55 protein-coding genes (1 of these 55 only partly in view) are annotated in these 55,729 nt (G+C 71.7%); 25 read left to right on the top strand and 30 right to left on the bottom strand.

The genetic code is table 11. The features are described 5' to 3' along the window. Positions 1-14: 14 nt before the first annotated feature. Genes BLW17_RS13650 through BLW17_RS13630 form a run of 5 tightly spaced genes read right to left on the bottom strand, consistent with a single transcriptional unit; the run spans position 15 to position 3,923 of the window. Positions 15-893, bottom strand: a complete 879-nt coding sequence (locus BLW17_RS13650; RefSeq protein WP_036732420.1) for a dihydrodipicolinate synthase family protein — start codon at positions 891-893, stop codon at positions 15-17. Positions 894-907: 14 nt separating this feature from the next. After that, positions 908-1,579 (bottom strand): amino acid ABC transporter permease, encoded by a 672-nt coding sequence (locus BLW17_RS13645; protein ID WP_197055263.1) that lies wholly within the window; start codon positions 1,577-1,579, stop codon positions 908-910. Between the two features lie 12 nt (positions 1,580-1,591). After that, entirely contained in the window at positions 1,592-2,254 is a 663-nt protein-coding gene (locus BLW17_RS13640) for an amino acid ABC transporter permease (RefSeq protein ID WP_036732422.1), read from the bottom strand. Between the two features lie 4 nt (positions 2,255-2,258). Further along, on the bottom strand, positions 2,259-3,041 hold the full coding sequence (locus tag BLW17_RS13635) for an amino acid ABC transporter ATP-binding protein (protein WP_052176308.1): 783 nt from the start codon (positions 3,039-3,041) through the stop codon (positions 2,259-2,261). Positions 3,042-3,098: 57 nt separating this feature from the next. Next, positions 3,099-3,923, bottom strand: coding sequence for a transporter substrate-binding domain-containing protein (locus tag BLW17_RS13630; RefSeq protein ID WP_036732450.1), 825 nt, complete (start codon positions 3,921-3,923; stop codon positions 3,099-3,101). A gap of 174 nt (positions 3,924-4,097) precedes the next feature. Here BLW17_RS13630 and BLW17_RS13625 point away from each other — a divergent pair, with 174 nt between their 5' ends. Next, positions 4,098-4,811 carry a GntR family transcriptional regulator gene (locus BLW17_RS13625; RefSeq protein ID WP_036732424.1) on the top strand — a complete coding sequence of 238 codons (714 nt, stop codon included), beginning with the start codon at positions 4,098-4,100 and terminating at the stop codon, positions 4,809-4,811. Between the two features lie 5 nt (positions 4,812-4,816). On the opposite strand, the gene BLW17_RS13620 is transcribed toward BLW17_RS13625, so the two are convergent. The 4 genes from BLW17_RS13620 to BLW17_RS13605 all read right to left on the bottom strand — a co-directional run bounded on the left by BLW17_RS13620 (position 4,817) and on the right by BLW17_RS13605 (position 11,715). After that, positions 4,817-5,410, bottom strand: a complete 594-nt coding sequence (locus BLW17_RS13620) for an ABC transporter ATP-binding protein (protein WP_052176309.1) — start codon at positions 5,408-5,410, stop codon at positions 4,817-4,819. 139 nt (positions 5,411-5,549) lie between these two features. Then, complete coding sequence (locus BLW17_RS17890; protein WP_139306026.1) at positions 5,550-6,221, bottom strand: hypothetical protein; 672 nt, start codon at positions 6,219-6,221, stop codon at positions 5,550-5,552. After that, positions 6,205-7,071, bottom strand: a complete 867-nt coding sequence (locus BLW17_RS13610; protein ID WP_139306025.1) for an AHH domain-containing protein — start codon at positions 7,069-7,071, stop codon at positions 6,205-6,207. The genes BLW17_RS17890 and BLW17_RS13610 overlap by 17 nt, the downstream gene beginning before the upstream one ends. 1,959 nt (positions 7,072-9,030) lie before the next feature. Continuing rightward, positions 9,031-11,715 carry a molybdopterin-dependent oxidoreductase gene (locus tag BLW17_RS13605; protein ID WP_036732430.1) on the bottom strand — a complete coding sequence of 895 codons (2,685 nt, stop codon included), beginning with the start codon at positions 11,713-11,715 and terminating at the stop codon, positions 9,031-9,033. A gap of 160 nt (positions 11,716-11,875) precedes the next feature. Here BLW17_RS13605 and BLW17_RS13600 point away from each other — a divergent pair, with 160 nt between their 5' ends. The 3 genes from BLW17_RS13600 (at position 11,876) to BLW17_RS18680 (ending at position 13,688) form a co-directional block, all read left to right on the top strand. After that, positions 11,876-12,553: an MliC family protein gene (locus BLW17_RS13600; RefSeq protein ID WP_052176310.1), complete on the top strand. Its 678-nt coding sequence runs from the start codon at positions 11,876-11,878 to the stop codon at positions 12,551-12,553. 205 nt (positions 12,554-12,758) lie between these two features. After that, positions 12,759-13,109, top strand: coding sequence for a LysR family transcriptional regulator (locus tag BLW17_RS18685; RefSeq protein WP_231572749.1), 351 nt, complete (start codon positions 12,759-12,761; stop codon positions 13,107-13,109). A 3-nt stretch (positions 13,110-13,112) separates the two neighbouring features. Then, positions 13,113-13,688 carry a substrate-binding domain-containing protein gene (locus BLW17_RS18680; RefSeq protein WP_342027525.1) on the top strand — a complete coding sequence of 192 codons (576 nt, stop codon included), beginning with the start codon at positions 13,113-13,115 and terminating at the stop codon, positions 13,686-13,688. Positions 13,689-13,692: 4 nt separating this feature from the next. Here BLW17_RS18680 and BLW17_RS13590 read toward each other — a convergent pair whose 3' ends face one another. The 14 genes from BLW17_RS13590 to fni form a co-directional block, all read right to left on the bottom strand. Then, complete coding sequence (locus BLW17_RS13590) at positions 13,693-14,934, bottom strand: Zn-dependent hydrolase (protein ID WP_036732432.1); 1,242 nt, start codon at positions 14,932-14,934, stop codon at positions 13,693-13,695. Between the two features lie 30 nt (positions 14,935-14,964). Continuing rightward, the gene (locus BLW17_RS13585) at positions 14,965-16,239 is read right to left on the bottom strand and encodes a TRAP transporter large permease (protein WP_036732434.1); all 1,275 of its coding nucleotides are present in this window, start codon (positions 16,237-16,239) and stop codon (positions 14,965-14,967) included. Continuing rightward, positions 16,236-16,697 carry a TRAP transporter small permease gene (locus tag BLW17_RS13580; RefSeq protein WP_052176311.1) on the bottom strand — a complete coding sequence of 154 codons (462 nt, stop codon included), beginning with the start codon at positions 16,695-16,697 and terminating at the stop codon, positions 16,236-16,238. Before BLW17_RS13580 ends, BLW17_RS13585 begins: the two co-directional genes overlap by 4 nt. Next, the gene (locus tag BLW17_RS13575) at positions 16,694-17,068 is read right to left on the bottom strand and encodes a cupin domain-containing protein (RefSeq protein WP_081969098.1); all 375 of its coding nucleotides are present in this window, start codon (positions 17,066-17,068) and stop codon (positions 16,694-16,696) included. Before BLW17_RS13575 ends, BLW17_RS13580 begins: the two co-directional genes overlap by 4 nt. Beyond that, complete coding sequence (locus BLW17_RS13570) at positions 17,065-18,048, bottom strand: TRAP transporter substrate-binding protein (protein ID WP_036732436.1); 984 nt, start codon at positions 18,046-18,048, stop codon at positions 17,065-17,067. The genes BLW17_RS13575 and BLW17_RS13570 overlap by 4 nt, the downstream gene beginning before the upstream one ends. A gap of 121 nt (positions 18,049-18,169) precedes the next feature. Continuing rightward, positions 18,170-19,678 carry a malonate--CoA ligase gene (locus tag BLW17_RS13565; RefSeq protein ID WP_036732438.1) on the bottom strand — a complete coding sequence of 503 codons (1,509 nt, stop codon included), beginning with the start codon at positions 19,676-19,678 and terminating at the stop codon, positions 18,170-18,172. 18 nt (positions 19,679-19,696) lie between these two features. Next, positions 19,697-20,797, bottom strand: a complete 1,101-nt coding sequence (locus tag BLW17_RS13560; RefSeq protein WP_052176312.1) for a Fic family protein — start codon at positions 20,795-20,797, stop codon at positions 19,697-19,699. A 180-nt stretch (positions 20,798-20,977) separates the two neighbouring features. Further along, positions 20,978-21,901 carry a phytoene/squalene synthase family protein gene (locus BLW17_RS13555; RefSeq protein WP_074826886.1) on the bottom strand — a complete coding sequence of 308 codons (924 nt, stop codon included), beginning with the start codon at positions 21,899-21,901 and terminating at the stop codon, positions 20,978-20,980. Further along, on the bottom strand, positions 21,898-23,394 hold the full coding sequence (locus BLW17_RS13550) for a phytoene desaturase (RefSeq protein WP_074826885.1): 1,497 nt from the start codon (positions 23,392-23,394) through the stop codon (positions 21,898-21,900). The genes BLW17_RS13555 and BLW17_RS13550 overlap by 4 nt, the downstream gene beginning before the upstream one ends. Further along, positions 23,391-24,560 (bottom strand): lycopene beta-cyclase CrtY, encoded by a 1,170-nt coding sequence (gene crtY / locus BLW17_RS13545; RefSeq protein ID WP_036736670.1) that lies wholly within the window; start codon positions 24,558-24,560, stop codon positions 23,391-23,393. The genes BLW17_RS13550 and crtY overlap by 4 nt, the downstream gene beginning before the upstream one ends. Next, positions 24,557-25,780 carry a glycosyltransferase gene (locus tag BLW17_RS13540; RefSeq protein ID WP_052176656.1) on the bottom strand — a complete coding sequence of 408 codons (1,224 nt, stop codon included), beginning with the start codon at positions 25,778-25,780 and terminating at the stop codon, positions 24,557-24,559. Before BLW17_RS13540 ends, crtY begins: the two co-directional genes overlap by 4 nt. After that, entirely contained in the window at positions 25,780-26,337 is a 558-nt protein-coding gene (locus tag BLW17_RS13535) for a sterol desaturase family protein (RefSeq protein WP_211656944.1), read from the bottom strand. The genes BLW17_RS13540 and BLW17_RS13535 overlap by 1 nt, the downstream gene beginning before the upstream one ends. Then, positions 26,298-27,035, bottom strand: a complete 738-nt coding sequence (locus BLW17_RS13530) for a fatty acid desaturase (RefSeq protein ID WP_052176657.1) — start codon at positions 27,033-27,035, stop codon at positions 26,298-26,300. The genes BLW17_RS13535 and BLW17_RS13530 overlap by 40 nt, the downstream gene beginning before the upstream one ends. Before the next feature lie 34 nt (positions 27,036-27,069). Continuing rightward, positions 27,070-28,125 carry a type 2 isopentenyl-diphosphate Delta-isomerase gene (gene fni, locus BLW17_RS13525; RefSeq protein ID WP_074826883.1) on the bottom strand — a complete coding sequence of 352 codons (1,056 nt, stop codon included), beginning with the start codon at positions 28,123-28,125 and terminating at the stop codon, positions 27,070-27,072. 38 nt (positions 28,126-28,163) lie between these two features. On the opposite strand from fni, the gene BLW17_RS13520 reads away from it, so the two are divergent. Further along, positions 28,164-28,826 (top strand): SDR family NAD(P)-dependent oxidoreductase, encoded by a 663-nt coding sequence (locus BLW17_RS13520; protein ID WP_036737142.1) that lies wholly within the window; start codon positions 28,164-28,166, stop codon positions 28,824-28,826. 12 nt (positions 28,827-28,838) lie between these two features. Here BLW17_RS13520 and BLW17_RS13515 read toward each other — a convergent pair whose 3' ends face one another. Beyond that, positions 28,839-29,531: a hypothetical protein gene (locus tag BLW17_RS13515; protein WP_074826880.1), complete on the bottom strand. Its 693-nt coding sequence runs from the start codon at positions 29,529-29,531 to the stop codon at positions 28,839-28,841. Positions 29,532-29,623: 92 nt separating this feature from the next. On the opposite strand from BLW17_RS13515, the gene BLW17_RS13510 reads away from it, so the two are divergent. Then, complete coding sequence (locus BLW17_RS13510; RefSeq protein ID WP_052176616.1) at positions 29,624-30,547, top strand: polyprenyl synthetase family protein; 924 nt, start codon at positions 29,624-29,626, stop codon at positions 30,545-30,547. Positions 30,548-30,645: 98 nt separating this feature from the next. Here the strand turns inward: BLW17_RS13510 and BLW17_RS13505 are convergent, their stop codons facing one another. Beyond that, the gene (locus BLW17_RS13505) at positions 30,646-32,070 is read right to left on the bottom strand and encodes an alginate O-acetyltransferase AlgX-related protein (RefSeq protein WP_139306024.1); all 1,425 of its coding nucleotides are present in this window, start codon (positions 32,068-32,070) and stop codon (positions 30,646-30,648) included. A 241-nt stretch (positions 32,071-32,311) separates the two neighbouring features. Here BLW17_RS13505 and BLW17_RS13500 point away from each other — a divergent pair, with 241 nt between their 5' ends. Further along, positions 32,312-34,003, top strand: a complete 1,692-nt coding sequence (locus BLW17_RS13500) for an FAD/NAD(P)-binding protein (protein ID WP_074826877.1) — start codon at positions 32,312-32,314, stop codon at positions 34,001-34,003. Positions 34,004-34,319: 316 nt separating this feature from the next. Here the strand turns inward: BLW17_RS13500 and BLW17_RS13495 are convergent, their stop codons facing one another. Next, positions 34,320-34,871 (bottom strand): SMI1/KNR4 family protein, encoded by a 552-nt coding sequence (locus BLW17_RS13495; RefSeq protein WP_036736222.1) that lies wholly within the window; start codon positions 34,869-34,871, stop codon positions 34,320-34,322. Between the two features lie 5 nt (positions 34,872-34,876). Further along, a complete protein-coding gene (locus tag BLW17_RS13490) occupies positions 34,877-37,819 on the bottom strand; it encodes a DUF4781 domain-containing protein (RefSeq protein WP_211656943.1) in 2,943 nt (980 codons plus the stop codon). Between the two features lie 424 nt (positions 37,820-38,243). Between BLW17_RS13490 and BLW17_RS17885 the strand changes: the two genes are divergently transcribed. Together BLW17_RS17885 and BLW17_RS13480 are read left to right on the top strand one after the other, a co-directional pair. Further along, entirely contained in the window at positions 38,244-41,402 is a 3,159-nt protein-coding gene (locus BLW17_RS17885; protein WP_074826872.1) for a DUF6973 domain-containing protein, read from the top strand. Positions 41,403-41,455: 53 nt separating this feature from the next. Continuing rightward, the gene (locus BLW17_RS13480) at positions 41,456-41,872 is read left to right on the top strand and encodes a hypothetical protein (RefSeq protein ID WP_074826869.1); all 417 of its coding nucleotides are present in this window, start codon (positions 41,456-41,458) and stop codon (positions 41,870-41,872) included. 37 nt (positions 41,873-41,909) lie between these two features. Here BLW17_RS13480 and BLW17_RS13475 read toward each other — a convergent pair whose 3' ends face one another. Next, complete coding sequence (locus tag BLW17_RS13475; RefSeq protein WP_074826866.1) at positions 41,910-42,899, bottom strand: hypothetical protein; 990 nt, start codon at positions 42,897-42,899, stop codon at positions 41,910-41,912. Between the two features lie 359 nt (positions 42,900-43,258). Between BLW17_RS13475 and BLW17_RS13470 the strand changes: the two genes are divergently transcribed. From BLW17_RS13470 to BLW17_RS13455, 4 genes are read left to right on the top strand one after another with little or no spacing between them, the layout of a single operon-like run. Next, positions 43,259-43,909, top strand: coding sequence for a hypothetical protein (locus BLW17_RS13470; RefSeq protein ID WP_074826863.1), 651 nt, complete (start codon positions 43,259-43,261; stop codon positions 43,907-43,909). Positions 43,910-43,921: 12 nt separating this feature from the next. Beyond that, complete coding sequence (locus BLW17_RS13465) at positions 43,922-44,233, top strand: hypothetical protein (protein WP_074826860.1); 312 nt, start codon at positions 43,922-43,924, stop codon at positions 44,231-44,233. A 41-nt stretch (positions 44,234-44,274) separates the two neighbouring features. Then, positions 44,275-44,730 (top strand): HrpB1 family type III secretion system apparatus protein, encoded by a 456-nt coding sequence (locus BLW17_RS13460; protein WP_074826857.1) that lies wholly within the window; start codon positions 44,275-44,277, stop codon positions 44,728-44,730. 18 nt (positions 44,731-44,748) lie between these two features. Further along, entirely contained in the window at positions 44,749-44,970 is a 222-nt protein-coding gene (locus tag BLW17_RS13455; protein ID WP_074826854.1) for a hypothetical protein, read from the top strand. Between the two features lie 215 nt (positions 44,971-45,185). Here BLW17_RS13455 and BLW17_RS18185 read toward each other — a convergent pair whose 3' ends face one another. Then, positions 45,186-45,377 carry a hypothetical protein gene (locus BLW17_RS18185; RefSeq protein WP_074826851.1) on the bottom strand — a complete coding sequence of 64 codons (192 nt, stop codon included), beginning with the start codon at positions 45,375-45,377 and terminating at the stop codon, positions 45,186-45,188. 268 nt (positions 45,378-45,645) lie between these two features. On the opposite strand from BLW17_RS18185, the gene BLW17_RS13445 reads away from it, so the two are divergent. The 11 genes from BLW17_RS13445 to BLW17_RS13395 all read left to right on the top strand — a co-directional run bounded on the left by BLW17_RS13445 (position 45,646) and on the right by BLW17_RS13395 (position 54,094). After that, complete coding sequence (locus BLW17_RS13445) at positions 45,646-45,984, top strand: hypothetical protein (protein ID WP_074826846.1); 339 nt, start codon at positions 45,646-45,648, stop codon at positions 45,982-45,984. 62 nt (positions 45,985-46,046) lie between these two features. Further along, positions 46,047-46,865, top strand: a complete 819-nt coding sequence (sctJ, locus tag BLW17_RS13440; RefSeq protein ID WP_074826843.1) for a type III secretion system inner membrane ring lipoprotein SctJ — start codon at positions 46,047-46,049, stop codon at positions 46,863-46,865. Beyond that, a complete protein-coding gene (locus tag BLW17_RS18180; RefSeq protein WP_074826841.1) occupies positions 46,862-47,557 on the top strand; it encodes a hypothetical protein in 696 nt (231 codons plus the stop codon). Before sctJ ends, BLW17_RS18180 begins: the two co-directional genes overlap by 4 nt. Continuing rightward, positions 47,554-48,195, top strand: coding sequence for a hypothetical protein (locus BLW17_RS13430; RefSeq protein WP_074826839.1), 642 nt, complete (start codon positions 47,554-47,556; stop codon positions 48,193-48,195). Before BLW17_RS18180 ends, BLW17_RS13430 begins: the two co-directional genes overlap by 4 nt. Further along, positions 48,192-49,550 carry a FliI/YscN family ATPase gene (locus tag BLW17_RS13425; RefSeq protein WP_083388378.1) on the top strand — a complete coding sequence of 453 codons (1,359 nt, stop codon included), beginning with the start codon at positions 48,192-48,194 and terminating at the stop codon, positions 49,548-49,550. Before BLW17_RS13430 ends, BLW17_RS13425 begins: the two co-directional genes overlap by 4 nt. Continuing rightward, positions 49,547-50,050: a hypothetical protein gene (locus BLW17_RS13420; RefSeq protein WP_074826836.1), complete on the top strand. Its 504-nt coding sequence runs from the start codon at positions 49,547-49,549 to the stop codon at positions 50,048-50,050. Before BLW17_RS13425 ends, BLW17_RS13420 begins: the two co-directional genes overlap by 4 nt. After that, positions 50,047-51,291 (top strand): FliM/FliN family flagellar motor switch protein, encoded by a 1,245-nt coding sequence (locus BLW17_RS13415; RefSeq protein WP_074826833.1) that lies wholly within the window; start codon positions 50,047-50,049, stop codon positions 51,289-51,291. The genes BLW17_RS13420 and BLW17_RS13415 overlap by 4 nt, the downstream gene beginning before the upstream one ends. Further along, positions 51,284-51,940 (top strand): type III secretion system export apparatus subunit SctR, encoded by a 657-nt coding sequence (gene sctR, locus BLW17_RS13410; protein WP_036736741.1) that lies wholly within the window; start codon positions 51,284-51,286, stop codon positions 51,938-51,940. Before BLW17_RS13415 ends, sctR begins: the two co-directional genes overlap by 8 nt. Continuing rightward, complete coding sequence (sctS, locus tag BLW17_RS13405) at positions 51,941-52,195, top strand: type III secretion system export apparatus subunit SctS (protein WP_036705276.1); 255 nt, start codon at positions 51,941-51,943, stop codon at positions 52,193-52,195. It abuts the gene before it with no gap. A 24-nt stretch (positions 52,196-52,219) separates the two neighbouring features. After that, positions 52,220-53,062: an EscT/YscT/HrcT family type III secretion system export apparatus protein gene (locus tag BLW17_RS13400; protein WP_170835612.1), complete on the top strand. Its 843-nt coding sequence runs from the start codon at positions 52,220-52,222 to the stop codon at positions 53,060-53,062. 9 nt (positions 53,063-53,071) lie between these two features. Beyond that, positions 53,072-54,094 carry an EscU/YscU/HrcU family type III secretion system export apparatus switch protein gene (locus tag BLW17_RS13395; protein ID WP_036736739.1) on the top strand — a complete coding sequence of 341 codons (1,023 nt, stop codon included), beginning with the start codon at positions 53,072-53,074 and terminating at the stop codon, positions 54,092-54,094. 73 nt (positions 54,095-54,167) lie between these two features. Here BLW17_RS13395 and BLW17_RS13390 read toward each other — a convergent pair whose 3' ends face one another. Then, the gene (locus BLW17_RS13390; protein WP_036736736.1) at positions 54,168-55,214 is read right to left on the bottom strand and encodes a hypothetical protein; all 1,047 of its coding nucleotides are present in this window, start codon (positions 55,212-55,214) and stop codon (positions 54,168-54,170) included. Between the two features lie 256 nt (positions 55,215-55,470). Between BLW17_RS13390 and BLW17_RS13385 the strand changes: the two genes are divergently transcribed. Further along, positions 55,471-55,729: the 5' portion of an EscE/YscE/SsaE family type III secretion system needle protein co-chaperone gene (locus BLW17_RS13385; RefSeq protein ID WP_036705272.1), read on the top strand. The gene runs 11 nt beyond the window's last position; 259 of the gene's 270 nt are visible here — the first part of the coding sequence; the start codon lies at positions 55,471-55,473; its stop codon lies beyond the right edge, outside the window.

The following is a 55,729-nucleotide window of genomic DNA, read 5'->3' as shown; positions in this document are numbered from 1 at the left end:
GCCGCGCCGGCGGCCTACCAGTTCAGGATCGGCTGCATCGCCGCGCGGAAATCGGCTTTCTCGGCGTCCGTCAGCGGACCGAGCGGCGCCCGGCACTCGCCCACGGGCGTGCCTTGCAGTTCGCAGCCGTATTTCAGCTTCTGCACGAACTTGCTGGATTCCAGGATGTTCATGGCCGTGTAGAGGGTGGCCATCTGGCTTTTGGCCTTGTCCAGATCGCCCGCCTTGAAGGTGCGGTCCAGGTCGCAGACGGCTTTCGCCATGCAGTTGGCGGGGCCGCAGATCCAGCTGTCGGCGCCCCACAGCATGAAGTCGAGCGCGATGTCGTCCGAGCCGGACACCAGCTGGATGCGGTCCTTGTAGCGGGTGGCGATTCCGATGGCGCGCTGCAACGAGCCCGAGCTTTCCTTGATGCCGATGATGCGCGGATCGTCGGCGAGCGCGTCCAGCACCTCCCACCCCAGCTCGACGCCGTCCTTGTCGGGGTAGCTGTAAAGGACGATGGGCATGTCGGTGGCGTCCAGCACGGTCTTGAAGTGCTGGATCAGCTCGGCCTGCGTGGGCTTTGTGTAGAAGGGCGTCGCCAGCAGCACGGCGTCATACCCCATGGCCTGTGCGCGCAGGGTGTTGGCGATGACGCCCGCGGTCGAAGGCGCGTTGGTGCCCGCGATCAGGATCTCGCCGGGCTGGGCGAAGTCCTTGACGAACTGCAGAACCTGGTCGCGTTCCTCGTCCGTCATGAAATTGTATTCGCCCGAGGATCCGCAGGGCACCCAGCCGGTCACGCCGGCGGCGCGCAGGTTGGTCAGATGTGTCTCGAAGGCCTTGAAGTCGATCTGGCCGTCCGCGTCGAACGGCGTGACCAGTGCGGGCATGACGCCGGAGAGTTTCATGAAATGTCCCTTCACTATGCAGAGAACTTGCGGAGCAGTTTCTGCTCGATGACCGTGACTGCCCGCGTCAGCGGGAAGGCGATGACGAAATAGATGATTGCGACCGCCGTCAGCACCTCGACCGGCCGGGCGGTGTTGTTCGAGATGTTCTGGCCGATGAACATCAGGTCGGCCATGCCGACGGCCGAGACCAGCGCGCTTTCCTTGAACAGCGAGATCGCGTTCGACAGCAGCGTCGGCGCCGCGCGCAGGACCGCTTGCGGCATGATGACGTTCACGATCTGCGCCCGCCGCGGCAGCCCCAGCGCCACGCAGGCGTCCAGCTGCTCGCGCCCGACCGAGCGCAGCGACGCGCGGAAGGTTTCCGAGGTGATCGCCCCCATGTAGAGCGTGAGCGCCACCGTGGCCGACACGAAGTTCGACAGCTCCACCCCGAGGATCAGAGGCAGGCAGAAGAAGATCCAGAAAAGCTGGATCAGCACCGGCGTGCCCCGGAAGATCTCGACGTAGACCCCCAGGAGGCCGCGCAGCACGGCATTGCCGCCGCTGCGCAGAAGGCCGATCACGAAGCCCAGGGCGGTGCCCAGGACGACGCAGAGAAGCGTCAGCCGGATCGTCGTCCAGAGGCCCATGGCCAGCGCATCGGTGAAGCGCAGAAGGACCGAAAAATCGAGCGTCATGTCCATCAGCCGGCCCCCTCAGGCATAGCTCTGCCGGCGCTCGAGCCAGTTCACGAACTGGCTGACCGGGTAGGAGATGGTGAGATAGATGAGGGCGACGACCGTGAACGTCTCGATCGGGCGATAGGTCGCGGTCGCCAGCGTCTTGCCCTGATACATCAGGTCAGCCACGCCGACGATCGCGACCAGTGCGCTTTGCTGGAAGATTCCGATGCCGTTCGTCAGCAGGACAGGCACCGAGTTGCGCAGCGCCTGCGGCAGGACGATGCTCGTGATCCGCTGGCGGGGTGACAGGCCAAGGGCAATTCCGGCATCGAGATGCTCTTTGGGCACCGCCTGGATCGAGGCGCGATAGGCCTCGGAATTGAAGGCGGTGAGGTTGAGGCCCAGGGCGATGATGCCCATGAAGACAGGACCCCAGAACACGTTGAAGATCATCGGGACGCAGTAGAAGAACCAGACGATCTGGATCAGGGCCGGGGTGCAGCGGAAGAATTCGACGAACAGCATGGCGGGCCACCGCAGGACGGTGATCCGGCTCGTCGTCAGCAGCGCCAGCGCGAAACCTGCCGCGACGCCGATCACGTTGGCCGCCACCGTCAGCTGCAGCGTGACCCAGAGCCCTTCGATCAGCGGGCCCATGTTGCGGGTGACGGCACCGATGTCGAGCTGATACTCCATCGCCCTACGCCTTGATATGGAAGACGCGGTTGATGAATTCCCGGGTCCGCTCCTCCTTGGGATTACCCAGGACCTGCTCGGGCGGGCCGTCCTCGACCACGACGCCGCCGGCGCAGAAGATCACCCGGCTGGCGACGTTCCTGGCGAACCACATGTCGTGGGTGACCATCATCATCGGCATTCCGGCTTTAGCGAGTTGCAGGATGACCTGCTCGACCTCTGCCACCAGCTCCGGGTCCAGCGCCGATGTCACCTCGTCGAACAGCATCAGCTTGGGGTCCAGCATGAGCGCGCGGGCAATGGCCACGCGTTGCTTCTGGCCGCCGGACAGCTGCGAGGGATAGGCGTCCGCCTTGTCGCCGAGCCCGAAGCGTTCGAGGATCTTCGCTCCCCGCTCGCGCGCTGAAGCACGGCTTTCGCCGTTCACCTTGCACGGCGCCAGCATGAGATTCTGCATGATGCTGAGATGGGGAAACAGCGTGTAGTGCTGGAACACCATGCCGATCTTCTTGCGGGTCTCGGTGTCGATGACGGTCTTCTTGCCCTTGACCGAGATGTAGGGCTTGCCGGCGAAGCGGATGCTGCCGCCCTGGATCTGCTCGAGCCCCATGACCACCCGCAGCAGCGTCGACTTGCCGCCGCCAGAGGGTCCGATCACCACCACCCGGTCACCCGGCGCCATCTTGATGTTCAAGCCCTTCAGGACCCGAACCTTCGGACCATAGCCCTTGTGAGGTCGTTGATCTCGACCAGCACAGAGCCGTTCGCAGACGAAGTCATCCTTCACCTCCGTTCCTGGATCGGAAAGGGGGCCACCCGTCAGGCGGCCCGCATGTTGGCTGAATTACTGGCCCGCGGCGGCCAGGACCTGATCGGCAGCCTTGGCGATCAGCGCGTCGACCGCACCGGTGGCGACCTTCTCTTCCAGGAAGATGTCCACCACCGCCACGTCCGAGGCCCGGAGGCCGAGCGGCAGGCCGAAGGCCACGCCCTGCTTGGCCAGGGCGGGCTGGGGGTTCAGCGTCGCGCTCCAGTCCGGGTTCGCCTGCGTGTAGAGCAGGTTGGTGTCGGAGGCATCGACGACGATGTCGGCGCGGCGCGACTGAAGGGCCAGACGGGTTTCGTCAGCCGTCGGCAGACGAAGGATCGTCGCGTTCTTGACGGCGGCCGAGATGGCCTTGTCCTGTGCGGTGCCCGACATCACCGTCATCGTGACGCCCGCGACATCCACATCGGCAACCGAAGCGGCGCCCGCCGGAATCTTGGGGTTCTCTTTGTTGTAGACGAGCGAGATCTGATACTCCATCGCCGGAACCGAGAACTGGACCGCCATGGCGCGGACCGGGGTGCGGTTCAGGGCGAGCGACATGTCCCACTTGCCCGCCTGAAGCCCGGCCACGATGTTGTCCCAGGTCGTGTCGACGAACTTCGGCTCGACTTCCAGCACGGCGGCGAAGTCTCGGCACAGGTCGGCGAAGAAGCCGGAATATTCGCCCGTCGCCGGGTCGCGCATCACATAGGGCGGCGCCACGGCGGCCCCGCAGCGCAGCACGCCCGCCTTCTGCACGCCCTGCCAGTAGCCCCCGGCGTCCTGCGCGAGAACCGGACCGCCGGTGAACGCCATCGAGAGCGCCAGGGCGGCAGCGGGCAACGTCACTTTCGTCATCATCATGGTCGTTTTTCCCCCTCGGGCGATGCGATTCGCCAAGTTGCCGGCCTCCTGATTCCCTACCAGCGTGACGACACCGTGGCGACACCGTGGCGACACGTCAACATAAAAGCGTGTCGACTTCCTGTTTGCCGTAGGTCATTCTTGGCCAGCGGACGTGGTGGGAGAGCAGGATTGGCCGACGAATCCGAGATCAGGCACAGCAAGGGCATGGGGTGGCGCTTCGTCTATCAGACGCTGCGCGACGAGATTCTGACCCTGATGCTGGAGCCGGGTCAGCTTCTGGACGAGACGATTCTGGCCGAGCGGTTCGGGATGTCACGCTCGCCGATCCGCGAGGCGCTGATCCGCCTTGCCGGCGAAGATCTCGTCGTCACCGGGTCGAACCGCTCGACGAACGTGGCGCCCATCGACGTGCTGAACTTTCCCAAATACGTCGATGCCCTGGATCTGGCGCAGCGGATGAACACGCGCCTCGCCGCCGAGCTGCGCACCGAAGCCGATCTGAAGAAGATCGCCGCCCGGCAGGCCGAGTTCGTCGAAGCCGTAAGGACCGGCAACCACCTGCTGATGTCCGAGGCCAACAAGGAATTTCACATGGCGATCGCCGCTGCGGGTCGAAACCCCTATATGGCCGCCTTCTACGAGCGCCTGCTGAACCAGGGCCGCCGGATCCTGCACCTGCACTTCGATTACATCGAACGCGGCAACGACGGCTATCTATTAACGGATGAGCACAACGAAATGCTCAAGGCGATCGAGGCCAGGGACGTGGAGCGGGCCGACGCACTGGCGCATGCCCACACCCGACAGTTCCGCGACAACTTCTTCGAATTCATGAAAGAGAACCATTCCCGAAAATTCTCTTTCGCCACGATGCAGGTCTAGTCGGCTCACCCAGCCCGGATGTCCCGCCCAATCTCATCATGCAGGGGGCCGTCCACGATCAGCTGCGGACAGCCGCGGCGGCAGGGCTCGATGCGGGCGCGGACGGCATAGGAGCGGGCCAGCATCGCCTCGGTCACGACCTCGGGCGTGGGGCCGGCGGCGCGCAGCCGCCCGTCCGCCAGCACCAGCGTCTGGGCCGCATAGCGCAGCGCCTGGTTCAGGTCGTGCAGCGCCACGATGGCGACCATGCCGGTGTCGGCCGCCAGATCGCGTACCAGCTCGAGCACCTCGACCTGCCGGTGCAGGTCCAGCGCCGAGGTCGGCTCGTCCATCAGCAGCACGTCGGGGCGCCGCACCAGCACCTGCGCCAGCGACACGAGCTGGCGCTGCCCGCCCGACAGCGCGCCCAGGTTGCGCGAGGCGAGGGCGGCGATGTTGAGCAGCTCCAGTACCCGGTCGATGTGCCCCAGCTCGGCGTCGGTGACGCGCCAGGCGCCTCGGCCACCGCGGGCCGCCAGCAGGATGCTTTCGAAGACCGTCAGCACCGCGTTCGCGCCGGTGTGCTCGAGTCCGGCGGCGAGACCCCCAAGTCCCGACAAATGAGTCAGCTGGAATCTGATCGTTTGTGGGCTTCCGTGGTGGCCTCAAACTGGAAGTAATTCCGACTGGCTGGCGGGGTGTTCCAAGTCATAACCCTCGGAAGTGGACTGCATTGGGGACTTCCGTCACACCCCGGCGCTAGTCGCCCAGTCGGACAAACTGGCCGTCCGGGCGATACCGGGTCACGTCCCGGAACGCGACGCCTTCCAGATGCGCGGCGGCCAGCCGGCGGGCTGCGTCGTCCGTCAGCATCACCCATGCGTTGAGGCCCGGCTGGAAGATCGGCGCAGACACCGACAGGTCGTCGCGGATCACATAGGTGCTGCGGTCGGGAAGCCGCTCGGGCGGCAGGATCTCGGAGCGCTCGCGGTCGATGACGTCCTCGAACCCGTTGACCCACATGGCCTTGTAGTCCTGGGCCGCAGCCTCGGGTGTACAGCGCAGGCACGGCGCGTCGAGGTAAGACACCGCACCGTCGGGAAAGCGCGCAGCCTCCCGGAACCGCGCCGAGACGAAATGGTAGCCGCTATCGAGAAAGTAATCCGGCGCAAAGCCGGGGGCCCGCATCTCAAGTTCGATCGATATGGCGGCGTCTGGCGCAAGGGGCGTCAGGTACGAGCGGTCGCTGTCCCGATGCCGGAAGCGGTCCAGCAGCAGATGCGCCTCCTTGCGGTTGACGACGCTGATTGAACTGGGATCGCGCTGGTGGGCGTCCAGCAGGCGTTTCAGGGTCGAGGTTTCAATTGCCAGCTGCCAGAACGGGGTAGGCGCGGGACCCTGCGGTGCGGGAGCTTCAGCGGACAGTGACATGGTATTTGAGCTCCAGAATGCCACGGCGCATATGGTCAGATATCTGTTCCAACGCACGCTTGAGTTCCTCGGCCGACATGTCCTGATAGCGGGCTTCAAGGGGCGTCAGCAGATCCCGCACATCGCCGCTATAGCCGGGATGCGGGCCGTTGTGCATGGGAAGCGCGCCCATGTTGGCGTCGAAGGTGGCCCAATCCCGCGGCAGCGCCACCAGATTGGCCCTCGCATCCATCGCCCAGCCCGAGGCCGCCATTGCCTGCTGCAGGCCGGGGCTCAGCGTGTCGACCACGTCGAACGACACCAGGTGGTGAGCCTGCCAGTTGCCCGGCAGGGTCTCGATCTGCAGCGCTGCACGGGAGCGATAGCTCAGCGCGTCAAGCGCGGCGAGCCCCAGCCCGTTGCGCCGTTCGTTGATGAACGCGCCCCGCGTCGCGTCGTCCAGCGGCCCGACCCGGGTTTCGAGTGCCCTCGTCTCTGCGCTCAAGCCGCCGGGAGTCAGGGTCGCCTCGACCCCGGTGTCGCGCCAATGGCCGTCCACGCGGAACTCGACCCGGCCGACGATCGAATCGAACGGGAACGACACCCTCAGATCGGGCGCGATCCCGACGAGATGCGCGGGTGCGGTGTTGGTCGGCACCACGGCCAAGGCCACCGCCCCCGTGACGACACCCATCGCGCCTGCCGCCGCGATCCCCGATCGCGCCGCCAGAGCCTCGACCGTGCCCGCCACACCGGCCGGTACTGGGTTGCCCGCTGCTGGCGAGAGGGACGCAGCATCGGCTGACGAGAGTTGCGCTGCGGCATTCCTCAGCACCCCTCTGCCGGCGGGCGTGCGGAGCGCGTCGCGCATCGGATCGATTCCCGCCCGATCGACCGCCCCGCGCGACCTGGCCGCAAGATCGAACGCCGCGATACGGCCGGCTGCACTCGCCCCGAACGGTCCTCGGGATGGATTGCCCGGCCTGACCCTGACCGACCTGTCGCTGTCGTTCGATGCGCTTTCCGTCGATACCATGGGGTCCACCGCAATCCCTGCATGGTGCTACGCTTGCAGCTGGAATGTGACGGCCGTGTGTCGCGGCCTTTGGAATTTCCTGCACCGCTTCTCGGCCTCAATCCGGCACGGAGTCCGGGCGGTCTGATGGAAACGAAGTGCGCGGAGCTCCTGGCACCGAAGTGCCAATGAGAACCACAGTCGTTAAATCCGCGATTCGCGGAAATCGATACCTGTAACAGCAAAAATTAAGATTCCGGCGCTTAACTTCGGATATCGAAATTGCATCGCACTTGGCGTCGGTGCCGGTGCTACCCAGAGTTTCATACACAAATCGCGGAGAGGTAACCCTGTCGGCTCGACCAGGCGAAAGTGATTTAGCATCCAGCCTTCGAGAACGGAAGACTCGCGGCGTTTCGAGCCGATTTTTTTGGCGGGCTTAACCTGTGGCTGAAGCGGCTGCGGTCAGCGCAGAGTAGTCATTCACGGCCTTGACGAGAGAGTTAGAACCCCCCCCCCCCGGGGGCCTCAAAAGACCCGACCGACCGAACTCGCACACACACGGCTATTGAGCAGAACGAGTTGCATCGCGCGTGCGGCTTGGCTCCCGCTTGCCACGCTCGGGTCACTTGCGGACCAGTGCGGTGTCGCCAGGTCAAAGTACTCCGCGATGCCTTGGGGCCGGTGGCAGGTGCCTCAGCGACCACACACGTACCGCCTGTCCGGAGAATGCGACTGCCCGCGGTCAGCTTGCCACGCCGCGTCTGCAGAGCAGTCCAGCGGCGCTAGTTTCAGAAACAAGGCGCGTGTAAAATCGGCATCAGCTTACACGCGGCTTGCCCCATTTAACTTGGGCACAGGGCGCGTGTAAATTCCGCGCAGCGGGCGTCTCGAAAACCTTGAATCTACACGCCATCTGTTTTCCCACATCGACGCTGCGCCATGCTCCAAACCCGGCTTGTCTCATAGCGTGGTGGCGCCGGTCCGGAGCCACTGGCGAGTGCGCAATAGGCGTCAGAATGGCCTTTCAAAGAGGCGTCATTGTTGTCCGAAAGCCGGGCAATGCCGCGACCGCAGTGTTCCCATAAGTGTTGTGTGTAGGGTTGCTTTCATACCGATAATAAATCTGGCCCGCAATCTATTGGAGCCCTTCGCTGCACGCAAACGGAACTGGCGCCAGCAACCAAGGCCGTAACCGATACGTGTCCGCCCGCCATTTGCGCAGCGGATAAAATGATGAGATTTAAGCACCCCCCCGAGGTGTTTAAGTAGAGCACGGGCGATTTTGGCACTGGGCTGCGTCATTCTACTACTCCGCCAGGAATGGAGAGTAGTAGCGTGACGCGTGGTTAACACAGCCATGAGGGAGGGGGCGAAGCCTGCCGTGACGTTCTGTGGAACAGGTCAGGAATGCTTCAAATTGAGGTTCTCGAAAATATTGACTTAGACGCATTCAAAGACAGTGTCCCTATCTCGAATAGGGACCGATTTGATTGGCGGCCTTAAACTAATCGGGCTGGCAGGGTATGATATCTTTCGCGATAGGCAGACACGTATTTCCGAATCTAATGATGGCTATCGGCAAGCGCGGGCGCCAATCGCTGATCTTCTCACCGCTGCCGCAACGCGGAGCTGGCCCGTGCGCCTCCATGCGGCCATCCGGGCCGAGATGGGGTTGGCGAACCCATCAACCGCAGCCTGACCTGCTCCCCGCCGAAGCAAACCCCCGGCCCATCCCCACCGCCTCAGCGAACCCGAAGAGCCACTGATCGGCGCGCAGCGCGCGCCGATCCCATCGTCCACCCCCCAACCGCCTCAGTTCACCGCCGCGTCAGAGGCGTTGCGCATCAGGAAGTCGGTGACCAGCGCCGCCTCCTCCTCGTCCAGGCCGGCACGCGGGAACATTGACGGGGTGATCCCGCGCCATTGCAGCTGCGTGAAGCCCTTCGGATCGCGGGGCCCGTGGCAGACGGTGCAGCGCTGGTAGAAGATGCGCTCGCCCGGCTCCATCTCGGCGTAGAGCGCCTCGACCAGCTCGGCCATGCGGTCGAGGTGCAGCGCGTCCTCGTCGATGGCCGCGAACTGGTAGTCGGACAGGATCGCAGGCGGCTGATAGGCGCGGTTCGGCCGCTCGGCGTCCTCGCACTTGCTGATCGTCGCCACGCAGGTGTTGGCGATGGTCGCCTGGGTCAGCCCCGAGGCCGGGCGCTCCGAGGTGATCCAGTTGATCAGGCCCGAGTTGCAGCGCCCCTTGCTGTCCAGATCCGGCCAGCCGCCCTCGTAGAGCGAGATCACGCCGGGCATGATCTCGTCCGACAGGACGGCGCCGGCGATCACGGCGCCCCGGTCGTTGCGGATCTCGACCAGATCCCCGTCGGCGATCCCGCGCGCCTCGGCATCCTCGCGGTTGATGCGGACCGGCTCACGCCCGTCGATCATGTAGAGTTCGCGCAGGCGCGCCGAGTTGCCCATCTGGCTGTGCAGCCGGTACCAGGGGTGCGGGCTGACTACGTGCACCTGTCCCTCGGCGGCATTCCCGAGATATTCCAGCGGCTCCTGCCACACCGGCATCCCGGGGTTGTCGGCGATGCCGTAGTCCGCGATCGTCTTGCAGAACATCTCGATCTTGCCCGAGACGGTGTGCAGCGGGTTGGCCTCGGGGTCGTCATGGAACGCGCCGTGACGGACCCACTTGCGCGCCTCGGGCGGGGCGGGCTGCAGGGCGTAGCCCTTGGCCCAGAACTCCTCGAAGGGCACGGTCTTCGACGCCCCACTCCGGCCATAGGCGGCCTGGATGTGGTCCATCATCTCCAGCCCTTCGGTGAACTGCGACCAGACGCCGAGCTTCTCGGACAGGGCCTCGAAGATCTCGTAGTCGCTCTTCGACTCGCCCAGCGGCTCGATGCACTTCTTCATCGCGTAGATCTTGTCGTTCGAGTAGGTGCCCCCGACCGAGATGTCGTCGCGCTCCATCGTCGAGGACGCGGGCAGCACGATGTCGGCCCAGCGGACCGCGGCCGTCCACCAGACGTCCTGGCTGACGATCGTGTGCAGCTTGGCGAACGCCTTGACCAGCCGGTTCAGGTCCTGCTGGTGGGACATGAAGTTGTTGCCGGCGTTGTAGATCATGTGGACGTCGGGAAAGGTCCGCGTCTGGCCGTTGTAGAAGAACTCCTTGCCCGGGTTTTCCAGCATCTCGACGATGCGGCTGGCGGGACAGAGCTTGTCCACGAGGTTCTTGCCCGCCGAGAGGCCGGTGGGCGTCGGCTGCCCCGATTGCGGCATCCCGCCGTTGCCGTAGTGCCAGCTGAAGCCCACGCCTTCGCCGGGCTTGCCGATCTTGCCGGTCAGCGCGGCGAAGTTGATGATGGCGTGGTGGACCAGCTCGCCGTGGTGCGCGCGCTGCAGCGACCACGCGCCTGCGAACTGGGTGCGCGAGCTGGCGAAGAGATCGGCCATCTCGCGGATCTTGTCGGCCGGGATGCCGGTGATGGCGGCCGCCCAGTCCGGCGTCTTCGGGGTGCCGTCGTCCTCGCCCATGACGTAGGCGATCCATCGGTCGGCGCCGACCGTGTATTTCGCCAGGTAGTCCCGGTCCTCGAGGCCCTTTTCAAGCACATGGTGCGCCATCCCGAGAAACAGCGCGATGTCGGTGTTCGGGATGATCCGCACCCACTCGGCGTCGAGATACTGGTCCGAGGCAGTGCGCTGCGGGTTGATCGACACGAAGCGGCAGCCGGCGTCGCGGATCTCGGCCCAGGGCCCGTACATGCCGTGGTCGGCGACGGTGAACTCGATCCGGTTGTTCTTGATCGGGTCGCAGCCGACGAGCACGAAGACCTGGGTGTTGTCGCGGATCACCTCCCACGCGGTCTGGGGGGAATAGACCTCCATGTCGCCGATGATGTGGGGCAGCGCCACCTGGCTCGCGCCGGCGGAAAAGTCGCCCTGGGTGATCGAGCATCCGCCGATGAGGTTGAAGAACCGCTGCTGCAGCACGTTGGGGCGGAACGAGCCGGCGTTCGACCAGCCGCCATAGGACGAGCTGAAGATCGCCTCGTTGCCGTGCTTCTCGGCGGTGGTGACGATGGCGTGGGCGGCCAGCGCCAGCGCCGTGTCCCAGTCGACGCGGACGAATTCCTCTGTCCCGCGCAGCTCGGGCTTGGTGTCGCCGGTCTGCCAGCCGTCGAGATAGGACTTGCGGACCATCGGATAGAGGATCCGCGTCTCGTCATAGACGCGGTCGATCGTGCCCAGCATCAGCATGTCGGTCGGCTGGCGGTCGAGCTGCGTGACCGGGCTCAGGTCGACGATCCGGCCGTCCTTCACGATCGCCTCGAACGGGCCGAAGTGCGAGGCGTGGAAGACCCGCCCCTCGGAGAACGAGTTCGGGTCGATGGCCGCAAGGGCCGTGCTGTTCATCAGCCGCGCGGCGGTGACGCCCGTCACCGCGGCCACACCCAGACCCAGGAATCCGCGGCGGGAGAATTGAACAGTCATTTCCGAATACCTCGCTCAGTCTATTGACGCGGTATGGAGGGCGACCGCTATGCTGGCATTGATACAGGTCAAGGATCGTCAAACGGGTGCGAGGTTGAGTGTCCCCGACCCGTCCCTGCCGTTCAGGCGGCGCCGGAACCCAGCCGATAGAGGAGCGGTCATGTCACGCATCGTCACACGGAACCTCGGTCTCGCCGCGCTTCTGGCCACCCTGGCGGCCGGAGCGGCCGTGGCCCAGACGGCCCCTGCCCCGGGCGCGCCGCCCGCCGTGCAGTTGCCGCCCCCTGCCGCGCCCGCGGCCCCCGGCGCGGCGACCGGCCAGCCGAACCCGCATGAGATGATGGGGGATCTGAGTGGCGGACCGGCCGGCTCGCCCACCGCCGAGCGCGGCAACCCGCGGCCCGGCACGTCGACCTCGATCCCCACCACCAACCCTGCCCCGGTGATCCCGCTGGCGGAGCGGACGGGGGGAACGTCGGCCGAGAACACCGGCATCGCGGGGCAGTGCGATCCCAACGTCAGCCTCGGCAACTGCCCGCCCGAGCCTGCGACGGCGCCGGAGCAGGATGCGGCGGCGACCGCGGCCACGTCGGTCGAGATCGTGGACTATCGCTGCGACGGGGATCAGACGTTGCAGGTGGCCTATGTGATGGGCGCCGACGGCACCAACTTCGCGGTGCTGCTGCAGGACGGCCGGCTGACGGCGCTGCCGCAGGCCGTCTCGGCCTCGGGCGCCATCTACGGGCCGGAGGGATCGGCGCAGCTCCTGACCAAGGGCGACGAGGCCACGCTGGAGAGCGCGGCCGGCGAGGCTGAACGGGCGAACTGCCGGCGGTGACCGGCGAGCGGGGCGGTCAAGGCGCCAGCGTTCGGTCTGCTTGACCGAGGGCGGCGCGCCTGCCCCGGCCGCGCCTGTCGGCGATAGCCGCAGTCCCGGCTGACCCCCGCTCCACCGTCTGCCGTTCATCGGCTCTCTGCCGTGCCCTTGCGGCGCGCCGTCGGCAGTTGCAACTTCGGGTCCGTCCCTCTGCCCGCTGGATCCCATGCATCTGCGTACCGAACGCTCCGACGTGAACATGAACCTGCTGCGCAGCTTCTGCGTGATCGCAGAGGAAAAGGGCATCACCGCCGCGGCGAAGCGGCTGCGGATGAGCCAGCCCTCGGTCAGCCTCGCGCTGCAGCGGCTTGAGGAACAGCTGGGCTGCCAGCTCGTGTTCCGCGGCAGCCGCCACTTCGCGCTGACCCGGCGTGGCGAGCGCATCTATCAGGAATGTGCGGAAATCCTGCGCGGCGTGCACCGCATCGCCGAGCTCTCGCAAGAGCACAGCGACGAGGCCTACGGCACGTTGACGCTCAGCGTCATCAGCCGCCTGCGCTCGGGCCTGCTGGACTAGGCGCTGCGCCTGTTCCACCAGCGCAACCCGTCGATCTCGATCCGGATCGAGGTCCGCAACTCGCTGGAAACGGTGCGCCGCATCGCCGAGGAAAAGCAGGGCATCTGCCTGCTCACCAAGCCCCTGCCGGGCGTCGCCTGCCGGCTGATCATGCGAGAGGAGTTCGCCGTCTTCTGCGGGGCGGAACATCCGCTCTTCGGCCGATCCGAGGTCGGGGCGCGCGAGCTGGCGCGCGAGCCGTTCGTCGCCTTCAGCTGCGCCACCGAAGGCATGGGCCTCGAACCCATGTCCATGCTGCGCGACGGGCTGGGGATCGGCCGGCGCATCACCGCCTCGAGCCATGATCTGGGCGAGATCCGGCGGATGATCATCGCGGGCATCGGCATCGGCATCCTGCCGGTCGATTCCGTGGGGCCGGAGCTCGACTCGGGCCAGATCTGGCGGCTGCGCATCGCCGATCACGTGCTGGGCGCCGACGTGTTCCTGGTGTTCCCCGACACCGGCGCGCTGTCCGACTCCGAACAGCGCTTCGTCGACACGGTCGAGGAGATCAAGGCGCTCTACCCCGACATGACCTGACCGCTCAGCGGTCCGCGCGCCGGACGACGGCGTGCAGCAGCATGTTCAGCCCGGCGAGGAAGTCCGCCGGCTCGCAGGATTCGAGGTTGTTGTGGGTGATCCCGCCCTTGCAGGGGGTGAAGATCATCGCCGTCGGGCAGTGCAGCGCCATGTGATAGGCGTCGTGCCCCGCCTGGGACTGGATGTCGCGCCAGTTCCAGCCCTGCCGGACGGCCTCCTCGCGGATCATGCCGATCAGGTCGGGGTCGAAGATGTCGCCGCCCCAGTCCCATTCGTCCTCGATGTCCATGGCGCAGCCGGCCATCGCGGCGGCCGCGTGCGCGGCGCGGCGCATCTTTTCGGCCATCACCCGCGCGGTGATCGGGTCGGGGTGGCGCACGTCGGCCACGCATTGCGCGGTTTCCGACAGGATGCCCGGCTTGTTCGGCCATGCCGCGAGCCGCGAGCCGGTCGCCTTGCCGTCGTGGACCGCGAACTCCCACCCGATGTCATCGACCGCGGTCAGCCAGCGGGCGCCCGCGATCAGCGCATTGTGGCGCAGGTCCATCGGGGTCGGGCCGGTGTGGGCGGTCTGGCCCTGGAACATCACCCGCATCCCGTAGCTGGGATAGCCGCCCGTCACCACGCCGACCTGCCGCTTCTCGGCATCGAGGATCGGGCCCTGCTCGATGTGCAACTCGAAATAGGCGTCGGTCGGGCCGGTCAGGTCGGCCTCGCCGGCATAGCCGATCCGGCGCAGCTCGTCGCCGAAGCGGGCGCCGTCGTCCGAGATCAGGTCGTGCGCCCAGTCGAGGTCGTATTTCCCCGCGAACACGCCCGAGGCGACCATGGGGGGCGAGAACCGCGCGCCCTCTTCGTTGGTCCAGTTGACGACGACGATCGGGCGCAGCGTGACGTGGCCTGCGTCGTTCAGGGTGCGCACCAGCTCGAGCCCGGCGAGAACCCCGGCGATGCCGTCGAAGCGGCCACCGTTGATCTGGGTGTCCAGATGGCTGCCGATCATCACCGGCGGCAGGGTGTCATCCGCCCCGGCCCTGCGGGCAAAGATGCTGCCCATCCGGTCGACCGTGACGGCAAGGCCGGCGTCCTCGGCCCACCGGACGAACAGGTCGCGCATCTCGCGGTCCTCGTCGGTCAGCGTCAGCCGCGACAGCCCGCCCGGGCGTCCGGGCCCGATCCGGCCGGAGACCTCGATGGTCGTCCAGAACCGGTCGAGGTCGACCCGAGACTGGGGGGAAAAGCTCATGGCAACGGCCTTTCTTGCGCGCGGGTGGCCTCAGCCGATCGCCACGGTGACGATCTGCGGAAACAGGACCAGCAGGAACAGGACGGCGACCATCGCGCCGAGGAAGGGCAGCAGGTACCGGAACGACGCCGACATCGGGATGCCGGCGGTCCGGCAGGCCGCCATCAGGTCGATCCCCAGCGGCGGCGTGTTCGCCCCGATGGCCAGGTTCACGCACAGCAGGATGCCGAAATAGACCGGATCGATCTGATAGGCGGCCAGCACGGGCAGGAAGACCGGGGCGAGGATCAGGATGATCGCCAGCGATTCCATGAAGGTGCCCAGCAGAAGCACCGCCCCCATCATCAGCACCAGCGCGACCAGCGGGCTGTCGGTCAGGCCGCGGATCCCGTTGACGGCCAGCTGCGGCACCTGCTCGGCGGCGAGGATCCACCCGAAGACCGAGGCGGCGGCGATCACGATCAGGATGGCGCCGGTCATCTCGGTCGTCTCGCGCAGGATGTCGCCGATCACCCGCCAGGACAGCGTGCGGTAGAAGAGCCCGCCGACCAGCAGCGCATAGGCGACGCCCGCGCCCGCGGCCTCGGTCGGGGTGAAGATGCCCGCCCGGATGCCCCCGACGATGATGATCGGGGCGATCATGGCCGGCACGGCATCGAGGAAGGCGCGGCCCAGCACGCCGGCGCGGACCGCCTCGGTCCCCTTCCAGCCGTGCTTGCGGGAAATCCACCACGCGACGGCGACCAGCGCCGCGCCCAGCAGCAGGCCGGGGATGATCGCGCCGACGAACAGGTCGCCGATCGAGCTGTTGGTGGCGGTCCCGTAGACGATCAGCACGATCGAGGGCGGGATGACCGTCCCCAGCGACCCGGCACATCCGAGCAGGGCCGAGGAGAAGGCCGGATCGTAGCCGCGGGCCTTCATCGACGGCAGCATCATCGTGCCGATGGCCACGACATCGGCGACTCCCGATCCCGACAGCGACCCGAACATCATGCAGGCGGCCACCATGACGATGGCCAGCCCGCCGGTCGTGCGCCCGACGATGGCCGCGAACAGGTTGACGATCCGCGGGGCGAGCCCGCCGTGAACCATCAGCAGCCCCGCCATCAGGAACAGCGGGATCGCCAGCAGGGTGAAACTGTCGATGCCGGCGATCATCCGCTGCGCCACCACCATCAGCGGCGCCATGTCCGCCACCGCCAGGTAGAGCGCCGAGGCGAGCCCCAGCGCGACCGCGATCGGCGCGTCGATCAGCACCAGCAGGGCAAAGCTGCCGAGCAGCAGGACCAGCTCGACGCTCATGATCCGACCTCGGCGGCGATCAGCCCGATGAGCGAGGCCGCCGCACAGACCGGCAGCGCCGCATAGAAGAGCCCGCCCGGCAGCCCCAGCGCGGTCGAGGCGTGATCCCAGGTGAAGAGCGTGATCTGCCACCCCGTGACCGCCAGCAGCACGAGGAAGGCGGCGCTGGCCAGCCGCGCGGCGATGCCCGCGGCGCGGCGCGCCCACGGGCTGCGCACGACGAAGGGCAGGATGCCGGCCTGGAAATGCGTCCCGCGGATGAACGCCGAGACGACGCCGAACCAGGTCACCCAGATCAGGATCAGCCGCGGCAGCTCTTCGGACCAGCGCGGCGTGGTGCCCAGCACATAGCGCGAGAACACCACCCAGGTCACCGTCGCCGCCAGCACCGCGACGCCGACCGCGCCGATGCCGCGCGCGATGGCGTCGAGCGTCCCGGCAATGCCGCGCGCGGTCACGGCCTCGCCCCGTGCAGCGGCACGCAAAGCTGGCATTCGTCGCAATAGGCCGCGACCACCACCCATTCGTCCGACAGCACCTCGACCTCGTGGACGCAGCCCGGCGGCAGGCGCAGGGCCGTGCCGGCCGTCATGTGATAGGACTGCCCGTAGGCGCGCAGCACCGCCTCGCCGCTCAGCGTCAGGGTGACCTCGTCGCGGGGATGGGCGTGGGGCACGCTGCGCGCGCCCTTGCGGCCCGTGGTCACGGCCAGCTTGATGAAGCCTTCGCCGCGTTGCTTCGGCGAAAAGACGGTCTTCTGGCTGAAGTCGAACAGCGGCACGGACTCGATCTGGTCGAGATGCCGGATCTCGGGCAGAGCCTGGGTCACTTGCGATACGTCTCGACCAGCGCCATCAGCTCGTCGCCGAACACCGCGGCGTTCTTGTCCCAGACCGGCTTGACCGCGGCCTCGAACGCCGCCTTGTCGACCTCGTTGAAGACCATCCCCTTGGCCTCGAGGTTCTTGACCGTCTCGGCGGTGCCGTCGGTCACCATCTGGCGCTGCTTCGCGCCCCAGTCCTTCGCCGCGGCCTCGACCACCTGCTGCTGGTCTGGCGTCAGCTTGTCCCAGACCGGCTTCGACAGCACCAGCGCCGCCGCGCCCCAGACGTGCTCGGTCTTCGAGACATATTTCTGCACGTCGAAGAACGAGGACGACTCGATGACCGCCAGCGGGTTTTCCTGCGCGTCGAACACCCCCTGCTGCAGCGCCGAGTAGAGCTCGCCGAAGGCCAGCGGCGCGGGCTGCGCGCCGAGCGCCTCGAACGTCTCGAGCCGCACCTTGTCCGGCGTGACCCGGATCTTGAGCCCGGCGAGATCGGCAGGCGTCGTGATCGGCCGTTTCGAGTTCGTCAAGTCACGGAAGCCGTTCTCCCACCAGGCGAGGACCTTGATGTTCTTGGCCTCGAGCAGCTTGGCCAGCGCGGTCCCCAGATCGCCGTCGAGCGCCGCGAACGCCTTTTCGCGGGTCGGCCAGGCATAGGGCATCTCGATGATGCCCAGCTTCGGCTCGACGCTCTGGAACGACCCGGCCCCGATGACCCCGCCCTGGACCGAGCCGAACTGAAGCCCCTCGATGACCTCCTTTTCAGTGCCGAGCTGGCCGCCGGGGAAGATCTCGACCTTCAGCTCACCGCCGGTCTTCTCGGCCACGTCCTTGGCAAAGCCCTGCGCGGCGATGTTCCAGCTGTGGCTTTCGGCGAGGACGTGGCCGATGCGGATCGTCGTTTCGGCGGATGCCGGACCCGCGGCACAGGCCAGAAGAACCGCAACCGCCCCCGACAGACGGGCGCCCGAAAAAGCCTTCATGGTCGTAACCCTTCCCAATGGCGTGATCGGGAATCAGCATGACAGCGGATGTCCGGCCTGACAAATAGGCGGCGCCTATCGCTTCCATGCGCTGCGCTGACGCGCGCGCCTCAGCGCCCCCCTACCCTGCCGCAAACATCCCCGCATGGGCCTGACGCAGCGCGGCCTTCTGCACCTTGCCCATGGTGTTGCGGGGCAGCTCGTCCACGATCACCACGGATTTCGGCTGTTTGAACCGCGCGAGCCGCCCGTCGAGCGCCCCGCGGATCGCGTCCGGGTCGGGGTCGGCGCCCGGGGCGCGGGCGACGATCGCGACCACCGCCTCGCCGAAGTCGGGGTGCGGGACGCCGATCACCGCGCTTTCCAGCACCCCGGGCAGCTCGTCGATCAGCAGCTCGACCTCTTTCGGATAGACGTTGAACCCGCCCGAGATGACCAGGTCCTTGCCGCGCCCGACGATCGAGACATAGCCGTCGCCGTCGCGCAGCCCCAGGTCGCCGGTGATGAACCAGCCGTCCGGGCGCAGCTCCTCGGCGGTCTTTTCGGGCATCTGCCAGTAGCCCTGAAAGACGTTCGGGCCGCGCACCTCGATCATCCCGATCTCGCCGTCGGGCAGCGCCCCGTGCTCGCCCATGATCCGCAGCTCGACCCCCGGCAGCGGGACCCCCACCGTCCCGGCCCGGCGCTCGCCGTCATAGGGGTTCGAGGTGTTCATGTTCGTCTCGGTCATGCCGTAGCGCTCGAGTATCCGGTGCCCCGTTCGCGCCTCGAAGGCGCGATGCGTCTCGGCCAGCAGCGGCGCCGAGCCCGAGATGAAGAGCCGCATCCCCGCGGCCGCGTCGCGGGTGAAGTCGGCGCGGTCGAGCAGCCGCGTGTAGAATGTCGGCACCCCCATCATCAGCGTGGCCCGCGGCATCAGCGCGACCGCCTCGGCCGCGTCGAAGCGGGGCAGGAAGATCATCGCGCCGCCGGCGAGCATCAGCGTGTTGGTCGCCACGAACAGCCCGTGGGTGTGGAAGATCGGCAGCGCGTGCAGCAGCACGTCGTCGCCCGTCACGCGCCAGTAGTCGCAGAGCGTCCGGGCGTTCGACAGCAGGTTCGCGTGGCTCAGCATCGCGCCCTTGGACCGGCCCGTGGTCCCCGAGGTATAGAGGATCGCCGCCAGATCGTCGGGCCCGCGGGGAACCGGGGCGTGGGTCTCGGGCTCGGCCCGCGCCGCGTCGACGAGGCTGCCCGACAGGCCGTCCGCGGCCAGCGTCATCACCTGCCCCGCGCCGCCGAGCGCCCGTGTCGCCGCCTCCCGCGCCGGGTCACAGACGACCAGCGCCGGGCGGGCGTCGTTCAGGAAATAGCCGATCTCGTCAGCGGTATAGGCCGTGTTCAGCGGCAGGAACACCGCCCCCGCCCGCACCGCGGCCAGATAGAGCGTGAGCGCGGTCGCCGATTTCTCGACCTGCATGGCGACCCGGTCGCCGGGCGCCACCCCGGCCGTGACGAGCGCGTTGGCCAGCCGCGCCGACTGGCGCTCGATCGCCGCATAGCTCGTCTCGGTGCCGTCCGCGGCGATGAGGAAGGCCCGGTCCGATCCGGCCCGCGCGCCGAGCAGCGCGTCATGAAGGTGGTTGGTCATGGCCTCGTCTCCTTCTCGTCACGGCCTGTCCGGCGCGCGAGCGCGTGAATCATGGGCGATATGATACCGCGTCGACCGCCCGCCCTCGGGGCCCTTGCGGATCGCGCCGAGGCGCTCCAGCTCGGCGAGGTCGCGCGTGGCCGTCGCGGGTGAGACCCGGGCGATGCGCGCGTAGGGCGCGGCGCTGATGCCCTGGGCGACCCGGTCGGGGCCCTCGGCGAAGAGGCGGCGCAGCACCGCCTGTCCGCGCGGGGGCAAGTCGGGGAAGCGCAGGAAATAGCCGTTGCGGGTGACGAGGAAGCGCGCCTCGGCCATGGCGTCCTCGACCCCCGCGATCAGGCGCTCGAGGAACCACAGCACGAACGGGGTCGCATCGATGCGGTCACCGGCGACCGTGCGGCCGGCCTGCAGGGCGGCGTAATAGCCGCGCTTGTCGGCCTCGATCGAGCGCGAGAGCGAGAAGGGCAGCGCCGAGTCGCGGGCGAAGACGTGCTCCACGATGGCGCGGCCCAGCCGGCCGTTGCCGTCCGAGAACGGGTGGATCGACTCGAACCACAGATGCGCCAGCGCCGCGCGGATCGGCAGCGGCCGGGTGTCGCGGGGGAGTGCTGCGAGGAAATCCTCCATCATCGCGGGCACTTGCGCGGCGGGGGGCGCGCGGTACAGCACCTCGTCGCGCCCGGCCGCGGCGGTCCGGGCAATCACCATGGCAAAGCTGCGCCAGCGGCCCTTGTCCTCGACCTCGGTGCCGTGAAAGAGCAGCCGGTGCCAGTGGAAGAGGGTCGGCGCGTCCAGCACCCCCTGCCCCGCCCGCGCCTCGAGCATGAGCGTGGCGATGGCATCGCTGCGCCGCTGCGGCTCGCGCCCGCGATGGGCCAGCGAGGCCACGACCGAGGCCTCGATCTGGGCGGCAGGCAGGGTGGCGCCCTCGATGGCGAAGGACGAGACGGCCTCATGCGTGACGGCACGCAGGAATGCCTCGCGCCGCTCGTCGGCCGAGAGCGCCTCGTGCAGCCCGGACATCGCCCCGAGCCGCGCGGAGAACGCCTCCAGCGGCCCCTCGGTCCGGGCGGGGTCGTGGGTGAAGCGCGGCCAGGCGGGGGTTTCCCAGATCTCCATGAGGGGATTGTGGGGCGTATTCGGCTCACGAACAAGGTGATTGTGAGGGGAATAGCGGTGGGTTTCGCGTCATGATGTCAGAGCGGTTCGCGGCCAACCAGCGCAATCCTGCGCGCGACGGCAGACGGCACGCGCCCATTCGCCAGCTCACGATGCCGCCGCAGACGCCGGCTCGCCGCGTCAGACCGGCCCGCGCGGCCGCTGGAACAGCCCCGGGTCGCGCGAGACGGCCCGCCCCCGACCCCGCGAGCGCATCGCATCCCCCGCCGCCGCCGCCGCGAGCCCCGCCTTCTCTGCCCGCCCGGTGCCGGCGCGGCGGGTCATCCCCTCCGGCCCGCCGGCGCGGATCTTCACCCCGATCTGGCGATAGATGCGCAGCGCCGCGGCGATCGACCAGGCGGCGCGCAGCGGCAGCGCCGGCAACCCCGCGCGGGCCGAGGCGTAGTACGGCTCGGCCAGATCGAGCAGCCGCAGCGCGGCGCTGTGCAGCGCGGGCGAGGGCGCCGTGCCGGGGCCCAGCGGCGGCAGGCCCGCCAGCCAGTCCTGCGGCAGATAGACCCGGCCGATGGCCGCATCGTCCAGGATGTCGCGGGCGATGTTGGTGAGCTGGAAGGCAATCCCCAGATCGCAGGCGCGGTCCAGCGCGGCCTCGTCCCGCACCCCCATCACCCGCGCCATCATAACGCCGACGACGCCCGCGACGTGATAGGCGTAGTCCAGCGTGTCCTCGATGGTCCGATAGCGCCGCCCCGCGACGTCCATGGCAAACCCGTCGATCAGCGCCAGCGGCCAGTCGGCCGGGAAATCATGCCGGCGCGCGACCCGGCGCAGCGCCTCGAAGGGCGGCGTCATGGGGGCGTCGCCCTGCAGCGCCGCGAGCGTCTCGGCCCGCAGCGCCGTCAGCCGCGCCGCGGGGTCGTCCACCCGCTCTGGCGCCGACCCCAGCGATTGCCCGTCGATCACGTCGTCGGCGTGGCGGCACCAGGCATAGAGCATCACCACGTCGTCGCGCATCGCCCGCGGCATCAGCCGGGCGGCGGCCGCGAAGCTCTGTGACCCCGCGGCGATCGCGGCCTCGGATTCGGCGACCGGTGCGCCGCTCAACGGCCGATCCCGGCATCGGAAAGCATCACCCCGGCGGTGGCCTTGGCCGACCCCACCACGCCCGGGATGCCCGCCCCCGGATGGGTGCCGGCCCCGACGATATAGAGGTTGCGGAACGTCCGGTCGCGGTTGTGCGGCCGGAACCATGCCGACTGGGCGAGGATCGGCTCGACCGAGAAGGCGCTGCCGTGATGGGCGTTCAACTCGCCCGCGAAATCGGCGGGGGTGAAGATGCGCCGCACCCGCAGGTGATCGTGCAGGCCGGGGATCACCCGCTCTTCGAGCGCCGCGAGGATGCGGTCGGCGTAGGCGGGCCCCTCGGCCGCCCAATCCACGGCGGCGCGGCCCAGATGCGGCACGGGGGCGAGCGCGTAATGCGTGGACATCCCCGGCGGCGCGAGGCTCGGGTCGGTGACGCTGGGGCTGTGCAGGTAGAGCGAGAAATCCTCGGGCAGCGCCGGGCCGCGAAAGATCTCGTTGACCAGCTCGCGGTAGCGGGGGCCGAACAGCACGGTGTGATGGGCCAGCCCCTCGGGGATGCGGTCCAGCCCGAAATGGACCACGAAGAGCGACATCGACCAGCGCTGGCGGCCAAGGATCGCGGCCTTGGTCCGCCCGCGGCGGGTGCCGGCCAGCAGGTCGCGGTAGCTGTGCATCACGTCGGCGTTGCTGGCCACCATGTCGGCCGCGATCCGCTCGCCCGAGGCGAGGGCGACGCCCGTGGCGCGCGCGCCCTCGGTCTCGATCCGCGCGACCGGGGCGTTCAGCCGCAGCGTGCCGCCCAGACGCTCGAACAGCGCGACCATCCCCGCCACCAGCCGGTTCGTGCCCCCTTGCGCGAACCAGACCCCGCCGCGGCGTTCCAGCGCGTGGATCAGCGCATAGATCGCCGAGGTCGAGAACGGGTTGCCCCCCACCAGCAGCGTGTGGAACGAGAACGCCTGCCGCAGATGCGGGTCGCGGATGAACCGCGCGACGAGGCTGTGGACCGAGCGGTACGCCTCGAGCCGGACCAGCGCCGGCGCGGCCTGCAGCATCTGGCGGAAGTCGAGGAACGGCACGGTGCCGAGCCGCAGGTAGCCCTCACGGTAGACGGCCTCGGCGTAGTCGTGAAACCGATGGTAGCCCTCGACATCGGCCGGATCGAACGCCGCGATCTGCGCCTCGAGCCCCGCACTGTCGCCGACATAGTCGAACTGCCGCCCGTCGGCCCAGAGCAGCCGGTAGAAGGGCGAGACGGGCAACAGCGTCACGTCGCGGGCCATGTCCTGCCCGCTCAGTGCCCACAGCTCGCGCAGGCTGTCGGGGTCGGTGATGACCGTGGGGCCGGCGTCGAAGACATGGCCCTGATCGCGCCAGACATAGGCCCGCCCGCCCGGCCCGTCGCGGCCCTCCACCACCGTGGTGGCGATGCCGGCCGATTGCAGGCGGATCGCCAGCGCAAGCCCGCCGAAGCCCGAGCCGATGACGATGGCAGAGCGGGGTCGGGTCATGGCGATTCCTTGAAGAGCGGGGCTTCGGGCAGGCAGGGCAGCGCGTCGCGGATCGGGATGGGCGGCTTGCCCGTGACGATCCGCAGCCGGTCGAGCGTGGTCAGCCGCCCGGCGTAGAAGCGCTCGATCAGCCCCTCGGGCAGGCGGTAGAACCGCGACAGGATGCGGTGGCGCCGCTCGGGCGGGCAGCCGCGGAACAGCATCCGGTTCAGCAGGCGCAGGAACCGATCCTCGCGCGCCTTGGTCAGCGCGAGGCGGCGGACGGCGGCCATCGCCGCCGCGGTGGTCAGGGGAGAGGCGGCCGCGACCGCATCGGCGACCCGCGCCGCCACGGGCAGCGAATAGCCCGTCACCGGGTGAAACAGCCCGGCGCGCAGACCGACGGGGACCGCGCCGCCCGCCGCCTCGTCCCAGAACCCGGCCGCGTCATGGGCCAGCGCGATGGGCAGCACGCCGCGCTCGCGCCGGACCTCGCGCCCCGCCCAGCCCCGCGCCCGGGCATAGGCGGCGATGGCATCCGCCAGCGCGGCGTCGTCCAGCGCCGCGCCGTCGCTGTAGCGGGTGTCCTCGATCAGCAACCGGGTGGGCGAAAAGGGCAGCAGATAGACGAAGCGATAGCCGTCCTCCTGCGGCACGGTGGCGTCCATGATCACCGGGCGGGCGACGCCGTGCGGGGCCTCGGTCTCGATCTCGAGGCCCACGAACTTCTGGAACCCGGTCACCAGATGGCGCGAGGGACGCGCCCCCCGCGCGTCGATCACGCAAGGCGCGCTCAGCCGCCGCCCGTCGGCCAGTACCAGCCCGGCCGCATCGGCCTGTGCGACGGGGGCGGCGCGGATCACCTCGGCCCCGCTGTCCGCCACCAGCCGCGCGAGGCCCGCATCGTCGAGCGCGGCATAGCCCGCGCGCAGCCGTCGGGCATGGTCGGAAAACCGCACCTCCTGCCCGTCCCAGCGGGCGCGCAGCCCGGGGGACAGCCGGGCCAGCCATGCGGGCGGCAGGTCGGGCAGGTGAAAGGACCAGGTGTGCGACCCGGTGGGCGCAGGCGCCGCATCGACCAGCAGGACGCGGCAATCCGGCCGCGCCGCCCGGACCGCCAGCGCGATCAGCCCGGCCGAGAGCCCCGCCCCGGCGATCAGCAGATCGGCGTCCTGCGCCCCGGTCATGCCGCGCGTCCGGTCGTGGCGGGGCGCGCGAGCAGCGCCTCGACAAGTGCCACGGCGCGGGGGGCGCCGCCGGCCTCGGCCAGCGCCCGCGCTGGGGCGTCGAAGCGGGGGCGCATGGCGCCCGACAGCGCCTCGACCAGCGCGGCGCGGATCGTGGCGGGATCGGCCCGGCGCGGCGGGACGACGCGGGCGAGCCCATGATGCGCGAGCCGGGCGGCGGTGGCCGGCTGTTCGAACGCCAGCGGGATCGCCACCATCGGCACCCGCGCGGCCACGCAGTCCAGCGCCGTGTTCAGCCCCGCATGGGTGATGCAGGCCGCCGCGCGCGCCAGCACCGCCCGTTGCGGCCAGAGCGCCCGGACCTCGGGCGCGCCGGGCAGGGCGCGGGCCTGCGCCTCGGTCAGCCCGCCCGCGTGGGCCAGAAGCAGGCGCACGCCAAGGCCCTCGGCTGCCGCGGCGATCGCGGTCATCAGCCCCCGCCGGCCGCCCTGCAACGTCCCGAGCGAGGCAAAGACGATCGGCCGCGCATCGCCCGGATCGCCGTCGAGCGTCCCCGGCCCGCCGTCCCGCAGCGGCCCCACGGGCGCCGCGCCGGGGGGCAGGTCGTGCGGGAAATCCAGCGCCGGGACGAGCTGGCGCAGGTCCAGATCGGGGGCGATCCAGTCCGACAACAGCGTCCGCAGCGGCAGGCCGTGATCGCGGCACCCCTGCGCCAGCGCCCGGCGTTGCAGCAGCAGCAGCGCGTCGGCGACCCGCCAGCCGCCGCGATTGCGGCGCACCCCCGCCGCGCCGTCCAGCCACGGCCAGTCCACGAATGGCGGCGGGATCGCCATGTCGCGGTCCATCGGCAGCGCCGCGGCGAGCGTGGCGCGGGGCAGGCCCGCGGCCTCGGCGGCAAGGCTTGCCCCCGGCTCGGCCTGATCGGCGATGACCAGATCGGGGGCAAGCCGCGCGAGCGTCTCGGGGCCGTGCGCCACCCAGGCCCGGGTCGCGGCGGCCGTGGCCCACAGCGTCCGCGCCAGCCCGGCGCCGCGCAGGTCGGGCTCGGGCCGGCCGCCGAGATCCGCCCAGGCGACCCCCTCGGCCCGGGCCAGCGGCGCCAGCGGCGCGCTGCCGACGAGGCTCACCGTGTGGCCCCGCGCCGCCAGCGCCCGCGCCAGCACGCCGTGCACGGCGGCATGGCTGCGCAGCGACGGCAGGCACAGGGCGATCCGCGCCATCAGGCTTCGCCGCGATCCGGCCGCCAGGCGTCCCGGTGGTCCGACTGTCGCCGCACCAGCACGTCCGAGGCCCTCAGCCGCGCCTTGAGGTCGTCGACGGGCGGCGCATAGACGAACCCGAAGCTCACGCAGTCGTCGCGCCCCTCGACCGCGTGGTGCAGCCGGTGGGCCTGATAGAGCCGGCGCAGATAGCCGCGCTTCGGCACCACCCGGAATGGCCAGCGCTGATGCACCAGCCCGTCATGGACGACGAAGTAGATCACGCCATAGACGCTCATCCCGACGGCGATCCACCACAGCGGCGGCCACCAGCGGCTGCCGAGCGCGAACAGCGCGATGGCGAGGACCGAGAACACCACGGCATAGAGGTCGTTCTTCTCGAACACGCCCTCGTGGTCGGCCTCGTGGTGGGACTTGTGCCAGCCCCAGCCCAGCGGGCCGTGCATGACCCAGCGGTGGACGGCGTAGGCGACGGCCTCCATCCCCGCGACGGTAACGACGACGATCAGCAGCGCCATCATCGCCGCGGCCCCGTCCGGGTCCGGGGCAGCGCCCACCACGGCACGCCCGGATGCAGGTGGTGCTCGTGGTGATAGCCGCCGAAATGATAGCAGGTCAGCAGCGACAAGGGCACGGCGAGCCGTGTCGAGGCCGCGTTGTGGCGGTCGGCGAACGGGCCGGCCTCAAGGCGGTGCGGCAGGAAGGTGCCGAAGACGAACAGCTGCACCGAGGCCATGAGCGACGGCACCGCCCAGAAGGCGACATAGGGCCAGCGCGGCCCGAGGATCAGCGCGTAGAGGATCACCGCTCCGCCGAGCACGAAGACCTCGCGCCAGCCGAAATAGGTGCGGACGAAATCGGCGTACCACGCGACGATGCCGCGGTGGCCGTGGCCGAAATCCGGGTCGTCGGCCGACCCCGGCGCGCGGTGGTGGGCCATGTGGTGGCGCATCAGCTTGGGCCAGGAAAACCCGGCATAGAGCGTCAGGGCCAGCCGCCCGATGGCGGCGTTGAGGCGCGGGCGGCCGGGCAGGATCGCGCCATGCATGGCGTCATGGGCGACGATGAACAGCCCCACCGACAGCCAGGTCAGCCCGATCAGGCACAGCGCCGCACGGACCGGATGGGCCGGCGCGTCGAGAAACCACACCGCATGGACGTGCAGCCCCAGCCACGCCGCCACGATCGCCACGGCGAGCGCCACGCTCACGGGCGTGGCGGCGGGCGGGCGGAGTGCACGAGCGGCCGGGTTCATGGGGCTGACCTTTTCATGGCGCACAGGGAACAGTCTATGCCGCCCCCGTCCCGATTTCCACCCAGCCCGGCGGGTCGAGCAGCGGGGCCCGGGCCAGCGCCGCCAGATCGGCCGCGCCGGTGCAGAACATGGCGATGCGCAGCTGGGCGGTGACGCGGGCCAGATGCGCGGCGAGGGCCTCGGCGCTGTCGCGCGCGTCGGTCAGCGCGCCCGCGGCCTGCCCGGCCAGCCCGGCGCCCAGCCGGATCGCGCGGGCCACGTCCAGCCCGTCCCGCACCCCGCCCGAGGCGATGAGCGTGCCGCCCTTCGGCATCACCGGCGCCATTCCGGCCACGGCGCGGGCGGTCGGGATGCCCCAGTCCCGGAACGGCGCCGCCAGCGCGCGCAGATCGTCGCCGCCGCGCTCGCCCTCGACCCGCGCCCAGCTCGTGCCGCCGACGCCGGCCACGTCGATCAGCCGCACGCCCGCCTCGATCAGCCGCCGCCCGACCGCGGGCGAAAGGCCCGCGCCGACTTCCTTGACGCCCAGCGGGACGGGCAGCGCCGCGGCGAGCGCCTCGATCCGCGCCAGCAGCCCGGCGAAGTTCCGGTCGCCGCCGGGCTGGATCGCCTCTTGCAGGGGGTTGAGGTGCAGGACCAGCGCATCCGCCTCGAGCATGTCCACGGCGCGCCGGGCGTCGTCGAGGCCGAGCCCGGTGTTGAGCTGCACCGCGCCGAGGTTGCCGAGGATCGGCACCGCCCCCGCCCGCGCCCGCAGCCCGGCGAGGCCCGCGTCCCCCTGCCCCTCCAGCGCGATGCGCTGGCTGCCCACGGCCAGCGGCAGGCCAAGCGCGCCGCAGGCCTCAGCGATGCGGGCGTTGATCGCGCCGGCCTCGGCCGGGCCGCCGGTCATCGCCGACACCATCAGCGGGGCGGAGATCCTGCGGCCGAGCAGCGTGGTCGCGGTGTCGATGGCGTCGAAATCCAGCTCGGGCAGCGCGCAATGGAGGAAGCGGATGGCGTCGAAGCCGGTCGGCTGCCCGTCCTGCCGCCCCCGGCCCGTGCCGACGATGGCCAGATGTTCGGACTTGCGCGCGGCGATGTCGGTCATTCCACTGGTCCTCGCGGCGGCGGAAGGGGGGCCGGACGATGCAGGCACTGATCCTCGGCCACACCGGCGGCATCGGCGCGGCGCTGGCCGGGGCGCTGGCGGCGCGCGGGGCGCGGGTGACCGGGCTCAGCCGCGCCGAGGGGCTGGACCTGACCGACGAGCCGAGCGTCGCGCGCGCCGCGCACGCCCTCGCCGGTCAGCGGTTCGAGCTGATCCTGAACGCCACCGGCGCGCTCAGCCTCAACGGCGCGGCGCCGGAGAAGACCATCGCCGCCCTCGATCCGGCCGTGATGGCCGCGCAGTTCGCGCTGAACGCGACCGGGGTGGCGCTGGCGCTGAAGCATTTCACCCCGCTCATGCCGGTCGCGGGGCGGGCGGTCTTCGCCTCGCTCTCGGCGCGGCTGGGGTCGATCGGCGACAACCGGCTGGGCGGCTGGATCGCCTATCGCGCCGCCAAGGCCGCGCAGAACCAGATCCTGCGCACCGCCGCGATCGAGATCGCCCGCACCCGCCCCGCGGCGATCGTCGTGGCGCTGCATCCGGGCACCGTGGACACGGCGCTGACCCGGCCCTGGCGCGGCCGCAACCCGGCGATGCCCGCGGCGCGGTCGGCCGCGGCGCTCCTGTCGGTCATCGACGGGTTGCGCCCCGCCGACACCGGCGGGTTCTTCGACTGGCGGGGCGAGCCGGTGCCGTGGTGACCCGCCCATCCCCTAGCCCCCCCGCCGCCGCAGCGCCGCCCCGACCAGAACCGCAATCCCCGCCAGCGCCAGCAGCGCCACGGGGGTCGAGCCCCCGCGCAGGTTGTCCGCGGCGATACCCACCAGCGCCCAGCCCACCGCCAGCGGATAGGTGAGCGCATCGGGCCGCCGGCGCTGCACGATCAGCGCCGCGATCAGGATCAGCGGCAGCATCACGAGCGCGGCGGCCTGCGGCGACAGGACGCCGTAGCCCCCCAGCAGCACCCCGATCGCCACCCCGGTCGCCGCGGTCAGCCAGCCCGCGTAAAACCCGACAGGCGCGCGCTGCCAGACGGCATCGGTCCGCCCCGTGCGCCACAGCGCCGCCACGGCCGCGCCGGCCATGACCACGATCATCGCCGTGGCCAGCGGCGGCGACCGGTTGGCGGCGGCGATCCAGAACACCCCCACCCCGAGGCTGAGCGCCAGCGCCGGGCGCATCGCCGCCCAGTCCGGCGCGTGCCGCGCCCGCCACACCCCGACGACGCAGCCGGCGATCAGCCACAGATAGATTACCCCCCAGATCGAGAAGGCCCAGCCCGCCGGCTGGATCGGCCAGTCCTCGTTCACCACCGGGAATTGCGCGGGCGTGAACCCGTTGAAGCCGTCGCTCGCCAGCGGCGAGAGCGCGAAGAGGACGGCGAGGATCAGGACGAGCAGGGCCAAGGGGCGCTCCGGTCAGCGGGGGCGGGACAGGGCGGACGCGGCCCGTCGAGGGGGACTTTCCGCGGCCGGATTTGCCACATATCCTGTGCAGGATGAGAGAGTTTATTCAACCCACCATCGGCGGTCTCGACCCCGGCCGCCGCCTCCCCCAGGGCGCCGCCGCGTATCGCGCGCGGATCGGGGACCAGCTTGCCGGGATCTGCGCCGGCTTCTCGGCCCGCGCCCCCGACCTCGGCACCGCCATGGCCGAGGCGGTGATGGCCCCCGGCAAGCGGTTCCGCGGCACGCTGATGCTGCTGGTGGCCGCGCGCACCGGCGGGGTGACGCGGGCGGTGACCGACGCGGCCGTGGCGCTCGAGCTGATCCACGCCGCGTCGCTGATCATCGACGACCTGCCGGCGATGGACGGCGCCACGCTGCGCCGTGGCCGGCCCACGACCCACGTGGCGCACGGCGAGAGCCGGGCGATCCTCGCCGGCATCGCTCTGGTGTCCGAGGCGTTCCGCCTGCTGGCCGTGACCCCGGGGCCGGAGGGCGAGGTGCGGGCGCGCACCGTGGCGATCCTGGCCGAATGCGTGGGCCCCGCGGGGCTCTGCGCCGGGCAGGACATGGACCTGCACGCGCCGAAGACCCTGCACTCGGTGACGCGCGAGCAGGATCTCAAGACCGGCGCGCTGTTCGCCGCCGGGTTCCGCATCATCGCCGCGCTGCAGGGCCACGGCGCCGAGCGGACCGAGGCGCTGGTGGTGCTGAGCTGGATCCTGGGCCGCGCCTTCCAGTCCCTCGACGACCTGCGCGACGTGGCCGGCTCGGCCGAGCTGCTGGGCAAGGATACCGGGCTGGACGCCGGCCACGGCGCCGGGAAGGGCTTGCTCGCGGTGTCGCGCTACGACGAGGCGCTGGCGCACTACCGCCGGCTGAGCGCCGCGCTCGACGACGCGCTCGGCGCGCTCTGGTTCGATTCGGGCGAGCTCACGGACTACATTCGCGCCATCCTGCCCCACGATCCCGCATAGCCCTTCGCGCTGCCCCTACTCCATATGATGCGCCGCAGGCCCGGCCTGCCCGGTGCCCTGCCCACGTCACGGCCACCCTGCACCTAGCGCACCCCCGCTTACGCCGATGAGGGGACGGCGCTTAACTCCATCGTCACGAGGCGCACCCGCCCGGGCGCGTTCAGCGGGTCGAAGCGCAGTCGCCGTCCCCGGCCCTCCGCCTTGAGGGGGAAAACCATGTCATTCAGACCGACCCCGACCGGCGTGCGGATCGAGTACTGTTCGTGGAACGCCTCGTCCGGCGTCCCGGACCATCCCCAGAAGAGCTGCGCCACCGCCTCGACCGTACTCTCCATCACGATCCGCAACTCATAGTCCCGACCCGCTTCCATCGCCGCGTCGGGAAAGACGAGGCGCGGATCGTTTCCGGTCGCCTCGAGCCAGCCGGGCGCACCCGGAACGTCGCTCAGCTGGGCGACGACCTCAGCGACCCCCAGACGGTCGAAGGTCCGAGCCGCCATCCGTTCCGCCCATCCCCGATAGACCGCCGGATAGGCCCGCGCCGAAATTTGAGCGCGCAATGCCGTCACGAAGGGCGCCGCGGGGCGGTAGTCCTCGCGGCCATAGCCCCGCATCACCACGCTCTCGGCCTCGGCATCGGGGCGGACGCGCGCGAGGTAACGCTCGGCATTCGCGGTCACCACATCGTCGGGGCCGAACAGATCCAGCAACTCGGGCTGGAACAGGTCCGACCGCACATAAAGGATGTCGCGATAAAAGGTCGCAAGCGTGGGGAGGTTGTCCCGCAGGAAGCTGTCGCCCAAGGCCAGAAGTCGCCGCGCGCTGGCCGAACGGGGATTGTGAGCAATGGCAACGTTGTCGGTGTTGCTGGGCAGGAAGGGCCGGTTGTCCAGGATCTGAATGCTGCGGCGGCTGTCGATCAGGAACGTTTCCGGCAATCGGGTGCGGATGCCCGCCATGTCGGCCAGGTCACCACGCCGGGGGCGGATTTCCGCGTCCATGCAGGCTTGGGGATCGTGATCATGGCCGAGGGCCCGCAGGATCTCCTGCGCGACGACCGCGTTGCCCACCGCCGTCATGTGGGTGTCGTGACGGCTGAACACCTGGGTGGAGCGGCTGGCCTCGATCAAGGTCTCACGCGGGTAGAGCGGGGCCACGGCGTCGGGGCCGAGGCCGGGGGCGTAATGGCGCTGGAACAGGCTCTGCACCGTGGCGCGCAGCCCCTCCGGCAGGAAGCCGGTCATCACGACCGGCTTCGAGGGATAGACCACGTGCACATACGACAGGCCCCGCGCGTCGCAGATCGCGCGGCGTGCGGCGAGGTTGGCGGCAAAGTTCTGGACGGACGACGAGGCGGGCGCGCGGGCCCCCGTCAGAAAGTCGAACTGCGCCTGCCCGCCCTGCCAGAGGTACAGCCAGCCGTCCTCGCCGAACAGGACGTCGTTCTCGACCTCGCCAGGCTTGCCCATCGTCGCGCTCTGTCCTCTCTCAACGGCAAACGTATCGATCAGCGGCGTCGGCACCGCCGCAAGCGCGGCAAGATCCTCCCGAGCGGCGCCGTGATTCGCCAGGAAGCTGACACATACACGGCCTGCCGCGCCGTGGCACCGTTACGGGCTCTGCCTTCGGCACCGCGCGTCGTGCCCGCCGCGCCCACCCCCACCGTGGCGACATGACGCAGGCTAACATTTGCCGCCCCAGGCGTCCGTTGGCCGCCCCGGCGCGTTCACCGCTCCTGAGCAGAGACGATGAAAGGCGCGTCGGATGATCAACATCGCCCTCGTCGGCACCGGCCCGACCGGCGTTTACGCCTTCAAGGCGCTGGCCACGGTCCGCAGCGCCGAGGCCGTCACCATCTGGCTGTTCGAGAAGGGCGCGGACGCGGGCGTGGGGATGCCCTATTCGGACGACACCGCCAGCGCGGTGATGCTGGCCAACATCGCCAGCATCGAGATCCCGCCGGTCACCCGCAGCTATCTCGACTGGCTGCGCGCCCAGACCCACGCGCTGCTGCGCAGCCACGGCATCGACCCGCACGACATCGACGACCGCGACTTCACCCCGCGCCTCATGCTGGGCCGCTATTACCGCGACGAGTTCAACGAGCTGGTCCACCAGGCCGAGGCGCTCGGCCACAAGGTCGAGCTGCGCGAGCGCACCGAGGTCACCGACATCCGCCCCCGCGCCGACGGGCGGTTGCAGATCGTCACCGACCGGGGCGAGGTCGAGGATCCCTTCGACAAGGTCATCCTCGCCACCGGCCACCTCTTCCCCGACGACGACGAGACCCGGCGCTATTTCCCGAGCCCGTGGTCGGGGCTGCTCGACACGCATATCCCGGCCTGCCGGGTCGGCATCCTCGGCACCTCGCTCAGCGCCATCGACGCGACGATGGCGATCGCCACCCAGCACGGCCGCTTCGTGCAGGGCCGCGGCGAGGCCCTGCGCTTCGAGCCGAGCGATCCGGGCGCCAACCCCGCCCTGTCGATCACGATGATGTCGCGGGCCGGGCTTCTGCCCGAGGCGGATTTCTACTGCCCGATCCCCTACGAGCCGCTCAGGGTCATGACCCCCGCCACGCTGGCGGGGCTGGCGGGCAGCGACCACCTGCTCGACTCGGCGTTCGACCTGTTCCGGGCCGAGCTGGAACTGGCCGACCCGGGCTACGCCGCGGCGCTGGACCTGACGAATGCCACCGTGGACGACTTTGCCGCACGGTATTTCCGCGCCCGCAAGCAGAGCGAGCCGTTCGACTGGGCCCGCCGCAACCTCGCCGAGGCCGAGGCCAACCACGACGCCCGCCGCACGGTCCCGTGGCGCTACGCGATCCTGCGGATGCACGAGCCCGTTGAGGGGCTGGTCGAGCAGATGTCCGACCGCGACCGCGCCCGGTTCGAGGCGTCGCTGAAGCCCGTTTTCGTGGACAACTATGCCGCCGTCCCGCCGGAATCGATCCGCCGGCTTCTCGCGCTGCACGACGCGGGGCTCTTGTCGATCCGCGCAATCGGCAGCGACTGGACGATGCAGCAGTCCGACGAGGGCACCACGCTCGACACCGCCGCCGGCCCGCTGACGTTCGAGGTGTTCGTGGACGCCCGCGGCCAGAAGCCGCTCGAGGCCGACGACCTGCCCTTCCCGACGCTGCGCGAATCCCTGCTGGCCGCCGGCGTCGACGTGCTGGACGTGGACGAGGATTACCGCCTGCTCGGCGCCCCCGCTTATGACGCGCGGGTTTACATGGGGGCGATTCCGTACCTCATGCACGACCGACCCTTCGTGCAAGGGATCACCGCCGCCTGCGACATCGGCACCCGGATCGGCGGCGCGGTTCTGCGCGAGGCGCTCGAGACCTCCCGACGCCGCCGCGGCCGCATCTGGTGGGAGGATTTCCGGCCCCGCCTGCCGCGGTCCCTGGCGCGGCTCGCGGACCCGGTGCCGGACGTGGCGGCGGGGTGAGGGCGGCGCCGTAAGCCATGAGCCATGAGCCATGAGCCATGAGCCGTGAGCCGTGAGCCGTGAGCCGTGAGCCGTGAGCCGTGAGCCGTGAGCCGTGAGCCGTGAGCCGTGGTTGCTTGCTGGCCTTCGGGACACAAGAGGTGAGTGCCTGACTTCCTTAAGCGCCTGGCTCACCGGCGCAGGCGAACCACCGCGCTGCCAAGTTGGGCTTTGCCCCCTCTGCCACCGCCGTCGTCAAGGCCGGCGACCAGTCTGACCCCCCGGCCGGCGCCGTTCAAGAAGGGGCGCGGCGCCAATCGCCGCCCGCTCCCCCTCCTCACTCGGACGCCAGCGGCTCCATGGCCAGCGGCATCTCGTCCCACACATCCGCGGGAAACGCCGCCGGGCGGATCGTCCCGGTCACGATCCCGGCCATAAGCGCCCCGAAGCCGGTGCCCTCGAAGACCTCGGGCGTCCCCTCCTCTTCCCCCCAGACGGCGGCGGGCCACGCCGCGGGATCGCCGCCCGTCACCATCCAGCCCAGGAAATCGCCGTTGTCCGTCAGGCCCCAGGCGAGGAAACCACCCTCATCGGGGAACACCGGCGCGGTGTAGGTCCGGGGGTGATGGGCCTTGAGGGTGCCGAGGGCATGGGTGACGTAGCGGGCCTTCTCCACCAGCTCGACGACGCGGTTGGGGTGGCCGGGCGACAGCGTATAGAAGAACGCGCCGACCTGCGCCGGACCCCATTCCGACAGGAACTGCTTGTAATCCGCAGGCAGGGTGACCCCCAGCGCCGCCTCGGCCGCCGCCCAATCCGCAGCCGACGGCGCGGCGGCAACGTGCGCGGGTGGCGGCAGGGCGCTGCGAAGTTCGGCCGACCAGTCCATGACCCTTACTCCTCTTGGCCGTTGCGGTTGTGGATGGTGATGCCGATGCTCAGCCCTTCCGAGCCTTCGGCCTGCAGGACTACGGCGGTGGGGTGAGGCTGTCCATCTTCGTAGACCGGCGTCACCTTGTAGTTCACCACCTCGCCGGCACTCACCGCGTCGTAAACGTGCTGCTCGAAGTCACGCATGACCGGAGAGTTGGCGGCATTTTGATAGAGCATCACGAAGTTGCGTGGATCGGTGCCCGACCCCCCCAGCATATTTGCCAACAAATGCCCACGAGAGTGGTTATGCGGGCCACCCTCGAACCCCGGCGGGCGGACGTTGCGGCTGGCGTGGCCGCCGGTGTCGAGCATCGCGGGGGTGATCGTCGCCTCGATCCCCTGCGCCTGCCCCAGCGCATTGAGGCTGCCATAGTCGACGCGCGCCGTCGCCGTCGCCGCGGGCGCGGTCAGCGCGGCGAGATGCGCGGGGACCGCCCGGTCGATGTCGCCGCGCGCCGCATAGTGATCCAGCAGCTCGGTGAGCGAGCGGGGCGCCGCGATGAAGCCGCGGGCCGAGGCGTAGGGCGACTCGAGCCGCCCCGTCTCGCGCCGGATCGCCTGGTCCAGCTCGCGCTGGCGGACGGCGAGCGCGTTGCGCGCGGCGGGGGTCAGGTCGCGCTCGGCGGCGTCGCCGATGGCCAGCGCCTCGCGCTCGATCTTGTCGAGCTCCAGCCCCGCCTCGTGCGCGGCCGAGCCGACCTCGGGCTGCGGCTTGCCGGCCAGCAGGCCGCGCAGCCGGTCGCGCAGGCTGCCCGCCTGGCCGAGCTGGACGGCGGTCCGCTGGTGCAGCGCAAGCGCTGCAGGGTCGATCGGCCCCGCGCCATGCTCGATGCGGATGTCGCGAGCGCGGCCGTTCCGGATGTCATAGGCGACCCGCATCTCGCCCGGCGCGAGCCCCACGCCCGGCTGGACCGGCACGCCCGAGGCATCCAGCGGCCCGCCGCTGCGGATGCGCTGGTCGAGCCCGGCGAAGGACAGCCCGTCGGTGCCGTTGGGCGCCAGCCCCCCGGCGCGGTGCGCGGCCACCCCCATCCCGCCCCAGAAGGCGATGTTGAGCAGCCCGGCCGCCCGGTCGGCGCCCGACATCCGGTCCCAGTTCTGCGCCATCTGCACCGACTGGTCGGCGATGGTCGCCCCATCGGCCACATCGGCCGCAAGCGCCGTGCCGGTCACGGCGCGGGCAAAGGCGGGCGAGGCCTTCGCCCCCTGCGAGGCGAGCCGCAGCCCGCCGCCGATCGCCCCGACCGACAGCACGCCGGCCGCGACCTCGAGCCAGTTGGCCCGGACGGCGGGATCGCTCAGATCGCCGATGTCCTGGCCGTGGGTGGCCATGTCGTGCAGCTCTTGCCCGGCCCGCCCGGCGGTCCAGAGGCCCGCCGCCCCCGCCGCGACCAGCGGCGCGGTGGTCCCGCCGGTGCCCACGATCAGCGCCCCCGCGGCGACGATCCCGACCCCGATGGCGACCCCGTCCACGACCTTGCCGAAGCCCTCGGCGAAGCTGTCCACCACGCCCGGCGTGTTGCGGTGGGTCAGCTCGCCCGCCTTGAGGTCGAGCCCCGCGGCATAGGTCATCCGGCCCTCGGGCAGGGTGTTGTTCTCCTCCCAGTCGGCGAGGTCGCGGTAGGTGCGGCCGCCGTGATCGACGAAGCGCGCCTCGCCGGTCGCCTTGTCCTCGACCCGGAAGACGGGGACGGTCGCGGCGCCCTCGTCGCGGCTGGTGACGGTGACGGGGACCACGGTGACGCGGGACTCGGGGCCGCCGAGGCTGGCGATCTGCCCGGCCACGCGGTCGATCGCCTCGTTCCGGCCGCCCGCCGAATAGAACCGGTTGCCCAGGCCCCGCTGCAGGAAGTCCTCGGTCAGCTCGCCCTGCGGCAACTGGTCGGGGGCGATCCCCATCGCCTGCCCGACGGTGTTGCGCAGCGCCTCGCCGCCCAGCGTCTGGGGCGCGGTGCCGCGCGTGCGATAGGCGTCCGTGACCTCGGCCGCATAGGCGCGCGAGATCGCCTCGGACTCCCAGCCGTCGCGGAAGGACGAGGGGTTGGTGCAGGTGCCGCGCGCGCCCGAGACCTGCCCCAGCGCCCAGAGCCGCAGCTCGGGCGCGGTCTTCTGGTCGAAAAGCATCCCGCGCGGCGCGTCATGGTCGAGCGCGCCCGAGATGTTGCGCGCCGTCTGCTCGCGCACGATGCGGTCGGCGTCGCCGTCGCCGGGCGCCGCGGCATTGGCCAGCGCCTGCGCGATGCGGGTCCGGCCCTCGGCGGTCCGCGCGCCGCTGCCATCCTCGAACATGAAGAGCGCGGTGGTCAGCCGCTCGGACTGCGCCGGGTCCAGCCGACCGCCGTCTGCGGCGAGCGACCAGAGCCCGGCGCGGATGTCGGCTGGCATCCCCTGCGCCAGCCGCCCGATCTGCGGCTCGAGCCCCGGATGGGCCGCGACCACGGCCGCGGCGTCGCTGCGCAGCGCGGTCTGCAGCATGTGGTGGACCTTGGGCCCGTGGTCGGGGGCGGCGATGGTGGTGCCGCCGCGGGCATAGATCGCCTGCTTATCCATCTCGGGCCTGGCGAGCGCGCGGGCGAGCGCGGCGCGGGCGCCGGGGTCGCGGCTGACCTCGGCCGCCGCCTCGGTGACGTTTTCGGTCGAGGGCCCGCGGTCCTGCCCCAGCCACGCCTGCGCCGCCCGCGCGGCGAGCGCGTCGCGCTCGGCCGCGGTCAGCGCGCCGAGGTCGGATTCGCCTCTCAGCGCGCGGCCGGTGCGGGTGCCGCCGTCGCTGTCGTTGAAGAACCCGCCGCGATGGGTGGCGTTGTCGCGCACGAAGGCGTCGATCCGGGCCGACCGCTCGGGGGTGATCTCGGGCGCCGCCACGGGCGCCGGCGCGGGCTTGGCGGGCAGGCGCGGGCCGGCCACCGGGGCGGGCGTCGCCGGCGGGCGCGGCGCGCCCTCGGCCCGCGCGGGCGGGCGGGGCGGGGCCGGAGGTGCAGGCGGGGGTGCGGGCCGCGCGGGCGGCGGCGCGGCGCTCGATTTCAGGCGGCTGCGGACGGCAGAAAGAAGTCCATCGAGCATGGGGGCACCGGTCCTGTGGCGACGAGTCCCGCCCCGGTTAAGCCGCCCATATGTCGCCCGTGCGACAGCCGGGGCTTGCCTCGGCCGCGCGCCGCCGATCCGGGCAAAAATCCGCCGATGCCATATGGTTGTCACGAAACAGCCATCGTCCCGATGCACGACGTTTACCGACGCGCCCGAGCGTCCCGGTCCAGAACGCGCCCGCCGGAAGCGACCGGCGGCGCCGCCCTGCCGATGCCACGCCCGAGCCCACGAGGGGGACTGGACCATGCTTGACGGACTCCGCGACCGACTGCGCAGCTTCGCGCGCCCGCCCGCGCCGCAACCGCTGCCGAAGCCGCCCGCCCCGCCCCCTGCGCCGACGCCCGCCGCCCCCCGGCACGCCTCGCCGGCGTCGCCCGCCCAGCCGCAGCGGCAGGCGAGCCTCTCGCCCGCCGGCCACGCGGGCGCGCGGGCGGGCGCGGACCGCACCGGGTCGGGCGTCGTGGACGGGGTCAAGGCGGGGGTGACCGGCACCGCCGACGGCCTGTCGGTGCGCGGCGGCATCGAAAAGCTGAACAGCGCGGGCGATTCCACCACCCTGCGCCTGACGCCCGAGGCGAAGGTGCTGGGCAACATCCGCGCCTTCAAGGTCGGCCCCAAGGCGCAGCTCGGCTCGACCATCGAGGTGCGCCGCGACAGCGATGCCCCCGACAGCAGCTATACGGTGCGCTACGACAAGCATTCGCTGCTCGCCGCCGTGGGCGAAGCGGGCACCGACACGATCAAGGGCGCGAAGGGCGGCAAGGCCGGCGGCGCGGGCGGCAAGGCGCCGGGCGGCGTCAACCTCAAGGCCGAGGCCGGGGTGCAGGGCGCCGACGTGGTCGAGATGCGCTTCAAGACCCGCGACGAGGCGATCCGCGCGGGCGAGACGCTGCAGCGGCTGCAGCGCGCCGACCTGCTGGACGACGCGATGGACATGGCGGCCTCGGCCGCGCCGATCCCGGTGCGCGGCCAGGCACTGTCGGGCGGCGGCGACAACCCGGTCGCCAACCCGCTGAACCGCGACGGCGCGCCGGGCAGGCTGTCCAGCAAGGTCGCCGGGGTCAGCCCCGAGGACATGACGTTCCTCAAGGACCACGTCACCGCCTATGAGACGACCATCGGCTCGCGCACGCGGCTCGCAGCCGAGGTCAAGGGCGACCTCAAGCTGCTCGACGGGGCGCTCGAGGGGCGGGTGGACGGCACCCAGCAGATCTCGCGCCGGGTCGAGATGCCGGTGGACGGCAAGGACGGCTCGGTCACCTATTCGGTCAGCAGCGGCCTGCGGCTGTCCGCCAAGGAGCGGGCGAACCGCAAGGCGACCTTCGCCGGCGCCGACATGCTGACGCTCAAGGCCGACAACCGGCTGGAACTGGCCAACGCCCGCACCACGGCCAGCCTGCGCTACAGCTTTGCCGCCGACGGGCAGGACCCGACGCGCTCGGCCGGCGGGCGCCCGGTGCCCGAGGCGGACGCGATGTCGGGGACGAACGGCGGGCTGAAGCTCGAGGGGGTGGCGGTCGAGAACCGGCTGGAATGGCGCGACCAGGGGCTGACCGACCCCTCGCGCGGGGACAGCAACGTGGTGACCGAGCGGCTCGAGCTGAACGACCCGACCCGGCTGCGCGCCGCCGCCGGGCAGCTGTTCGAGGGCCGGTTCGAGGATGCGGCCCGCACCGCCGGCGCCCGGCTGGACCTGCGCGCCGACACGATCGAGCGGTCGGGGACCGACGTCCAGCCCGGCGTCAAGCTGGACGCGGTGGTGCTGGATGTCGAGGCGACGGCCATCGTCACGGTCGGCGTCAACGACGTCGTCGGCCGGCGCGAGCTGACCGTCCAGCCCGGCGGTCCGGACCAGCCCGGCACCCCCGGCGGCGTCGAGTGGCGCACGCCCCCCGCGCCCGCCGACGACGGCAAGACCTATGCGGTCCAGCCCTACGCCGGCGCCGTCGTGCGCGCGGCGCCCGAGGGCGAGCCCCAGGGCGTCGTCCAGTCGGGCAGCTTCCTGCGCGACGCGGGCGGGCGCCGGACCGCCGCCGACGGGCAGGCGTGGATGCAGGTGCGCGGCACGGACAAGGACGACAAGCCGGTGGCCGGCTGGGTCCGCGCCGACCTGCTGGCGCGCCACGATTCCGCGACCGGGGCGATGGACGCCACCGGCCGGATCAACCCGACCGCCGAATACAACCGCATGGACCAGATCAAGGTCCGCAAGGACGACAACCTCTGGAACCTCGCCCGCGAGCACGGCTGGGACTTCGAGGCGACGGTCGCCGCCAACAAGGACCACCTCGAGAACCCGTCGCTGATCTTCAAGGGCGACACGGTCTATGTCCCGGGCAGCGCCCGCGGCCCCGCCCGCGAGCGGGTCGAGACCCCCGCCGAGCCGGGCAAGCCCGGCGCGCCCTCGGTGGACAGCCGCTCGCAGGGCCGCAACGGTATCGACGGCAGTTCGGTCACGCCGGGGGGATCGGTGACGCCGGGGGTGCCGGGCGGGCCGGGGGTGCCGGGCGGACCCGTGGCGCCGGGTGCATCGGTGACGCCCGGCGTGCCAGTCGGGCCGGGAGCGTCCGGCGGCCCGACACCCGCGCCGTCCCCCGCCAACCCGTCGCCCGCCCCCGCGCCGTCCCCCGACGCCGCGGCCCCGCCCGCCGCCCCCAGCGGAACCGCGAACGACGTCCCCGGACGCGCCCGGCTCGATGACGTGCTGGCGCGCTATCAGACCAACGCCGACGCCGGCACCGCCGACTGGAAGCCGCGGCTGCTCGACAGCCCGCTGAGCGGGCCGGCCGAATGGGGCACCCGCGCGCTCGACGGGCTCAGCGGGTCGAACACCAACGACCAGCTGCGCCAGCTCGACCGCAAGGGCATCCCCGCCTCCGAGGCGGCGGCGCTGAACCGGCTGGGCGAGCTGCAGCAGATGGACTGGGCCAAGCTCACCAAGGCCACCGGCACCGACGCCGTGGCGGCCTTCGCGCGCCCGGCCGGCTACCGCGGCGACGATTCCGCGTGGAGCAACGACGGCCACGTGGACGCCTATCGCCACGCGCTGTGGAATGCCCGGATGACGAAGCAGTTCGGCGCCGAGTGGACCCGCGAATATGCCACCGCCCACGAGCGGCTGCCCGAGAACCCCGGCCCGCGCGAGGCGATGGACCTTTACAACAACGAGGTCGGCCGCAAGATCGCGACCGAGAACCCCGGCGCGTCCGACGCCGATCTGCAACGGCTGGTGCGGCAGGCGGTGGACCGCGGCGACCTCGTGGTGATCGACCGCTCGAACCGGCTGGCGTGGTCCGACCGCGTGAAGCTGGGCGAGCATGGCAACGTGCCCCCCGGCACCGCGGCGCTGCCGGGCAACGCCAACCACAACGCGGCCCCGGCGCAGGACCGGACCGGGTCGTGACCGGGGCGCGCAGACACGGGGCCGCCCGCCGGCCCGCAGACAGGACAGACCGAATGGCCAAGACATCCCTCGCAATCGCCGCCAGCCTGCTGGCGCTGAGCCTTGAGAGTGCCGGCGCGATGAGCCCCACCCCCCCGACCGAGACGCCGGCCACCGCCACCGCCACCGCGACGACCGGCACCGCGACGACCTTTGACCGCGCGGCCTGGGTGGCCGTCGCGGGCAAGGCCGACCAGTCCGAGCCGCGCTTTGCGCTGATCGAGGCCGCCATCGCCGAGATCCCGCCCGGCACCCCCCGCGACGAGGTGCGCGCCCGGCTGGGCGAGCCGGACCAGAGCTTCCCCGATTCGTGGGCCTACATGGCCGGCCCGACGCTGTTCGGCGGCGAATACACCGCCGTACTGGTGCGCTTCGACGCCGAGGGAAAGGTGCGCGACGCGCGCAAGGTCAGCTCGAAGACCTGGAACTGAGGCCGGGCGGGGCCTGCCGGACGCCGCAAGACGCCGCTCAATAGCCCTGCGTCATGTAGCGGTAGGCGTCCCAGCTGTGCATCTCGCCGGTCATCGCCGACCAGGTGTTGAGCCGCATGAGCTGATCGGCGGCCTCGCCCGCCCCGGCCCCCGCCCCGACCCCTGCGGCGACCATCGCCTCGGCCCGCGCCTCGAGGAGCGGGCGCACCGGCCCGGCAAAGGCCCCCGCCTGCATGTAGGCGACCAGCTCGGGGCTCGCGGCGCGCTCGGCCGGGGTCAGGGGCAGGTCGACCGCGCCGAGCCAACCCAGCACGTCAACGGTGCCGATCACCGCCTCGAGCAGCGCGGCCGGCGGCACGGCGCTGTGGTCGAGCACCCCCACCGCCAGCCCCCGCTCGGCCGGGTCGAGCCGGTCCCACGCGGCCAGCACGCCCGCCGTCCAGGCGTCCATCCTTGTCGGCAGGACGCGGTTCACCGGCTCGTCCGCCTGCGCGTCCCAGAACGCCTGCACCGTGACGCGCCCCGCTTCGGGGTCCAGCGCCGCAAGCCGGCGCCCGGCCTCGAGGTCGTCGGCGCTCAGCCCCTGCCCCGGCACCAGCTCGGCCAGCATCGGGTCGCGCCGCGTCCAAGCGGCGAGCAGGCCGGCGTCCTTGGCCCCCGTCTCGCGCAGGGCGGTGGCCAGCATGTCGCGGGTCAGGTCGGCGAAGACGGCGCGGCTGGCGGGATGCGCGGCCCGCCGGGCCAGCGCCGCCCCCTGCGCCAGCGCCGCAGGCAGCGGCTGCAGGGTCGGGTCCATCCCCCCGAGCGCCGCATCGAGCGCCGCGAGCTCGGCCCGCGCCGCCGCCCGGCCGGGGGCCTCCGCGCCATCCGTCAGCGCCAGCAGGTCGTCGGTCAGCGCCTCGAGCGTCGCCGCCGAGAGCGTCGGGGCACCGCCGCCCGACGCGCCGAGCCCGGCCGAGGCAGGCAGCGTGGCAAGGGCCAGCGTCAGGGCGAGGCGTATCGCGGGGCGCGAGGGGATGGCGGGCATAGCATCACCGACTGTTGTCGGCCGCCATCCGACGCCGCCTGCGTGTCGGCCGCATGACAGGCGCAGGCATCGGCCGCATTCCGCCGATCGACCGTCACTCACCCCTCCGACCGTCACTCATTTGTCGCGTTCATCGGCTTGGGTCGCGCGAGATGAACGGACCCGACCATGCGACTTTTGCCGACTGCCCCGTTTGCCGGGCCCCCCGCGGGCCCGCGGCGCGACCCTCACGGGCCGCGGCGGCGCTGGTCCTCGCGTGCCTGTGGCTGGCGGGACCGGGGGTCGGGGGGGCGCGGGCGCAGGACGCCGGACCTTCCGACATTCTCCCCAACGATACAGCCCCCGCCGACCCGGCCCGCGTGCGGGGTGAACTCGACAGCTTCGGCCTGCTCATGCTGGCCCAGCCCTTCCCCTACGAGGCGAGGGACGTGGCCGTGAGTGAGGTCATCCGCCAGATGTCCCTGCGGTCCGGCATCCCGATGATCGCCGCCGAGGGGCTGAGCACGCGCGTCAACGTCGCCAACGCCGAGGGCACGCTGCGCGACGTGCTCGATTCGCTCGCGACGGGCGGGCAGATCGTCTGGTGGTTCGACGGCGCCGCCGTCCATGTCGAGCCGCCGTCGGCGCTGGTCAGCCGGCTGGTCCCGCTCAAGGGCGTGCCGCTGTCCGAGCTGCGGGCGCAGATGCAGGCGTTGCAGATGGACGAGACGGCCTGGCCGCTGGTCGCCTCGGGCGACGCGCAGGCGGTCCGGGTGGTCGGCCCGCAGGGCTACGCCGACGCCGTGGCCGAGCTGGTGGCGGCGCTCGCCGCCGGGGTCGAGGCGGTGGCCGACGACCGGCTGCCGATCATCATCCGCGGTCCCGGCCGCCGCCGCAGGCCGTTGGGCGCGGGCGGCTGGAGCGCGGACCCCGCCTATCCCGCGGCCCCCTATCCTGCCGCCCCCTACCCCGCGCCCCCCTCTTCCGTGCCGCCGGGCGACCGGCGCGCCGTTCCCGTTCCCCTTCGCTAGAAAGGACTGTCGATGAGCCTGCCCCAAGCCGCCGCGACCGCCGACCAGATCGACGATCTGCACCTGATGATGGCCGTGGCGATCCTGGCCGGGCAGCGCGGGGTCGAGGCGCCGCTGATGCCGATCTTCGACACCTGGTCGCAGCACTATCCGCAGGACGCGCTGGCCGGGATCGGCCGCGGCCTGCACCTGATCGGCCACGGCAACCCCGAGGCCGGCTATGCGATGATCGAGGACGCCGCCCGCACCGCCACGACCCGCGCCGCCCAGGCCCGCGACGTGCTCGATTCGCTGGCGAGCGACTTCCCCGAACTCGCCCGCTGATCCCCCGCCACCCCCCGGCCGACGCCCGAAAGGACCCCGCGATGCAGATCGACCGCGCCGACATGAAGCTGCTGATCGAGGCGGGGTATTCCGGCGTCATGCGCGGGATCGACACCGACATGCGCCCGGTGTTCGAGGCGATCTCGACCTGGATGCCGCAGTTCGGCGCCGGTCGCATCGGGCTGGCGCTGATCGAGATGGTGGCCGGCGATTTCCCCGAGGCCGACCGGATCCTGACCGAGGTCATCGCCTCGGACCTGGAAGGCAAGGCCGAGGCGCAGGCGGTGCTCGCCATGTGCAAGGTGCTGGAGAACCAGCAGGCCGAAGCGCGCCGCCTGGCCGAGGAACTGCGGGGCGAGGGCGGACACGCCGAGGCCTTCGCCGATCTTCTGGTCAACGGCGCCGATGAGACGACGCAGGGCCCCGCGGGGCTCGCGGCGGAATCCGGGGTCTCGTCCGCGCCCCCCGGAGCAATTGGTCAGCGGACAACAACCTAAGGCATGGAGTTGAAAACAATGGGACTTCTTAGCGGGATCGGCAAGGCCCTCGGTGGCGTTGGCAAGATCTTCTCGGGGCTTGGGAACATCGCCAAGGCGTTCTCGGGCATCCTCAACTCGCCGCTCGGCGCGCTGCTCAAGATGGCGTTCCCGCCGCTGGCGGTGGCGTCGGGGGTGATGAACTTCGTGGGCATGATGGGCGACCTGTCCGGCTCGATCGGCGGCGGCGCGAACTACTGACACGGGCCGGCCAAGGCCAGAGGGACGGGTGCCACGGATCGCCAGCACCGACCCCTGCCCCGTCCCGGCCGACGCCGCGCCCCGTCCCTCGCCGGCCCCGCCCGCCGGCCCCGCGCCCGACCCGCTGCCGGCAGATCCCGGCCGCGGACCCCGACCCCCGAAACGCGCACCACGCAGGCCAGAGACCGACGCCGATGACCGCCCCCGCCCCCACCTCACGGCGAGATGCCGCCAGCACCGGACGGCGCGATTTCGCGCCGCTGCTGCGCGCGCTGCTGCGCCGGCGGATGGCCGGGGCCGCGGGCCGGGGCCGGGGCGACTGCGCCAACCCCTTCCGCCGCCTCGCCGCGGCGGTCCTCGATGGCGGCCGCCGCGCCGCCCGCATCCGGCCTGACCAGCCGGTGCATTCCCCCGCCACGAACACCATGCCGTTCGGGCCTGTCCGTCTTGCCGCCCTGGGCCTCGGCCTGGCCGGTGGCGGAGGCGGCAGCCCCGGACGGCCCCGCCCCCCGGCCCCGCCGGGACGGCCGCTGCCCCGGCGCACCCGCGCGCGAGCCGGCCGCCCTGCCCCGCCACCCCCCGGCCTCGCCCTGCGAAAGCCACCCTCACTCCCGCGCGGTCAGCGCCCGGTCCCCCGGCCCGCCTGACCCCCGCCCCCGCTGAAGGAGCCTGCCGATGGTCACCGCTGTCACCGCCCTGGGTGCCGACGCCCTCTCTGCCGTCCCGGCCCAGCCCGTGCCCGCCCCCGCCCCGCAGCTGAGCGACATCGCCACCGAGGCGCTGCAAGGGCTCGGCCGGATGCACGCCAGTTTCGAGGCCGGCACCCGCGCCGTCGAGACGCAGATGGCCGCCCCCGTCTCGGCCGGGGCGGACATCTCGCAGCAGCTTCAGGCCGCGCAAGAGGCGATGCAGGTGGCGCTGCAACTGCAGGGGCAGATCATCCAGTTCTCGATGGCCACGTCGATCTCGTCGAGCCTCGGCAACAACCTCAACAGTTTTCTCAAGGGCGCCTGAGCGCGCCGGGCGATCGGCCCGGCGGCCCGGGCGGTCCCTCAGGACCGCACATGCCAGTTCCGATGTTCCCGCCGGCCCCGACCGGCCGCCCCGGCCGCCTGCCCGCGGCGGCGCTGGCGCTGGCCGCGCTGCTGATGCTCGCCGGCTGCAAGACCGACCTCTACACCGGCCTCTCCGAGCGTGAGGCGAACGAGATGGTCGCCGCGCTGTCGGCGGGCGGCATCCCCGCCGCCAAGGCCCCGGGCACGACCGGCCTGACCGTCACCGTGGACGAGGCGCGCTTCGCCGAGGCCGTCGACCTGCTCGAGGCGCGCGGCCTGCCGGCGCGGACCTACGACAGCATGGGCGACGTGTTCCGCAAGGAGGGGCTGGTCTCCTCGCCCACCGAAGAGCGGGCGCGGATGATCTATGCGCTGAGCCAGGAGCTGTCGCGCACCATCGCCGAGATCGACGGCGTGCAGTCGGCGCGCATCCATGTCGTCCTGCCCGAGGCCGACATGCTCGGCCGCGACGTCAAGCCGTCCTCGGCCTCGGTCTTCGTGCGCTACGCGCCGGGGTCGAACGTGGAAAGCTACAGCACCCAGATCAAGCTGCTGGTCGCAAACTCGATCGAGGGGCTGCTTTACGACAACATCACCGTGGTGATGGTGCCGGCCGAACCGGCGCGGGCCGAGGCCGCCGCGCAGGGCGTCGCGGCCCCGGTGCTGGTCAGCGTGGCCGGCGTGTGGGTGCATCCGGCCAGCGCGGCGCGGCTGTGGGCGATGATCGGCGGGCTGCTGGCGCTGGCGGCGCTGGGGTTCCTGACCGCCGGGCTGCCGTGGCTGCGCGCCCGGCTGCGCCGCCGCGCGGGCGCGGCGCTGCCGGGCGAGGGCGAGGCATGAGCGGCGCGCCCGAGGCTGCGCTGGGCGGGGACCGGCTGGCCGGGCGGCGCGCGGCGCTCGCGGCGGCGCGCGCCCGGACGGCGTTGCAGAACCGGCGCGGGGCGTGGCGTCTTTCGGGGTTGGCCGCCGACGGTCGCGCGGCCGGACGGGCGGCGGGCGGGCTGCCGGACCTCGGGGCGGCCTTCGACCCCTGCGACCCGGCGGTGGCGGCGCTCGTCGATCCGGCGCAGGGGCAGCGGGTGCGGTCCGCGGCCGCGGCGGTGCTGGCCGGGCACCAGCTGGCGCTCGCCATCACCCCCGACGCGCGGGCCGAGGCGCGGGCGCTGGTCGCGGACGAGGCGCAGGCCTTCGCCCTCGCCCGCCGCCACCTCGCGCTGCCGCCCGAGACCCTGCCGCTCGCCGAGACGCTCGGCGCCGCAGAGCGGCGGATCGACGCGGCGTGGCGGCGCAGGCTTCCGGCGGTCCTCGCCGCCGAATGGCCGGGCGGCGGCGACGCGCCGGCCGCCGACACGGCCCCCCCTGCCGCCCCGTCCCCGGCCCGCGGCCCGCGCGGCCTGCGCCTGCCGTGGTCGCGCCGCCACACGCCGCTGCCCCCCGATCCCGCCGCCGTCCCGCCCGCCGAGCGCCCGGACCTCGCGCTCGACGCAGCGCTCGCCGCCTGCGCCCTGCCCTCCGCCGAGGCCCCGGCATGAGCCGCGCGGCCCCCCCGCCCCGCATCCTGCGCGCCGCCGAGGTGGACCGGCTGCGCCGCGCCGACGCCATCCTGCACGCCGCCGAAGCCGCCCGGCAGGCGACCGAGGCCGACGCCGCCCGCGCCGCCGACGCGCTGATCAGCGACACCCGCAGCAAGGCGCTGCGCGAAAGCGCGCGCGCCGCCGCCCGGATGATCGCCCGGGCCGAGGCCGCCGCCGAACAGCGCCTCGCCGCGCTCGAGCCCGAGCTGGCGCGGATGGTGGCGCTGACCGTGCGCCGCATCGTCGGCGAGTTTGCCGAGGACGAGGCGACCTATCACGCCGCCCTGACCGCGCTGCGGCAGATGCGCGACCACCGCAAGGGCCGCATCTTCGCCGCCCCCGACGTGATCGCCCCCGTGACCCGCGCCGCCGCCGACGCGGGCGAGGCCGGGCCCGAGATCGTGGGCCTGCACCCCGATCCGGCGCTCGCGCCGGGGCGGGCGGTGCTGACCAGCGACCACGGCTCGGCCGAGATCGGCCTGCGCGCGCTCACCGATCAGGCGCTGAAGGCGTGGGAGGAGGGCACCCCGGCCGCCCCCGCCGCGCCCCCCGCCCCGGCCCCCGCCCTACCCCCTGACCGCGAGGGCAGCGCGTGACCTCGCCCACCCCCCTGCCCGAGGCGCCCGAGAGCCCCGAAACCGCCTCGCTCGCCGATGCGCTGCGGGCCCGCGCCAGCCGGGTCTCGGCGCTCGACCTGCGGGGCCGGGTCACGCGGATCACCGGCTGCGTCCTGCACGCCCAGCTCGCCGACGGCCGGATCGGCGAGGAATGCCTGCTGCGCGACCCCGTCAGCCGGGTCGAGATGACCGCCGAGATCATCGGCTTCGACGGCGAGCAGGCGATCCTCGCCCCCGCCGACGACGTGCGCGGCCTCTCGGGGCGCACCGAGGTCACGCCGACCGGCGCCGAGCCGCTGGGACCGGCGGGCCCGGCGCTGCTCGGGCGCGTGGTCGACGCCTTCGGCCGCCCGCTCGACGGCGGCCCGGCCATCCCCCGCACGGTGCCGCTGAACGCCGACCCGCCCGCGCCGCTCGACCGGCCGGTGATCGCCACGCCCTTCGTCACCGGCCTCAGGGCCATCGACGGGCTGCTGACGCTGGGCCGCGGCCAGCGGATCGGCATCTTCGGCGCCGCCGGGGTGGGCAAGTCCACGCTGCTTAGCCAGATCATCCGCGGCGCGCAGGCCGACGTCGTGGTGCTGGGCCTGATCGGCGAGCGCGGCCGCGAGGTGGCCGAGTTCCTCGAGCGTGACCTCGGCCCCGAGGGGCGGCGGCGGGCAGCGGTGGTGGTGGCGACCTCGGACCGCTCGGCGCCCGAGCGGCTGCGGGCGGCGCTGACCGCGACCGCCGCGGCCGAGGCCTTCCGCGCCGAGGGACGCAATGTCCTTCTGCTCATCGACAGCGCCACCCGCGTGGCCCGCGCCCTGCGCGAGATCGGGCTGGCCGCGGGCGAGCCGCCGGTGCGGCGGGGCTTTCCCCCCTCGACCTTCGCGCAGCTGCCGCGGCTGGTCGAGCGGCCGGGCCAGACCCGGCAGGGCGCGATCACCGCCATCTACACCGTGCTGGTCGAGGGCGACGACGACGCCGCCGACCCGGTCGCCGACGAGATGCGCAGCCTGCTCGACGGACACATCGTGCTGTCGCGCGACCTCGCGGCGCGCGGGCATTATCCGGCGATCGACGTGCTGCGCTCGAAAAGCCGGGTCATGCCCGCGGTGGCCCCGCGCCCGCAGGTCGCGGCCAGCCACGAGGTCACCGCGCGGCTGGCCAAGCTGGAAGAGATCGAGATCCTCGTCCAGGTCGGCGAATACCGCGAGGGCAGCGACGCGCTGGCCGACGCGGCGCTGGCCAGCCGCGCCGCGATCGAGGCCTTCCTGCGTCAGGACGTGGGCGACCACTCCCCGCTCTCGGAAACGCAGGCGCGGCTGGCCGCGCTGGGGGTGGCGCCGTGAGCGGGGCGCATCTCACCCGCCGTCTGGCGCAGACCGGGGCGCTGGTCCGGCTGGCGCGGATGCGCCGCGACATCGCCCGTGGCGAGCTTGCCGCCGCCCGCGCCGCGCTGGTCGAGGCGGTCGCCGCCCGCGACGCCGCCGACCGCGCCGCCCGCACGCTGGCCGCGGATCAGGCCGCCCGCCGCGCGGTGCTGCGCGCGCCGCTGTTGCGGGCGGCGCAGGCGCGCGGCGCGCTCGACGCGGTGCTGACCACCTTTGCCGCCGACCGCGCGCGCGAGGCCGCGGCCGAGCGCGCCACGACCGACGCCGCCCTGATGATCGAGGCGGCGCGCGCCGACGTAGCGACCGCGCAGGCGGCCCTTGCCACAGCCGAGCGCCGGCTGGACCAGCGCGACCGCCTGCGCGCGCCCATCGAGGACGCCCGCCTGCGCGCGCGCGAGCGGCGCGACGAGCGCGAGGCGGACGAGCGCCCCCTCGCCGCCCGAAGGACATCCGCATGAGCGCGCCCGAGACACCGCTGGGGATCGACCTGCGCGCCGCGCGCCTGCCGGGGCTTCCGGCGGGGGCCGATGCCGGGACCGCCCCCGACGCCCCCGACGCCCCGCCCCTGCGGCTGACCCGGCGCACGCGGGGCCTTACGGCCGGGCAGGCGCGGGCGCTGAACGCGCTGATGCGCCGCCGCGGGCCGCTGAGCCTGCGGATCGGGGCGCGCAGCGTCGCGCTGCACCTGCGGCCCGAGCCGCAGGGCGCCGAGGGCGCGCCGTGGCTGACGCTTTCCGTCGACGGCGCCCCGGCGGCGGTGGCGCTGCCCTGGCCGGTGCTGCGCCGCCTGACCGGCCTGCCGCTCGACGCGGCGACCCCGACCGACGCCGCGCTGCTCATCGAGGATGCGCTGACCCCCTGGCTCGACGCCGCCGAGCAGCTCACCGGCCTGTCGCTGCGGTTCGAGCGGCTTCAGGCGGCGCGCCCCGACGTGCCCGAGCCGTTGGCCCTCTTGCTGGGCGTCGAGACGCTGGCCCCCACCCGCGGCCGGCAACCGCTGGCGCTGCGGCTGTCGCCCACGGCGGCGCTGCGGCTGGCCGGGGCGCTCGACCGCTGGGCGCGGCCGCGCGACGAGATGCCGGACCTCGCGCTTTGCACGGTGATCGAGCTCGACAGCCTCAGCCTGCGGCTGGCCGAGCTGCGCGACCTGCGCCCGGGCGACGCGCTGATGCTGCCGCCCGACGCCGCCCCCCGCCCCGCCCGGGCGGTGGTCGAGGGGCGGCTGACCGCGCCCGTCACCGCCGCCGGCCCCGGCCTCTGGCGGCTGACCGCGCCCTTCGCGCCGCGCCGCCCGGCGCCGGCGGGCCGCGACGCTGCCGCACCTTCCCCCTCCCTGACCGAGACGCTTGCGATGACCGATCCCACCCCGCCCTCTCTCGACCCGCCGGGCGCCGCGCCGGGCCAGCCCCAGCCGCCCGAGGCCCCCCAGCCGCCCGAGGCCCCGCAGCCCGCCGCGCCCGCCCCCGCCCTCGCGGCGCTCGACGATCTGGAACTGCGGCTGTCCTTTCGCCTCGGCGAGGCGCTGCTGACGCTGAGCGAGCTGCGGCAGGCCGGGGTCGGCACCGTCATCGCGCTCGACCGGCCCGACGGCGCGCCGGTCGATCTGGTCCTGAACGGGCAGGTCATCGGCACCGGGCAGGTCACCACCATCGCCGGCCAGAAAGCCTGCGAGATCATCACGCTGTTCGGGGATGGATAACCCGTTTCCGCTGCTGGTGGCCGCCACGGGGCTGATGATCGTCCCGTTCCTCGTCATCAGCCTGACCGCCTTCGTCAAGATCGCCGTGGTGTTGTTTCTGGTCCGCAGCGCGCTCGGCATCCAGCAGACGCCGCCGAACCTCGTGCTCTACGGCGTGACCATCGTGCTGACCGGCTATGTCATGTCGCCGGTGCTGGCGGCGGTCCAGCAGGCGCTGGTCGACAGCGGCATCAGCCTCGAGTCGCTCACCAACCCGACCGAGCTGCCGCGCGCGCTCTCGCAGGGGCTCGAGCCGGTGCGCGCCTTCCTGACCCGGCTCACCACGCCCACCGACCGCGCCTTCTTCCTCGAGGCCGCGCAAGAGATGCACGCCGCGACCGGCGTCGGCCCCACCGAGCACGACCTGTTCATCCTCGCCCCCGCCTTCGTCACCGCCGAGCTGACCCGCGCGTTCGAGATCGGGGTGCTGCTCTACCTGCCGTTCATCGTCATCGACCTGGTGATCACCAACATCCTGACCGCGATGGGGATGATGATGGTGGCACCGATGGTGATCTCGCTGCCTTTCAAGCTGTTGCTGTTCGTGGCCGTGGACGGCTGGTCGCGGCTGACCCACGGGCTGGTCATGAGCTACGTGCCGGGGGCCTGAATGGAGCTTTACCAGTCCCTCAACCACGCGCTGATCCTGACCCTCACGCTGTCGGCGCCGGCGATCATCGCGGCGACGGCGGTGGGGATCATCGTCGGGCTGATCCAGGCGCTGACCCAGATCCAGGACCAGACCCTGCCGATGGCGGTCAAGCTGGCCGCCGTGGGCGCGGTGCTGATGATCCTCGGCGGCGGGCTGGCGGCGCGGCTGGTGCGGTTCGCGGCCGACCTGTTCGGCCAGATCGCCCGCTACTGAGGCCGCAGCAGGGGGATGGAGCCCGTGAGCCCGCCCGATCCGGCGCACCTCGCCCTGCTGTTGCAGCCGGGGCGGCTGGGGCAGCCGCTGGTGCTGCTCGTCCTTTGCGCCGCGCGGCCGCTGGGGTTCGTCTATCTCATGCCGCTCTTCGGGCGGTTCCACCTCAACACCGGCTACCTGCGCGGGGCGGTGATGGTGGCGATGATCATGCCGCTGTTTCCGGCGGCGCTCGCGCAGCTCGCCGCCGACCCGACGCTGACCGCGCCCGCCCGCCTGCCCGGGCTGGTGGCGCGCGAGTTCGTCGTGGGCGCGATCCTCGGGCTGCTGACCGGTATCCCGTTCTGGGCGGCGATGGCGGCGGGCGACATCATCGACATGCAGCGCGGCGCCTCGATGGCGCAGCTGATCGACCCCGGCTCGGGGGGCGAATCGTCGGTCACGGGGACGCTGTTGCTGCTTGTCTGCCTGCTGCTGCTGGCGGCGTCCGGGGCGCTGGCGCCGGCGCTGTTCGGCCCGCTCTTCGAGAGCTACCGGGTGGTGCCGCTCTTCGACCCGCTGCCGCCCGTCGATCCGGCGACCGGGGCTCTGGCGCTGGGGCTGCTCGACACGCTGCTGCGCAGCGGGCTGTTGCTGGCGCTGCCGCTGGTCGTGCCGCTGCTGCTGGTCGAGCTGGGGATCGTCATCGCCACCAAATACCTGCCGCAGCTCAACGCCATGTTCCTGTCGATGTCGGTCAAGCAGGGGGTCCACGCGGTCCTGCTGGCCGTCTCGGCCACGCTGCTGGCGGGCTATGCGCTCGACCTGACCGGGCACCCGGCGCTGTCGCCCGAGGCGCTCAGGGCCTTTCTGCTCGGCACCACGCGGTAAGGGGGGGCCATGAGCGGCGACAGCAGCGAGGAAAAGACCCTGCCCCCGACCCAGCGCAAGCTGAAGAAGGCGCGCGAGAAGGGTCAGGTCGTCACGTCGAGAGAGACGCTCGCCTCGCTCACCACGCTGGCGGTGCTGCTTTACCTCTTTGCCCGGCGCGCGGCGATCTGGCGCGACCTGCGGGCGCTCTTCGCGCTCGAGACGCCGGCGGGGCTGGCGTTCCCGCAGGAGCTGGCGCTGAAGGCGCGGATGGCGCTCGACCTGGCGGTGGGGCTGGTGGCGCCGGTGCTGGTCCTCGTCATCGCGCTGACGGTGCTGATGGGGATGGCGATCTCGGGCGGGCCGGTGTTCTCGGCCCAGGCGCTGACGCCGGACTTCGGCAAGCTGAGCCCGGCCAAGGGCGCCAAGAAGATGTTCGGCCGCAGCGCGTGGATGCGGCTCTTGATGCACGTCGTCCGCATTCTCGCGGTGGGCGCGCTGCTGGCGGTGCTGCTGGGCGGCCAGATCGGCGCGCTGCTGCCGGCGCCGCCCTGCGGGATCGACTGCGCCGCCCGAATCACCCAGCGGATGATCGTGCCGCTGCTGGTGGGGCTGACGGCGTTTCTCGTGGTGGCCGGGCTGCTCGACTATCTCGTGCAGCGGGCCGAGTTCCTGCGCGAGCAGCGGATGTCGGTCACCGAGATGAAGCGCGAGTGGAAGGACCAGGAGGGCGACCCCCAGCTCAAGGGCCAGCTGCGCGCCGACCGGCGCGAGGCGATCGAGCGGCCCGTGGGCCTCGCCGAGGCGACGGTGCTGATCCGCGCCGGCACGCGCGAGATCGTCGGCCTGCGCTATGTCGAGGGCGAGACGCCCGCCCCGCGGCTCGTGTTCCGCGCCCGCGGCCCCGAGGCGGTGGCCCGCGCCGCCCGCAACCGCGCCGATCTGACCGCGCGCGAGGATGCCGAGGCGGTGGCGCTGCTCGCCCGCCTCGCCATCGGCGACTGGATCAGCACCGACGCGCAGATCGCGGCGGTCTCGCCGCACCTGCGCTGAGGCATGAAAAAGGCCCCGCCGTGGCGGGGCCTTTCGAACGCTGCGGTCTGGCCGCGGGGCGGGGTCAGGTCCACTACGACTGGCTGCCCCAGCCATAGCTGCCCGAGGCGCCGAAGAGGCTCGAGAACAGGGCTGAGAAGCCGGTCATCGCCAGCGTCGCCAGCGCGTTCGAGGTGGCGTCCAGCACGACGCTCGCCTGCCCGCTGTCGCGGTTGTGGTGCTGGAAGTTGGTGTCCCAGAGCGCCGCGACCTCGTAGGACTTGACCGCCGAGGTGTCGCCCGCGCGGGCGATGTGGCCGTGGACGTCCTCGATCGCGCCGCCGCCCTGGACGCCCGCGCCCTTGTCGCCGTTGCGCGCCTTGCCGTCGCCGTCGAAGGTCTGGCCGATCAGCCCGTGCGGCCGGACGCCGTCGGCGACCGCGTTCTGGGTCTTGATGTCCATGTTGATATGGTCGCGCTGGGTCTGGAAGTTCACCTCCCACTCGCCCGACTTCACGGTGACCTCGGACCCGTTCTTCTCGGCATAGCCGCCGCCGCGCAGGGCGACGCGCTCACCGTCCTTCAGGACGTGGCCGTTGACCACGGCCTTCCCGGTCTTCTCGACGTTGATGTAGTTGGTGCCGGCGGTGATGCCGACCTCGCCCACCACGGTCGCGCCGCCGCTGCCCCAGGCATCGAAGCGGCCGTTCATCTGGAAGCCGCGGTCCGACAGCAGGTTGTAGGTCTTGCCGGCCTGGCCCTGCACGTCGAACTGGCCGCCGTCGGCGCCGATGAAATGGGGGTCGCCCCAGATCCGCGCGGTGCCGGCGATGGGCTTCATCCCGGCGCCGTCGGTGGCCCCGGTGCTGCCGGTCGGCAGCAGCGGAGTGGTGCCGAAGGACGCGGGCGCGCCGCGGCCGCCGCCGGTCGCGCCTTTCAGGCCGCCGATCAGGTCGGCGAGGCCCTGGAACGCCTGCGACAGGCCCTTGAAGAGGTCCGCCAGCGGCCCGCCCTGGGCGTGGCCCAGACCCAGACCCGTGCGCGCGGGCGAGAGGAAGCTCGGCTGGCCGCCGAACATGATCGAATATTCCTTGGTCTTGACGGCGAAGATCTGCGCCGGGTCAGACAGGTTCATGGTCATCGTGTGTCATCCTGAAAGCGGTTGGGGATCGCCAGCGCCGGGCACCCTTCCCGGAAAGGTTAACAGAGTTATGACGCCCCCCGGCCGCCCCGCCCGCTGCGCGCCTTTCCGCCGCCCCCCGGGCCCCTTCGGCAGATTCCCGCCGAGCCCGCGCGGCCTTCACGCCGACTGCTGAAAATCGTCCCGATCGTTCACTTCGCCGTCACAATTCGCGGCGAGGTTCCCGCCATCGAACACGGCGCAGGCATTCGTCTGCATGGATGCGGAGAAGCGGATGTCCGACAGGAATGTCGAAATCGTCGAACTCGACAGGCGGCTGAGCAACGACCCCGACGGGACCGAGCTGCGCCGCCTCACCGAACGGCTTTCGGTGGGCAAGGGGCGTGTGGTCCAGGAACTGGGCCGTGGGGTGAGCACTGACGAATATGCCCGGCTCTCCCTTCTCGCCCAGGCATACGATGCTGGCATCGATGCACTGCCGAAGCTGTGGGCATCCATCAACGAAGACCACCACA

It is taken from the genome of Paracoccus sanguinis, assembly GCF_900106665.1.
GTDB lineage: Bacteria > Pseudomonadota > Alphaproteobacteria > Rhodobacterales > Rhodobacteraceae > Paracoccus > Paracoccus panacisoli.
Note: the sequence above shows the minus strand (reverse complement) of the source record. Positions and strands in the feature narration are given on the sequence as shown.

Bases quoted from the DNA above. Each gene is read 5' to 3' on its own strand.
- BLW17_RS13650 (WP_036732420.1), bottom strand. From the start codon at position 893: ATGAAACTCTCCGGCGTCATGCCCGCACTGGTCACGCCGTTCGACGCG.
- BLW17_RS13645 (WP_197055263.1), bottom strand. From the start codon at position 1,579: ATGGACATGACGCTCGATTTTTCGGTCCTTCTGCGCTTCACCGATGCG.
- BLW17_RS13640 (WP_036732422.1), bottom strand. From the start codon at position 2,254: ATGGAGTATCAGCTCGACATCGGTGCCGTCACCCGCAACATGGGCCCG.
- BLW17_RS13630 (WP_036732450.1), bottom strand. From the start codon at position 3,923: ATGATGACGAAAGTGACGTTGCCCGCTGCCGCCCTGGCGCTCTCGATG.
- BLW17_RS17890 (WP_139306026.1), bottom strand. From the start codon at position 6,221: ATGTCACTGTCCGCTGAAGCTCCCGCACCGCAGGGTCCCGCGCCTACC.
- BLW17_RS13610 (WP_139306025.1), bottom strand. From the start codon at position 7,071: ATGCGCGACGCGCTCCGCACGCCCGCCGGCAGAGGGGTGCTGAGGAAT.
- BLW17_RS13605 (WP_036732430.1), bottom strand. From the start codon at position 11,715: ATGACTGTTCAATTCTCCCGCCGCGGATTCCTGGGTCTGGGTGTGGCC.
- BLW17_RS13600 (WP_052176310.1), top strand. From the start codon at position 11,876: ATGTCACGCATCGTCACACGGAACCTCGGTCTCGCCGCGCTTCTGGCC.
- BLW17_RS18685 (WP_231572749.1), top strand. From the start codon at position 12,759: ATGCATCTGCGTACCGAACGCTCCGACGTGAACATGAACCTGCTGCGC.
- BLW17_RS13590 (WP_036732432.1), bottom strand. From the start codon at position 14,934: ATGAGCTTTTCCCCCCAGTCTCGGGTCGACCTCGACCGGTTCTGGACG.
- BLW17_RS13585 (WP_036732434.1), bottom strand. From the start codon at position 16,239: ATGAGCGTCGAGCTGGTCCTGCTGCTCGGCAGCTTTGCCCTGCTGGTG.
- BLW17_RS13570 (WP_036732436.1), bottom strand. From the start codon at position 18,048: ATGAAGGCTTTTTCGGGCGCCCGTCTGTCGGGGGCGGTTGCGGTTCTT.
- BLW17_RS13565 (WP_036732438.1), bottom strand. From the start codon at position 19,678: ATGACCAACCACCTTCATGACGCGCTGCTCGGCGCGCGGGCCGGATCG.
- BLW17_RS13560 (WP_052176312.1), bottom strand. From the start codon at position 20,797: ATGGAGATCTGGGAAACCCCCGCCTGGCCGCGCTTCACCCACGACCCC.
- BLW17_RS13550 (WP_074826885.1), bottom strand. From the start codon at position 23,394: ATGACCCGACCCCGCTCTGCCATCGTCATCGGCTCGGGCTTCGGCGGG.
- crtY (WP_036736670.1), bottom strand. From the start codon at position 24,560: ATGACCGGGGCGCAGGACGCCGATCTGCTGATCGCCGGGGCGGGGCTC.
- BLW17_RS13540 (WP_052176656.1), bottom strand. From the start codon at position 25,780: ATGGCGCGGATCGCCCTGTGCCTGCCGTCGCTGCGCAGCCATGCCGCC.
- BLW17_RS13530 (WP_052176657.1), bottom strand. From the start codon at position 27,035: ATGAACCCGGCCGCTCGTGCACTCCGCCCGCCCGCCGCCACGCCCGTG.
- fni (WP_074826883.1), bottom strand. From the start codon at position 28,125: ATGACCGACATCGCCGCGCGCAAGTCCGAACATCTGGCCATCGTCGGC.
- BLW17_RS13520 (WP_036737142.1), top strand. From the start codon at position 28,164: ATGCAGGCACTGATCCTCGGCCACACCGGCGGCATCGGCGCGGCGCTG.
- BLW17_RS13510 (WP_052176616.1), top strand. From the start codon at position 29,624: ATGAGAGAGTTTATTCAACCCACCATCGGCGGTCTCGACCCCGGCCGC.
- BLW17_RS13500 (WP_074826877.1), top strand. From the start codon at position 32,312: ATGATCAACATCGCCCTCGTCGGCACCGGCCCGACCGGCGTTTACGCC.
- BLW17_RS13495 (WP_036736222.1), bottom strand. From the start codon at position 34,871: ATGGACTGGTCGGCCGAACTTCGCAGCGCCCTGCCGCCACCCGCGCAC.
- BLW17_RS17885 (WP_074826872.1), top strand. From the start codon at position 38,244: ATGCTTGACGGACTCCGCGACCGACTGCGCAGCTTCGCGCGCCCGCCC.
- BLW17_RS13480 (WP_074826869.1), top strand. From the start codon at position 41,456: ATGGCCAAGACATCCCTCGCAATCGCCGCCAGCCTGCTGGCGCTGAGC.
- BLW17_RS13475 (WP_074826866.1), bottom strand. From the start codon at position 42,899: ATGCCCGCCATCCCCTCGCGCCCCGCGATACGCCTCGCCCTGACGCTG.
- BLW17_RS13465 (WP_074826860.1), top strand. From the start codon at position 43,922: ATGAGCCTGCCCCAAGCCGCCGCGACCGCCGACCAGATCGACGATCTG.
- BLW17_RS13460 (WP_074826857.1), top strand. From the start codon at position 44,275: ATGCAGATCGACCGCGCCGACATGAAGCTGCTGATCGAGGCGGGGTAT.
- BLW17_RS13455 (WP_074826854.1), top strand. From the start codon at position 44,749: ATGGGACTTCTTAGCGGGATCGGCAAGGCCCTCGGTGGCGTTGGCAAG.
- BLW17_RS18185 (WP_074826851.1), bottom strand. From the start codon at position 45,377: ATGCACCGGCTGGTCAGGCCGGATGCGGGCGGCGCGGCGGCCGCCATC.
- BLW17_RS13445 (WP_074826846.1), top strand. From the start codon at position 45,646: ATGGTCACCGCTGTCACCGCCCTGGGTGCCGACGCCCTCTCTGCCGTC.
- sctJ (WP_074826843.1), top strand. From the start codon at position 46,047: ATGTTCCCGCCGGCCCCGACCGGCCGCCCCGGCCGCCTGCCCGCGGCG.
- BLW17_RS18180 (WP_074826841.1), top strand. From the start codon at position 46,862: ATGAGCGGCGCGCCCGAGGCTGCGCTGGGCGGGGACCGGCTGGCCGGG.
- BLW17_RS13430 (WP_074826839.1), top strand. From the start codon at position 47,554: ATGAGCCGCGCGGCCCCCCCGCCCCGCATCCTGCGCGCCGCCGAGGTG.
- BLW17_RS13415 (WP_074826833.1), top strand. From the start codon at position 50,047: ATGAGCGCGCCCGAGACACCGCTGGGGATCGACCTGCGCGCCGCGCGC.
- sctR (WP_036736741.1), top strand. From the start codon at position 51,284: ATGGATAACCCGTTTCCGCTGCTGGTGGCCGCCACGGGGCTGATGATC.
- sctS (WP_036705276.1), top strand. From the start codon at position 51,941: ATGGAGCTTTACCAGTCCCTCAACCACGCGCTGATCCTGACCCTCACG.
- BLW17_RS13395 (WP_036736739.1), top strand. From the start codon at position 53,072: ATGAGCGGCGACAGCAGCGAGGAAAAGACCCTGCCCCCGACCCAGCGC.
- BLW17_RS13390 (WP_036736736.1), bottom strand. From the start codon at position 55,214: ATGACCATGAACCTGTCTGACCCGGCGCAGATCTTCGCCGTCAAGACC.